The 57,399-nt window shown below is 70.6% G+C and carries 48 protein-coding genes and 4 tRNA genes (2 of these 52 running past the window's edge); 25 read left to right on the forward strand and 27 right to left on the reverse strand.

The features are described 5' to 3' along the window. The 4 genes from ACGFIQ_RS03260 to ACGFIQ_RS03275 form a co-directional block, all read right to left on the reverse strand. On the reverse strand, positions 1–1,757 hold the 5' portion of the coding sequence (locus ACGFIQ_RS03260; RefSeq protein ID WP_393238417.1) for an NACHT domain-containing protein. The gene continues 1,471 nt to the left of window position 1, outside the view; 1,757 of the gene's 3,228 nt are visible here — the first part of the coding sequence; its start codon is at positions 1,755–1,757; the stop codon falls past the left edge of the window. 63 nt (positions 1,758–1,820) lie between these two features. After that, a complete protein-coding gene (locus ACGFIQ_RS03265; RefSeq protein WP_393238420.1) occupies positions 1,821–2,549 on the reverse strand; it encodes a DegT/DnrJ/EryC1/StrS family aminotransferase in 729 nt (242 codons plus the stop codon). Between the two features lie 282 nt (positions 2,550–2,831). After that, positions 2,832–2,907 (reverse strand) — tRNA-Lys (locus ACGFIQ_RS03270). Between the two features lie 222 nt (positions 2,908–3,129). After that, positions 3,130–6,114, reverse strand: coding sequence for a glycoside hydrolase family 3 C-terminal domain-containing protein (locus ACGFIQ_RS03275; protein ID WP_393238423.1), 2,985 nt, complete (start codon positions 6,112–6,114; stop codon positions 3,130–3,132). A 489-nt stretch (positions 6,115–6,603) separates the two neighbouring features. Between ACGFIQ_RS03275 and ACGFIQ_RS03280 the strand changes: the two genes are divergently transcribed. Continuing rightward, the gene (locus ACGFIQ_RS03280; protein ID WP_393238426.1) at positions 6,604–9,279 is read left to right on the forward strand and encodes an ATP-binding protein; all 2,676 of its coding nucleotides are present in this window, start codon (positions 6,604–6,606) and stop codon (positions 9,277–9,279) included. A 105-nt stretch (positions 9,280–9,384) separates the two neighbouring features. Then, complete coding sequence (locus tag ACGFIQ_RS03285; protein WP_393238429.1) at positions 9,385–12,507, forward strand: hypothetical protein; 3,123 nt, start codon at positions 9,385–9,387, stop codon at positions 12,505–12,507. Between the two features lie 70 nt (positions 12,508–12,577). On the opposite strand, the gene ACGFIQ_RS03290 is transcribed toward ACGFIQ_RS03285, so the two are convergent. The 5 genes from ACGFIQ_RS03290 to amcA all read right to left on the reverse strand — a co-directional run bounded on the left by ACGFIQ_RS03290 (position 12,578) and on the right by amcA (position 15,887). Next, entirely contained in the window at positions 12,578–13,144 is a 567-nt protein-coding gene (locus ACGFIQ_RS03290; protein ID WP_393238431.1) for a PIN domain-containing protein, read from the reverse strand. 4 nt (positions 13,145–13,148) lie between these two features. Next, on the reverse strand, positions 13,149–13,679 hold the full coding sequence (locus ACGFIQ_RS03295; protein WP_393238434.1) for a helix-turn-helix domain-containing protein: 531 nt from the start codon (positions 13,677–13,679) through the stop codon (positions 13,149–13,151). A 716-nt stretch (positions 13,680–14,395) separates the two neighbouring features. Next, positions 14,396–14,965, reverse strand: a complete 570-nt coding sequence (locus ACGFIQ_RS03300; protein WP_393238437.1) for a kinase — start codon at positions 14,963–14,965, stop codon at positions 14,396–14,398. 15 nt (positions 14,966–14,980) lie between these two features. Further along, positions 14,981–15,643, reverse strand: coding sequence for a pentapeptide repeat-containing protein (locus ACGFIQ_RS03305; protein ID WP_393238440.1), 663 nt, complete (start codon positions 15,641–15,643; stop codon positions 14,981–14,983). A 61-nt stretch (positions 15,644–15,704) separates the two neighbouring features. Further along, entirely contained in the window at positions 15,705–15,887 is a 183-nt protein-coding gene (gene amcA / locus ACGFIQ_RS03310) for a multiple cyclophane-containing RiPP AmcA (protein ID WP_393238443.1), read from the reverse strand. Positions 15,888–15,913: 26 nt separating this feature from the next. Here amcA and ACGFIQ_RS03315 point away from each other — a divergent pair, with 26 nt between their 5' ends. Then, entirely contained in the window at positions 15,914–17,125 is a 1,212-nt protein-coding gene (locus ACGFIQ_RS03315; protein ID WP_393238444.1) for an XRE family transcriptional regulator, read from the forward strand. A gap of 6 nt (positions 17,126–17,131) precedes the next feature. On the opposite strand, the gene ACGFIQ_RS03320 is transcribed toward ACGFIQ_RS03315, so the two are convergent. Together ACGFIQ_RS03320 and ACGFIQ_RS03325 are read right to left on the reverse strand one after the other, a co-directional pair. After that, positions 17,132–17,812 (reverse strand): YdcF family protein, encoded by a 681-nt coding sequence (locus ACGFIQ_RS03320; protein ID WP_393238447.1) that lies wholly within the window; start codon positions 17,810–17,812, stop codon positions 17,132–17,134. Between the two features lie 227 nt (positions 17,813–18,039). Next, a tRNA-Lys gene (locus ACGFIQ_RS03325) sits at positions 18,040–18,115 on the reverse strand. A gap of 188 nt (positions 18,116–18,303) precedes the next feature. On the opposite strand from ACGFIQ_RS03325, the gene ACGFIQ_RS03330 reads away from it, so the two are divergent. Both ACGFIQ_RS03330 and ACGFIQ_RS03335 read left to right on the forward strand, forming a co-directional pair. Then, on the forward strand, positions 18,304–19,569 hold the full coding sequence (locus tag ACGFIQ_RS03330; RefSeq protein ID WP_393238449.1) for an Ig-like domain-containing protein: 1,266 nt from the start codon (positions 18,304–18,306) through the stop codon (positions 19,567–19,569). Between the two features lie 251 nt (positions 19,570–19,820). Continuing rightward, positions 19,821–21,110, forward strand: a complete 1,290-nt coding sequence (locus tag ACGFIQ_RS03335; protein ID WP_393238452.1) for an Ig-like domain-containing protein — start codon at positions 19,821–19,823, stop codon at positions 21,108–21,110. Positions 21,111–21,227: 117 nt separating this feature from the next. On the opposite strand, the gene ACGFIQ_RS03340 is transcribed toward ACGFIQ_RS03335, so the two are convergent. Beyond that, positions 21,228–21,300: transfer RNA gene (locus ACGFIQ_RS03340), tRNA-His, on the reverse strand. 115 nt (positions 21,301–21,415) lie between these two features. Further along, entirely contained in the window at positions 21,416–22,006 is a 591-nt protein-coding gene (orn, locus tag ACGFIQ_RS03345) for an oligoribonuclease (RefSeq protein WP_393238455.1), read from the reverse strand. Between the two features lie 72 nt (positions 22,007–22,078). On the opposite strand from orn, the gene ACGFIQ_RS03350 reads away from it, so the two are divergent. Continuing rightward, positions 22,079–23,368 carry a glycosyltransferase family 87 protein gene (locus ACGFIQ_RS03350; protein WP_393238458.1) on the forward strand — a complete coding sequence of 430 codons (1,290 nt, stop codon included), beginning with the start codon at positions 22,079–22,081 and terminating at the stop codon, positions 23,366–23,368. Positions 23,369–23,398: 30 nt separating this feature from the next. On the opposite strand, the gene ACGFIQ_RS03355 is transcribed toward ACGFIQ_RS03350, so the two are convergent. The 3 genes from ACGFIQ_RS03355 to ACGFIQ_RS03365 form a co-directional block, all read right to left on the reverse strand. Further along, positions 23,399–24,454: a hypothetical protein gene (locus ACGFIQ_RS03355; RefSeq protein WP_393240331.1), complete on the reverse strand. Its 1,056-nt coding sequence runs from the start codon at positions 24,452–24,454 to the stop codon at positions 23,399–23,401. A gap of 150 nt (positions 24,455–24,604) precedes the next feature. Then, the gene (locus ACGFIQ_RS03360) at positions 24,605–25,342 is read right to left on the reverse strand and encodes a YcnI family protein (protein WP_393238461.1); all 738 of its coding nucleotides are present in this window, start codon (positions 25,340–25,342) and stop codon (positions 24,605–24,607) included. Positions 25,343–25,359: 17 nt separating this feature from the next. Beyond that, positions 25,360–27,024, reverse strand: a complete 1,665-nt coding sequence (locus tag ACGFIQ_RS03365; protein ID WP_393238463.1) for a copper resistance CopC/CopD family protein — start codon at positions 27,022–27,024, stop codon at positions 25,360–25,362. Positions 27,025–27,226: 202 nt separating this feature from the next. Between ACGFIQ_RS03365 and ACGFIQ_RS03370 the strand changes: the two genes are divergently transcribed. From ACGFIQ_RS03370 to ACGFIQ_RS03385, 4 genes are read left to right on the forward strand one after another with little or no spacing between them, the layout of a single operon-like run. Next, positions 27,227–27,817, forward strand: coding sequence for a sigma-70 family RNA polymerase sigma factor (locus ACGFIQ_RS03370; protein ID WP_393238466.1), 591 nt, complete (start codon positions 27,227–27,229; stop codon positions 27,815–27,817). A 32-nt stretch (positions 27,818–27,849) separates the two neighbouring features. After that, positions 27,850–28,374 carry a MauE/DoxX family redox-associated membrane protein gene (locus ACGFIQ_RS03375; protein WP_393238469.1) on the forward strand — a complete coding sequence of 175 codons (525 nt, stop codon included), beginning with the start codon at positions 27,850–27,852 and terminating at the stop codon, positions 28,372–28,374. Beyond that, entirely contained in the window at positions 28,367–29,083 is a 717-nt protein-coding gene (locus tag ACGFIQ_RS03380; protein WP_393238472.1) for a DsbA family protein, read from the forward strand. The genes ACGFIQ_RS03375 and ACGFIQ_RS03380 overlap by 8 nt, the downstream gene beginning before the upstream one ends. Then, the gene (locus ACGFIQ_RS03385; RefSeq protein WP_393238475.1) at positions 29,080–30,162 is read left to right on the forward strand and encodes a hypothetical protein; all 1,083 of its coding nucleotides are present in this window, start codon (positions 29,080–29,082) and stop codon (positions 30,160–30,162) included. The genes ACGFIQ_RS03380 and ACGFIQ_RS03385 overlap by 4 nt, the downstream gene beginning before the upstream one ends. A gap of 179 nt (positions 30,163–30,341) precedes the next feature. On the opposite strand, the gene ACGFIQ_RS03390 is transcribed toward ACGFIQ_RS03385, so the two are convergent. From ACGFIQ_RS03390 to ACGFIQ_RS03405, 4 genes are read right to left on the reverse strand one after another with little or no spacing between them, the layout of a single operon-like run. Continuing rightward, positions 30,342–31,100 carry an energy-coupling factor ABC transporter ATP-binding protein gene (locus tag ACGFIQ_RS03390; RefSeq protein WP_393238478.1) on the reverse strand — a complete coding sequence of 253 codons (759 nt, stop codon included), beginning with the start codon at positions 31,098–31,100 and terminating at the stop codon, positions 30,342–30,344. After that, positions 31,097–31,867 (reverse strand): cobalt ECF transporter T component CbiQ, encoded by a 771-nt coding sequence (gene cbiQ / locus ACGFIQ_RS03395; RefSeq protein ID WP_393238481.1) that lies wholly within the window; start codon positions 31,865–31,867, stop codon positions 31,097–31,099. The genes ACGFIQ_RS03390 and cbiQ overlap by 4 nt, the downstream gene beginning before the upstream one ends. A gap of 16 nt (positions 31,868–31,883) precedes the next feature. Next, positions 31,884–32,318 carry a PDGLE domain-containing protein gene (locus ACGFIQ_RS03400; RefSeq protein ID WP_393238484.1) on the reverse strand — a complete coding sequence of 145 codons (435 nt, stop codon included), beginning with the start codon at positions 32,316–32,318 and terminating at the stop codon, positions 31,884–31,886. Further along, on the reverse strand, positions 32,315–33,031 hold the full coding sequence (locus tag ACGFIQ_RS03405; protein ID WP_393238487.1) for an energy-coupling factor ABC transporter permease: 717 nt from the start codon (positions 33,029–33,031) through the stop codon (positions 32,315–32,317). The genes ACGFIQ_RS03400 and ACGFIQ_RS03405 overlap by 4 nt, the downstream gene beginning before the upstream one ends. Positions 33,032–33,482: 451 nt before the next feature. Between ACGFIQ_RS03405 and bcp the strand changes: the two genes are divergently transcribed. The 3 genes from bcp to ACGFIQ_RS03420 all read left to right on the forward strand — a co-directional run bounded on the left by bcp (position 33,483) and on the right by ACGFIQ_RS03420 (position 34,785). Next, positions 33,483–33,959 (forward strand): thioredoxin-dependent thiol peroxidase, encoded by a 477-nt coding sequence (gene bcp / locus ACGFIQ_RS03410; protein WP_393238490.1) that lies wholly within the window; start codon positions 33,483–33,485, stop codon positions 33,957–33,959. Between the two features lie 89 nt (positions 33,960–34,048). Beyond that, positions 34,049–34,131, forward strand: a tRNA-Leu gene (locus ACGFIQ_RS03415). A gap of 126 nt (positions 34,132–34,257) precedes the next feature. After that, on the forward strand, positions 34,258–34,785 hold the full coding sequence (locus ACGFIQ_RS03420; RefSeq protein WP_393238493.1) for a GNAT family N-acetyltransferase: 528 nt from the start codon (positions 34,258–34,260) through the stop codon (positions 34,783–34,785). Positions 34,786–34,832: 47 nt separating this feature from the next. Here the strand turns inward: ACGFIQ_RS03420 and ACGFIQ_RS03425 are convergent, their stop codons facing one another. The 3 genes from ACGFIQ_RS03425 to ACGFIQ_RS03435 all read right to left on the reverse strand — a co-directional run bounded on the left by ACGFIQ_RS03425 (position 34,833) and on the right by ACGFIQ_RS03435 (position 37,598). Beyond that, positions 34,833–35,828: an expansin EXLX1 family cellulose-binding protein gene (locus ACGFIQ_RS03425; RefSeq protein ID WP_393238496.1), complete on the reverse strand. Its 996-nt coding sequence runs from the start codon at positions 35,826–35,828 to the stop codon at positions 34,833–34,835. Between the two features lie 113 nt (positions 35,829–35,941). After that, on the reverse strand, positions 35,942–36,760 hold the full coding sequence (locus ACGFIQ_RS03430) for an MOSC domain-containing protein (RefSeq protein ID WP_393238499.1): 819 nt from the start codon (positions 36,758–36,760) through the stop codon (positions 35,942–35,944). Positions 36,761–36,764: 4 nt separating this feature from the next. After that, complete coding sequence (locus tag ACGFIQ_RS03435) at positions 36,765–37,598, reverse strand: O-methyltransferase (protein ID WP_393238502.1); 834 nt, start codon at positions 37,596–37,598, stop codon at positions 36,765–36,767. A gap of 116 nt (positions 37,599–37,714) precedes the next feature. Between ACGFIQ_RS03435 and ACGFIQ_RS03440 the strand changes: the two genes are divergently transcribed. Together ACGFIQ_RS03440 and ACGFIQ_RS03445 are read left to right on the forward strand one after the other, a co-directional pair. Then, complete coding sequence (locus ACGFIQ_RS03440) at positions 37,715–38,782, forward strand: LCP family protein (RefSeq protein WP_393238505.1); 1,068 nt, start codon at positions 37,715–37,717, stop codon at positions 38,780–38,782. Positions 38,783–38,958: 176 nt separating this feature from the next. Beyond that, entirely contained in the window at positions 38,959–40,434 is a 1,476-nt protein-coding gene (locus ACGFIQ_RS03445) for a sugar transferase (protein WP_393238508.1), read from the forward strand. A 109-nt stretch (positions 40,435–40,543) separates the two neighbouring features. On the opposite strand, the gene rfbB is transcribed toward ACGFIQ_RS03445, so the two are convergent. Then, entirely contained in the window at positions 40,544–41,545 is a 1,002-nt protein-coding gene (gene rfbB / locus ACGFIQ_RS03450) for a dTDP-glucose 4,6-dehydratase (RefSeq protein WP_393238511.1), read from the reverse strand. A 329-nt stretch (positions 41,546–41,874) separates the two neighbouring features. Here rfbB and ACGFIQ_RS03455 point away from each other — a divergent pair, with 329 nt between their 5' ends. The 6 genes from ACGFIQ_RS03455 (at position 41,875) to ACGFIQ_RS03480 (ending at position 48,607) form a co-directional block, all read left to right on the forward strand. Next, complete coding sequence (locus tag ACGFIQ_RS03455) at positions 41,875–43,143, forward strand: hypothetical protein (protein WP_393238514.1); 1,269 nt, start codon at positions 41,875–41,877, stop codon at positions 43,141–43,143. A 1-nt stretch (position 43,144) separates the two neighbouring features. Continuing rightward, positions 43,145–43,996, forward strand: coding sequence for a glycosyltransferase (locus ACGFIQ_RS03460; RefSeq protein WP_393238517.1), 852 nt, complete (start codon positions 43,145–43,147; stop codon positions 43,994–43,996). Then, on the forward strand, positions 43,993–45,072 hold the full coding sequence (locus ACGFIQ_RS03465; RefSeq protein ID WP_393238520.1) for a glycosyltransferase family 4 protein: 1,080 nt from the start codon (positions 43,993–43,995) through the stop codon (positions 45,070–45,072). Before ACGFIQ_RS03460 ends, ACGFIQ_RS03465 begins: the two co-directional genes overlap by 4 nt. A gap of 49 nt (positions 45,073–45,121) precedes the next feature. Next, positions 45,122–46,036, forward strand: a complete 915-nt coding sequence (locus ACGFIQ_RS03470; RefSeq protein WP_393238523.1) for a glycosyltransferase family 2 protein — start codon at positions 45,122–45,124, stop codon at positions 46,034–46,036. Next, positions 46,036–46,899 carry a glycosyltransferase gene (locus tag ACGFIQ_RS03475; protein WP_393238526.1) on the forward strand — a complete coding sequence of 288 codons (864 nt, stop codon included), beginning with the start codon at positions 46,036–46,038 and terminating at the stop codon, positions 46,897–46,899. The genes ACGFIQ_RS03470 and ACGFIQ_RS03475 overlap by 1 nt, the downstream gene beginning before the upstream one ends. 88 nt (positions 46,900–46,987) lie before the next feature. Further along, a complete protein-coding gene (locus tag ACGFIQ_RS03480; protein ID WP_393238529.1) occupies positions 46,988–48,607 on the forward strand; it encodes a hypothetical protein in 1,620 nt (539 codons plus the stop codon). 81 nt (positions 48,608–48,688) lie between these two features. On the opposite strand, the gene ACGFIQ_RS03485 is transcribed toward ACGFIQ_RS03480, so the two are convergent. From ACGFIQ_RS03485 to ACGFIQ_RS03495, 3 genes are all read right to left on the reverse strand, one after another. Then, positions 48,689–50,680 carry a hypothetical protein gene (locus ACGFIQ_RS03485; RefSeq protein ID WP_393238532.1) on the reverse strand — a complete coding sequence of 664 codons (1,992 nt, stop codon included), beginning with the start codon at positions 50,678–50,680 and terminating at the stop codon, positions 48,689–48,691. A gap of 41 nt (positions 50,681–50,721) precedes the next feature. After that, a complete protein-coding gene (locus ACGFIQ_RS03490) occupies positions 50,722–52,218 on the reverse strand; it encodes an O-antigen ligase family protein (protein WP_393240334.1) in 1,497 nt (498 codons plus the stop codon). Positions 52,219–52,310: 92 nt separating this feature from the next. Beyond that, positions 52,311–53,489 (reverse strand): hypothetical protein, encoded by a 1,179-nt coding sequence (locus tag ACGFIQ_RS03495; RefSeq protein ID WP_393238535.1) that lies wholly within the window; start codon positions 53,487–53,489, stop codon positions 52,311–52,313. A 167-nt stretch (positions 53,490–53,656) separates the two neighbouring features. On the opposite strand from ACGFIQ_RS03495, the gene ACGFIQ_RS03500 reads away from it, so the two are divergent. The 4 genes in view from ACGFIQ_RS03500 to ACGFIQ_RS03515 are tightly spaced (at most 16 nt apart) and all read left to right on the forward strand, a layout consistent with a single transcriptional unit that may run on beyond the window. After that, on the forward strand, positions 53,657–54,502 hold the full coding sequence (locus tag ACGFIQ_RS03500) for a MurR/RpiR family transcriptional regulator (protein WP_393238538.1): 846 nt from the start codon (positions 53,657–53,659) through the stop codon (positions 54,500–54,502). A 16-nt stretch (positions 54,503–54,518) separates the two neighbouring features. After that, a complete protein-coding gene (gene hutU, locus ACGFIQ_RS03505) occupies positions 54,519–56,174 on the forward strand; it encodes a urocanate hydratase (RefSeq protein WP_393238541.1) in 1,656 nt (551 codons plus the stop codon). Continuing rightward, entirely contained in the window at positions 56,171–57,373 is a 1,203-nt protein-coding gene (locus ACGFIQ_RS03510; protein ID WP_393238544.1) for an allantoate amidohydrolase, read from the forward strand. Before hutU ends, ACGFIQ_RS03510 begins: the two co-directional genes overlap by 4 nt. Beyond that, a protein-coding gene (locus ACGFIQ_RS03515) for a formimidoylglutamate deiminase (RefSeq protein ID WP_393238547.1) crosses the window boundary here: on the forward strand, positions 57,364–57,399 show its start. It continues 1,332 nt past the right edge of the window; 36 of the gene's 1,368 nt are visible here — the first part of the coding sequence; its start codon is at positions 57,364–57,366; its stop codon lies off the right edge, out of view. The genes ACGFIQ_RS03510 and ACGFIQ_RS03515 overlap by 10 nt, the downstream gene beginning before the upstream one ends.

Here is a 57,399-nt window from a genome sequence, read left to right on the forward strand (position 1 = left end):
ACGCCGCCGAGAAGACCACCCCGAAGGCCGCCGGCCAGCGCGCCGAGCAGCGGCGCCTCTGTCCCGCCGGCAAGTGCCGCAACGAGGCCGACCGCACCGCCCGCGGTCAGCCCGACGCACAGGCCAACCGCCCCACCGATCAACGCGCCCGCACCGACGCGGCGGAGGAACCGGGCCGATCCGCCGCCGGCCGGCCAGTCCAGGCGACCGCGCCCGGACAGAGCACCGAACCCCCCCACGAGGCCACCCGCGTATCCCCCGACCAGCCCGCCCAGCAGCGCGACACCGTATCCGACCAGGACCGCGTCGGAACCGCCGCCCCCGGCCGGCCCCACACCGAGCCGTCGCACGTCGGTGATGACGTCGTCGACCACCGCGGCGGGGACGACATCAGCCGCTACGAGGTACCACAGGGGAAGCGTGACGAGAGCCGCGCAGCAGAGTGCGGTCAGGGCACCGGCAACCGCCGCGAACAGCGGACGCGGCGTCAGCCGGTGGAGGTTCCACCACCCGAACGACCGCGTGTCGTCGTTGTGTAGCCGGCGGGCGAGGAAGGTGAAGACGCGCCGGGCGTCCGCGGCGCTCAACGCCCGGGGTTTCAACGGCGACTCGCGGTAGGCAGTGGACAGCAGGCTGTCCAACAGGTCACCCTCGATCGCCGCCCGGTCCGGAAGTTCGTGCCGGTCCAGAAGCCTTGCCGGGTCGGCCAAACCGCTGCTGTAGGTGGTCACGGTGAGCGAGAGCATCAGCGGCGTCGAAAGGGCCGAGGCGAGCGCCCCCTCTGGTTCGTCGACGAGTTCCGCGATCAGGGCGTCCCAGGATCGGGGGTACGCGTCAGGTGGTCGCAGCATCGACAGGTGGTCGGCCACCTGCTCCCCGGTCAACGGGCGGAGCCGCACGGCGGCGGCGCCACGAATCGCGCCAGCCCTCGGGTATGCCTCCGGGCGGCTGGTCACCACTATGGACGCATCGGCGGGAAGAGCGTTGATGGCGGCCAGCACATCGACGCGACGCTCGGGCGGCACCTCATCCAAACCGTCGAGCACGAGAACGAGCCGGCGGGTTTCCAGCATCGTGGCGACCGCGTTGGGGCCGTAGCGGGCGGGATCCGCCAGCACCGGTGAGATCGCCTTGATCTGTCGGACGAGCCAGTCCTGGAAATCCTCGGTAGCGCGCAGAGTGGCCAAGGGAAGGAACACCGGAACGCTACTGTCCCCCGGGGATTGATCCCGGGCCAGCCCGCTGGTCAGGAGGAGGGCCACCGTCGTCTTGCCCGCGCCGGGAGGCCCGAGAACGACGAGGCGACCGGACGGCACTGCCCGCAGGACGCCCGCCGCGTCCGCGGCCGACCTGACAGCCGGTGGGGCGCCGACCCACAGATCCGATTGCTTCGAAGCGCCGTCCGGGCGCAGCCCCACCAGGCGAAGGTTGTCCGTGCGGTCATCGGCCGGCTCCCAGCGCAGCGGAATCGGGTGCCGGCTGTCGAAGAAACGGTCGCGCCAATCCATCTTCAGCCGGGCGTGGACGTCGAGTGCGACCTGAGCGGCAGCGCCCTCCACAGCGGCCGGCCCGGTTGCCTGGGACAGCGCTTCCTGACGGCTGCGGTCGAGGTAAACCGTAAGCCCCTGCACGACGCCCATCGTTAGCGCGACGGCGCCGAGACCGAACAGGCCGGCGGCGGTATCACCCAGTGTCGCGAGCGTCACGGCTACGCCGGCGAGGACCACCGACAACCAGTACCCGAAAGCGTGTCGCACCGCTGCTCCCCAGCGATTGGATCCGGAGAGCCATTATGGCCGACATCGACCAATCGCTTTCGATCACTGTCGACAATCGGATTCAATTCCGCGCTGTCCGCTGGCCGGGTCGCCGAGCGATGGCCTGGAGGCGACAGCGGGGTCGCCGCGTAGGTGGCCGAGGTGGGTGTAGTGGTCGATGCGGTCGGCGAGTTCGTGGTCGTTGGTGAGGATGAGGCCGCCTTCGCCCGTGGACGGTAGTTTCCGGTCGTGGGTGGAGAAGCATCCGACCTGGCCGAGGGTGCCTGCGTGCAGGTTGGCGATGCGGGTGCCGTGGGCTTGGGCTGCGTCTTCGATGACGGGTACGCCCGCGTCGGCGAGTAGGCCAGTGATCGCACGTTCGTCGTTGAGGTAGCCCCACAGCGGCAGGGTTATCGCGGCGCGGGTGCGAGCAGAGAGTTTCCGGTCGACATCCGTGGGGTCCGGGGCGAGGGAATTCGGCAGGGTATCCGGCACGGGGATCGCGCCGCAGGTGATGATCGGCATGGCGGTCGGAAGTGGCGCGGTTGCGGGAACGAGTACCTCGGTGCCGGGGCGGACGTTGAAGGCGATGAGCGCGGCGTGAAGAGCGGAGGAGCCGGAGTTGACGGCGATGGCCCGTGCGGCACCGAATCGGTGGGCGAGGGTGCGCTCGTAGACGGGCAGGATTTGGGCGCCACCGGAGAGGCGCCCGTCGTCGAGGACCGCGCGGATCTCGTCTAGCTCACCGCAGGGCGGTGGCGAATATCGGTCGTCGACGGGGTTCTCCAGCACTACATCGTCAAGCCAGCCCTTGCCCCCGACAGCTCTGCCATCCTCGAACAGCTCGGGGGCAGGCCGGAGCCAGGCGGTTCCGAATCCCACAACCCTGGCCCGGCCCCGACCGGATAGCCGGGGGCGGGTGGCGGGGGCGGGTGGCGGCCGGTACGCCTACCACCCGGCCTGCCGAACCTGATCGCCCCGGCCGTTACTGGGGGGTTTTCGGGGGAGGGTTCGAAAATACATAGATAAGCATAAAGGCCCTGGCCAGTTTTTTTGCTGGTCAGGGCCTTTATTTGGTGCGCCGCCAGGGACTCGAACCCCGAACCCGCGGATTAAGAGTCCGCTGCTCTGCCAGTTGAGCTAGCGGCGCTCGCCGGCAACGGGATGAGACGTTAACACCGCCGTGGACGGGCGTTTCCATGACCCCACGTCCGCCGGCCGACCGGCCCCGCGACCTTCGGCCGACACACGACCGGCACCGAAATCTTCGGAGACCAGATCGGGCCAGGCTTGCACACCGGAGGCCGGCTTCCTGGCTGCCCACCTTTGCCGACCCGGGCCGGGACGACGATCGTCCCGGCCCGGGCTCCGGTCACCTGATGGAGAAGTCGGCGAGCCGCACCGGCGAGTCGAACACCAGGTACACGTCGTGGGTGCCGGCCGCGCGGGCCAACTCGGCGCTGACGCTGACGTACCGGTAGTCGTCGCCGGTGCTGGGCACGGTCGCCGTGCCCAGCAGCCGACCGGTGGGCGAGCCCAGCCGCACCTGGATGGTGCCGGCGTCCGCGCCGGCCCTGGCGACCTTCGCGGTGAAGGTGTGGGCGCCCGGACGCAGGGCCGAACCGGCGAACGCGATCCACTGGCCCGCCGCGGTGGCACCGACGGCCGTACCCCGGGGCTTCGTCTCGTCGACGAGCCGGACCCCGGCGTACCTGTCGAAGTTCTCCGCCCGGGTGGTCCGGGACAGGTCCCGGGCCGGAACCGTCTCACCGCGCACCCGCACCGCGGTCCGGGCCCGGATGTCCTCGGCGGACGCGCCGACCATCAGGTCGTGGGTGGACGATTCGACCACCCACCGGCTGCGGGTCACGTCCCAGTGCGCCAGGTCGGCGACGGGCACCCGCAACGTCACGGTCCGGGTCTGCCCGGGTGCGAGGTGCACCCGCTGGAACGCCTTGAGCGCACGGTTCGGGGTCTTGACCCGCGAGGTGCGCTGGTGGGTGTAGAGCTGGACCACCTCGGCCCCGGCCCGGCTGCCGGTGTTCGTCACGTCGACGCTGACCGTGATGGTGCCGTCGGCCGCGACCGGCCGGTCGCCGGTGCGCGCCTGGCCGTACCGGAACCGGGAGTACGACAGCCCGTGGCCGAACGGGTAGAGCGGCTTCGCGGTGCTGTACAGGTAGGTCTGCCCGGACGAGATGATGTCGTACTCCAGCAGGTCCGGCGGCAGTTGCCCGTCCGAGCGGTACCAGGTCTGGGTGAGCCGGCCGGACGGGTTGCGGTCACCGAACAGGACGTCGGCCACGGCGTGCCCGGTCTCGGCGCCCGCGTGGGTGGTCCACACGATCGCCGGGACGTGCTCCTGCTCCCAGGTCGTGGTGACCGGGTAACTGGTCTGGAGCACCAACACGGTACGCGGGTTGGCCCTGACCACGGCCTTGACCAGCGCCTCCTGGCCGGCGCTGAGGGCCGTGGAGGTACGGTCGTGCGCCTCGCGTCCGTTGATGAACGGGTTGCTGCCCACGACCAGCACGGCGGTGTCGGCCGCCTTGGCCGCCGCCACGGCCCGGTCGATGCCGCTGCTGATCACCTCGCGGCTGAAGTGGGTCGCGTCGGCCGGGGTGGACGCACCGAGCTTGAGCGCACCGTCGTCGCCGACCGTCACGTACTTCTCGGGGGCGAACCAGCTCTCCTTGGTCTCGTAGCCGACGTAGCGCAGCACCACGCTGCCGTCGTCCTGTGGCTCCAGCTTGAACTGCTGCTGGACGTACCAACCATTCGGCTGCGCGTCGCGGGTGACGAACGGCCCCCAGTTGTAGCCGAGGTAACGGCCGTTGGCGGCGTTGCGCAACGTCACCACATCCTGACCCCAGTCCACCACGTCGAACTGGGCTTCGGGCGATGCCGTGGTGCCGGTGGCGGCGACCGGGTCGGCGTCGGTGGTGCCGGTGGCCGTGACGTACCGGCCGGTCGCCGGGTCCTTCAGGGCGATCCGGTCGGCCCCGTCGAGCGCGTTGACGCTTGCCGAGGTGCCCAGCCGCTCGCGGATCCCGTCGAACGTCGTCACCTCGTACGGCAGGTCGCCGCCGTACCAGTCGGTGTAGAGGGTGTCGGCCAGCGGACCGAGCACGGCCACCTTGCGGGTCCGGGCCGGGTCCAGCGGAAGAGCCTGTCGGGAGTTCTTCAGCAGCACCATCGCCTCGCCGGCGGCCTGCCGGGCCAGCCGCTGGTGTTCCGGGCTGTTGATGACGTCCGGGGTGATGCCGCCGTAGCGGCCACCGCCCGGGTCGAACTCACCCAGCCGGAACCGCACGTTCAGGATCTCCCGGATCCGGGCGTCGATGTCCGCCTCGGTCAGCAGGCCGGTCGCCAGTGCCTGCTTGATGGCCGTCACCGTCGGTTGGGCGTTGGTGTCGTCGGTGATGAAGCTGTTGAGGCCGGCCTTGACGATCGCGGCGTTCGCCTCGGCCTGGGTGGCGTAGTACCCCTGGGAGGCGACGAGGTTGTTCGGCGCCCAGGCGTCGGTGACGTTCATCAGCGGTTGGTCGGTCCAGCCGCGCACCACAGTGGCCAGGTCCGGATCCACAGTTGCGGGCCGCCCGTTGATCAGGTTGTACGCGGCCATCACCCCGGTCGCCGCGTCGGCGGCGAGGGCCGGCTTGAACGCGGCCCGCTCGTACTCGTTGAGCACCCGGGCCGGCACGTTCGACGAGGTGACGTCGCGCCGGATCTCGTTGTTGTAGGCCAGGTAGTGCTTCAGGGTCGGTGCGCTCTTCAGGTGATCGGGGTCGCCGCCGGTCATGCCCGAGCCGTACGCGGTGGAGATCGCGGCGGTGAGCATCGGGTCCTCGGAGTAGCCCTCCTCGTTGCGTCCCCAGCGGGGGTCACGCAGCAGGTTGACCACCGGCGCCCAGAGGTTGAGACCCCACACCCGGGGGTTCTGCGCGTGGTAGCCGCGCGCCTCGTCGCCGACGGCGGAGCCGACCCGGTTGATCAGGTCGGTGTCCCAGGTGCTCGCCATGCCCACCGGCTGGGGAAAGGACGTGCCGCGGGCCTTGACGACAGCGCCGTTGTTGTCGATGTCGGTCGACCAGGCCACCCCGTGCAGAGCCTCGGTGCCGGTCTTGAACAGGCCGATGCCCAGCCGGGGAACGGCCGGCTGGTACTGGTGCAGCCACGAGATCTTCTCATCCAGGGTGAGGCGCCCGAGCAGGTCGTCGACCCGGGCGTTCACCGGCAGGTGCGGGTCTCGGAACGGGTAGGTGGGTTCGGCGAGGGCGGTGCCGGGAACGGCCGGTAGTGCCAGTAGGACGAGCGCGAGCACGGCGATTCCGCGCCGAAGGCGCTTGTACCCCATTTGCTTCTCCTCATGTCGTACGACAGACGCCCAGTGGGCGCCCCGACCGGCGTGGCCAGGCTCGACACCCGGCTGACGGGCCTGAACGACGAATCGTCGAAGCGCTTCGACGACCCGGCCGCACCACCACGGCCATGATTGTTGTGATCCGCGCAACTATAGATGCCCGCCAATGACCGGGCAATACCCGGCCGGGCCTCGCAGCCTTCGCACCTGCCGCGTGTTTGGTCTGCACCGACCCAGCATCCGGGCCGACGTCAGCGACCACTCGGCAGAAGCCCGGATCGCCTGTACGGTAAGGGTTCGCGAACGAGCGGTCAGGCATGCCCGGCCTTGGCTGCTCCCTTGGGTTCGAGACTTCAGCAAGCCTCGCGACTCCTCGTTGCGGCACCTCGGTGCAGCTCCGAGAGTTGGTCACAGAAGCGCATGTTGACACCGCCGGGCGAGGCCAGCGGGTGCGCCTGGTCGAAATTCGGGGAAGAGCAGCAGATGGAGCCCGACCTTTACGGTAGTCCACCGGCACCTGAAGGCACGGCCACACCAATGGAGTTCGTCGGCGCACTGCGGCAGTTGCGCCTCTGGTCCGGGCTGACCTACCGACAACTGGCGGCCAAAGCCGCCGCATCCGGGGATGCGCTGCCGTTCGGCACGATCGCCTCCGTGCTGAGCCGGACCAGTCTGCCGAGGCGGGAATTCGTGGTGACGTTCACGCGGGCCTGCGGCCTGGACGAAGCGTCGATCGCCCGCTGGGTGCGGGAGCGCAACGCGCTGGCGGTCAACGCCACGCAGGTGGTTGGCGGCGGGGCCCGGGACGACGGGGCCGACCTGGCGACCGCCGAGCCGGCCTGGCCGTCACCAGCCATGCTTCCACCGGACATCGCCGACTTCACCGGGCGCGCCGCCGAGGTCGCGGCGCTGACCCACCGGTTGACCGACGAGCGCAACGACGGCCGCGCACCCACCGCCCTGCCGGTGACCACCATCGCCGGCATGGGCGGGGTGGGCAAGACCGCACTCGCGACGCACGTCGCGCACCTGGTCCGGGCCGCGTACCCGGATGGTCAGCTCTGGGCCAACCTGACGAACGCCGATGCCAGCCCGGTGGACCCGGCCGAGGTGCTTGCCCGGTTCCTGCGGGCGCTCGGCATGCCGTACCGCGCCATCCCGGCCTGCCCGGCGGAACGCGCCGAGGCGTACCGGACCCGGACGGCCAACCGCAGGGTTTTGGTGGTGTTGGACAACGCGGTCTCCGAGGGGCAGGTCCGGCCCCTCCTGCCCGGGGCCGCCCCGTGTGCCGTGCTGATCACCAGTCGTGCGCGGATGACCGCGATCGAGGGCTCCCGGCGGATCGACCTGGACGTCCTCTCCGCCACCGAGGCGGTCGAGTTCCTGGTCCGGCTCGCCGACGACGAACGGGTGGTGGGCGAGCCCACGGCAGCCGCCGACCTGGTGAAGCTGTGCGGCTACCTGCCCCTCGCGGTGCGCATCGCGGGGGCCCGACTGGCGGCGCGGCCAACCTGGCAGCTCGCGCATCTCGTCGAGCAGCTCGACGACGAGCAGCGGCGCCTGGACTGGCTGGTCACGGGCGATCTGACGGTACGTGCCTCGCTGGCCATCAGCTACCGCGGGCTGACACCGGAGGCGCAGCGGCTGTTTCGGCTGCTCGGCCTCTTCGACGTACCGGACTTTTCCGCGACCCTGGCCGCCGCGGTGCTCGGCTGCCCCCCGGAGCGTGCGATCGAGCACACCGAGGCGCTTGTCGACGCCCAACTCCTTGTCGTGGACGGGCTCGACGTCGCCGGGCAGACCCGATACCGGTTCCACGACCTGACCAGGCTCTTCGCCGCCAGGTGCGCCGAGCTGGAGGTCGAACCCGACGAGCGGGCGCAGGCGGTGCAGCGCGGGCTGGGCGGCTGGCTCGCACTGGCCCGGCGGATGGCCAGGTGGATCCCGGGTCCCTGCTACGCGCCGATCAGTGGCCGGGCACCGCACACGGCACTGGACTGGGCAGACGACTACGCCGAGCGCGTCGCCGCCGCGGACTGGTTCGACGCCGAATGCGCCGCCCTGCAGGCCGGGGTCCGCCAGGCGTGCCGGCTCGGCCTGGACGACCTGGCGTTCGACCTGGCCGGCTGTCTGGAGAAATACTTCGACCTGCGCGGCAGGTACACCGAGTGGACGAGCCTCAACACCGAGGCGATGGCGGTCTGCCGCGTCGCCGGCAACCGGTTGGGCGAGGCGGTCATGCTCCGCGGCCTGCTCGACGTGACCACCTGGATCACCGACGACCGCGACGGTGACGCGATGGCCCGCTCCAGCATCCAGGCCCGCAATCTCCTGGAGATGTTCACCGCCCTCGGGCACGACGCGGGCGCGTCCGACGCCGCCGTCATGTACTCGTGGGCGCTGAGCGCCGGCGGCGCCTACCCCGAGGCGACAGCGATGGCGACCCGCGCGCTGAGCCTCGCCGAACGGTCGGACCACCTCGGCGGCCAGGCCCGGAGCAACCTCGCGCTGGCCATGGCCTACTACGAGCAGCAGCACGTCGACCTCGCGATCGGTCATGCCCTCGCCGCACTGGAGAACGCGCGAGCGTTGGGCAACATGCGCTGGGTCGCCACCGGCCTGCAGTACCTCGGGATCGCGTACCGGCAGCTCGGTGACCACGTGACCAGCGAGCGGATGCTCGACGAGTCGCTGGCCATCTCCCGTGCGCACCGCGATCACTACCCGGAGGTGCTGACCGTCCTCGCACTGGCCCGCCTCTACCTGGAACGCGGCGACGGCACCGCCCGGGAGACGGCCGAGACCGCTCTGACGCTCAGTCGCCGCTACCACATGAGGCACCATCTCGCCGAGGCGTACGCGGTCCTCGGCGAGATCGAGCTGCGCGACGGCAGGCCGGCCCACGCGATCCGTCACCTGGAGGCATCCGTCGCCATCTGGCGGACCCGGGGATGGCACTCGTTCCAGGCGGCTTCGCTGACGACCCTCGGAAAGGCGTACCTGCACGTCGACGCGCACGCCGCCCACCAGGCGTTCGTCGACGCGCAGGCGCTCTACGCCCAACTCGGCAACACCGACAAGGTCGCCGAACTGGGCCTGCTGGCCGACAGCGCGGCGGACCCCGCGGAGCACCGCGAACGGCAGCCGCGCCCGAGCTGACCGTGCGGCGGCCAGACGCCGGGTCGATCCCCCGCAAAACCGCCGCTGACCTGCCGAATCAGCGCCGCGTCAGCGCCGTTTCAGGCTGCTCAATACGTTCGCGCCATGACAATCAAACGTTTCTCGCGGGCGAGACGCGGGGCGGCTGTCGCGACGGTGGTCGCCGTCGCGACAGCCGGCGTGCTGTCCGGCGTACCCGCGTCGGCCGATCCCGCTCCCGTCCCCATCCCTCAGGCGACGCTCACCGACCGGGCCTTCGGACAGGTTGCCGAGATCCACATCCAGGGTGCCGATCGGATCAGGACCGCCGTGTTGTCGGCCGAGTTCGTCCAGTGGCACCGGCTGCACCCGAACGCCACGGCCGCACAGGCACAGACCCAACTCACCGCCCGCAAGCAGTTGCTCGACAGCTCACTCACCGCGTTCGACCTGCTGGTGCCGGAGCAGGACCTGCTGCTCAAGTCCGTCGACATCCTGCTCGGCGCCCCCGGCGGCGACACCCGGACCTCGCCGGAGGTGACCGGCCTGGTCGGAGCCGTGATCGGCAGGTCGGTCGAACCGTGGGACACCCGCGAGGAGCTGGCGTCCGGCGCGTTGCGCACCGCCCAGTGGCTGCGCGGCCGGGACGACGCGCTCGCCGCCGTCTGGTCCGCGGTCCGACAGTCGGGCGCGGCAAGTGTGCCGGTGGCCACCGCCTGGAACGCCGTGCTCGGTGCGCCGTTCGGCGTGGACGTGACCAGCACCTACGAGGAACTGGCGGCGGATCCCGGGCTCTCCCGGGTGGACCTCGACGCGATCCTGGCGCTCCAGGGCGACTCGGTGGCGTACGTCGCGGCGGCCAAGCAGCAACTCGCCACCCTGCACGCGCAGCTGCTCGGCCTGAGCCTGGAGATCCGTCTCGAAATCGGCGAGAACAACCGCAAGTGTCCGCCGGAGGGGCCACCGAGTGCCGAGTGCACCGCCGCGGCGAAGAAGGCCGCCGAGGACCGGGACAAGGAACGACAGCAGACGATCTCCGACATCAAGGCCGGCGTGGGCATGGTCTCCACCATCATCGGCTTCGCCGACCCCGACGCCGGCAAGAAGTCCAAGGTGATCGGCGAGGCGGTCCTCACCACCATCAGCGCGATCTCCAAGTACGCGGCGGCGATCACCGGCCGCGGCCTGGCCGGCTCGATCTTCAGCACCGCGACGCTGGCGATGACCGGCAACGTCTTCGGAGCCGTGATGTCGATCGTCGGGCTCTTCGGCAGCAGCGGACCCTCGCTCGACCAGCAGATCCTCGCCCAGGTCAAAGCGTTGCGCGACGAGGTGCGGGCCCTCGGCAACGAGATGCGGGCCAGCTTCGCGCGGGTCGAGGCCCAGATCAACACGGTGTACGCGAACATGATGGCCCAGTTCGACAAACTGAACGCGGCGATCGCCGGCAACACCGCGCAGATCACCCTCGTGCAGCAGCAGGTCGCCCAGCTCGGTCTGCGCCTGGAGGACATCGCCGCCACCGTGCTGACCGCGATCGGCGACACCACCCTGCACGACGCCCGCTCCGACATCAACCAGTACGTCGGCTACCTGGAGAACTTCGGCCAGCCGATCCCGACGTACGGCGAGTTCGTGGATCCGGAGAACGAGTTCCACCTGGCCTCCACCCAGCTGGCCAGCGGCGCGGCCTTCGTGGTGCCCCGGACCGACGCCGACAACCCGGCACTCGATCCCACAAACGTGCTGAACAGCTTCGGTGAGGCCCGGTCGATCAACTATCTGGCGCGGATAGCCGCCGGTCGCGACCCGTCGATCGTCGAACCGCCGACACCGGTCGGCAACCCGACGGTGTGGAACCTCGGCGCGCAGGCGTACGCCATGTTGATGCTGCAGAATCCGACGTACGCCGCCCAGGTCAGCGCCAGCCGCGCGGCGCAGATCGAGGCGGAGGGCACCCGCATCGCCGACCTCGCCGCCAGCTTCGGCCGGCCGGTCGACGGCAACGCCAACAGCCTGATCACCGGGCTGGTCAACGAGTACGTCGGCGCCACCAACGAGTTGTCGACAGCGCTGGCCGCCGTTCGGACCAACGAGACCCAGGTCCGCTGGGAGCCGGACGCCAACGGCGTGCAGGTGCGGACGCCCAAGAACTACGACCTGTTCTGGGACACGGACAAGCCGCTCGCGGCGGCACCGACGAAGGCCGACGAGGCGACGGTGCCGGCCTGTAGCGGCACCAGGCAGATCGACCGCCCCAGCAACGTTCGCTACGAGCTGATGTCGAACGTGGTGCGGGCACTCCACTACGCGTACACGCCACATGCCGGCGAGCCGCCGGCCGGGGTACGCGAGTTGCCCGAGGTCGGCTACTGCTACACGCCGAGCTGGGTCTACACGCGCACGACCGGCTACGGCACCGGAGTGATCCGCCACTACGGCAAGCTGCGGTTGCAGATCCACAGCCGGTTCCGGCTGAATCCCACCGCGGCGTGGCAGAACTCGCGGACCGCCGACTACACCTGGCCCGACGAGCAGGTCTACCAGGTCGACTGCGAGCTGTTCAACTGCGACAGCGAGACCACACCCGAGCAGGGCCTGACCCAGAAGTGGCCGTCCGGGCGGTACGCCTTCGCGAGCGGCGCGACGGCCACGAACAACACCGCGCTGGACGCCACGCTGACCACGACCCTGCGCGGCTTTCTCCAGGCCCGGCAGAAGGCCATGTACGACCGCGTTCGGGAGCTGAGCACCCAGGTCAGCGGGCAGGTGCCCGCCGCGCTGAAGAAGATGAACACGACGGCGCGGCTGCTTCAGGCGTACACCCGGTTGGGTCTGCCCAACGCCCTGGACTCGGACGACGTGTTGTCCGCGAACCTGTTCGGGCAGTACCAGATTCCGGTGAACATGCCGACGGATGCCAAGGTGAGCAACGCCTACGCCAAGGCGGGCGACACCTACGCGGCGTGCGGAAGCCCGCCGTGCGCGCTCGACCCCAGCCGCCCGCTACGCGACCAGGTCAGCCTCAAGCTGCCCTGCGAGCCCGCCGTCGACGCCTCGAACCTGCCCGGTGACCCGCTCGGCGACTGCCTGGTCACCAGCGCGCGCTCCCGCGCGTCGGCGCTCCTGCAGCGGTACGAGGTGTGGGCGGACCAGATGACCGCCGGGCTGCACCACGAACGGGTGCCGTGGATGAACGACACGATCATGGGGCTGCGCATCACCACACGCCTGACCCACGCCAACTGAATCCAGCGGTGCCGGTGCCTGCGGGCGCCGGCACCGCTTTCTGTCAGTCGCCGGGAACACCTCAGCCTCGTCACTCCGCATTCAATCCCTGTGCGATGTTGTGCTGTTCCGATTGACTGACGCGAGGCTGCGGGGGCCGCACATGCAGAGTGTCGACCGCCGCCTGACGCATCACCTCGACTGCCGACGTCATCCCGTAACGGCGGGCAAGGATCTCCAGGATCTCCTCTGCGGTCCGAACAGGACCCATCCGGCCCGAGCGTCTGGCTATGGCAGCCACAGCAGCACAAGCCCGCACAGGATCAAGGGCGACGGTGTTGGCCACGACAGCAGCGGCGACCAGATGCTCGTCGTCGGGATCGGGCAGGTTGTACGTGCCTTCCAGGCCTTCCCACCCGCCGACTTCCGCATCGTCGAAATGCTGCCGCATCTGCTCGACGAGGTGCCGTGCCCGCTTGGCGGCCTCGCCAGCGTCCTCGCCCAACTGGATCAGCTTCGCCCTCTGCTCGTACTCCAGCTCTTCGAGCACGATCGAACTCCACACAGGCCGATACATACCCTCGATCGCAAGGGAGAGCAGGAAGTCGCGCTGCAAATCGGGCCAGAGAACACAGGTGTCGAGAAGAGCTGCGAACACCTGCCTATTCTGCCAAGCCCCTACGGCGTCGGGCGACTGCACCACGCGCCTCGCGCAGCCGACGCATCACCGCATCAAGATCCTCTTCATCATTGAACTCCAACGATGTCTCCTCAAGTGCAGCATACTGCTCGGCCCTACGCTGCTCCCGGTACGCAAGCAGGTCAGGCAGAAGGACTCGCCGATGCGTACCCAGTCGTTCAAACGGGATCTTGCCCTCGTCGAGCAGCTTGACGACTGTGGGGCGACTGACTCCCAACAGGTCAGCGGCTTGCTGGGTCGTCAGTTTCAGGGTCCGCGGAGCCACCGTCACTGCCAACCCCTGCTGAAGCGCCTCAACGACCTGGCGGAGCACGCCGTAGATCTCGGCTGGAAGCTCGACTCGGTCACCAGGGGTAGCTCCGGCCAAGAAGTACCGTGGCGCCACCGGCCCCCGGCCGGCGCGCTCGTGAGCTTGCATGAAGTCGTGGACCTGGGTTACCCGCCCATCAGCTTCTGGCAGGTACGTCTCTTCGCGCAGAGCAGCTGCAGTCATGGCCCCTCCTTGTCGAAAGCATCGTATCCGCCTTCGTTTCTTGCGTCTAGAAAACCCCGACGCTCCCATGCCGAACCGCCGGAGCGGAAGGACCCGGTGAGAGATGCATCCCGGCGCCGCTCCTGCCTTGGTCGCCGTCAGCGGCGCACGCTTGCCGGCCCGGGAGCATCGACGAGACGAATGGCCTGGAAAGGCGCGGAGGTCCGGTGGCGGGGTGAGGGCTAGCCTCTGAAGTCATGTCCGCACCTGCGCCGCGTCCGATGCTGTTCCTCGACGTGGACGGCACTCTCATCCCGTTCGGCACACCCGCGGCGGCTGGCCCGGGCATGTCACATGGCCGCCCCGTGGCACCGGCTCTACAGGCCGATGCCCATCCCCTGCTGCACAAGATCGATCCGGGAGATGACAGCAGGCTGGAGGCCCTGCCGTGTGATCTGGTGTGGGCGACGGCCCCTTCGTCTGGGTCGACGCGACGAGATCTCCCACGCCGATCAGCAGTGGGTATCGACTCATCACCACGGCCCGGCCTTGCTACATCGGGTCGACCCACGACGCGGGCTGACCGAGCACGACTTCACTGTCATTGAATGCTGGCTCAGGCACGCGCGGTAGGGCCAGCTTCATGCCGTCGCAGTCGATGGACTGTCTGGCCACTCGGTGCTGATGTTGGCGAACGGTGCGCCGGGATGGCGACATCGGTAGCCAGCTGAGCTGCTCTACGGGGACGGAACGTTCGGTAGCAGGTCGTCGTCACGTCCGGTCTGGGGCAGCCCGGCCACAGTGGCGATGACGTTGACGGCCTCGTTAAGGCCCGTGGTCTCGGGTAGGACGAGTTCGTCGGGCCAGCCCAGGACGTCGTGGGCTGCGTACCAGCCGCTCATGTGCTCGGCGGTGAACTCACTGGCCTGGGGGCGGGTGAGGTGCCGGCGCAGGGTCTCGGCCAGGGACACGTCGAGATAGCAGAACAGCGACCGGCCGCGGTGGTCATCCCGCAGGGAGGTCAGCATGCTTCGGTAGCGGCTGCTGTGCATGATGCCCTCCAGCACCACGTGATAGCCGTGGTCAAGCGCGAACCGAACGGTCTGCCCGATCAACGCTGGTGCCGCGCCGCCGGGCTTGTCCCGTTCGCGCAGCAGGATGCGGCGCAGGTAGTCCTGCTCGACCAGGGCGCAGCCCCGGCCGTGCCGGCGTCGTAATTCGCGGGCGATGCTGCTCTTGCCCGAGCCGGAGTTGCCCCGGACGCAGACGAGGATCGTGTCCGGGCTGCCAGTCGGTTCAACGAGCACGATGCCTCCTCGGCTTCAGTCGGTGCGCACGGTGAGGCCGAGGGCGGCGACGGTCAGCTGGGTGAGGTCAGGAAGTTGGTTCTCGCCGAGGGTGACGCCGCGCAGGTTGTCCAGCGGCGTCTTGAGTCCCTGGATGCGGCTGTCCTGCAGGTCGGTGCCGTCGAGGTGGCAGGAGTCCAATTCCAGTCCGGCGAGGTCACATGAGCGCAGCGCGATGCGAGGTAGTCGGCAGGAGGACCACGCGCCGTTGGTGAGGGTGCAGTCGGTGAAGGCGACCGAGCCGGCGGCGGTGACGCGGTGGAAGGTGGCGTAGTCGAAGCGGCAGCCGTCGAACAGGACGTCCTTGAGGCGTACGTCGGTGAGTCTGGTGCCGGTGAACCGGGAGCCGGTGATCGCGCAGCGTTCGATGGTGACGCCGGTCAGGGTCGCGCCGGAAAAGTCGGTGCGGGTGATCTCGCAGCCGTAGAGGCTGCCCGCTTCCCAGCTGCTCTCGCTCAGGTCCGCGCTGGTGATCAGGCTGCTGCGGATGTGGGCGTCCTCAAGGTGCGAGCCGTGCCACGCTGCGCCCTCGACGAGGGCCTCGGTGAGGCCGCCGGACAGGTCCGTCGTGGTGTCGAGGTCGTCCGGTTCGAGGTCCGGCAGCAGGACCTTCACGTCGCCGATCGTGGTGGTGCGCATGTGTCCTCAACCTGTGTGGGCGCGGGGTGGGCACGCCACCCGCGCGTTCCCGTGGTGGGGGCTACTTCTTCTTGTTCCAGTTGTCCCAGCCGGGTCGACTGTCGAACTTACCTTTGTTGTCCCAGGCGGGGCGGTTGTCGAACTTCGCCGCGTCGATCGACGCTATCGACCGCTGCGGGTCGACGCCGAGGCGGGCGAGTTGCTCGGGTGTGGCGTTGATGAGGGTCGCGAGAGCGTTGGTCATGGTGCTCCTCCTTGAGGGGTGAGGTAGTGGGCGGCGGCGCGAACGAGGGCCTGTCGAGTGGTCCGGCAGTAGGTCGTTTCTCGGGCGGTGAACGTCGCGTGCTCGAAGTAGCGGTTGCCGGCCTGGGCGCCGCGGCAGATGTCGTAGAAGGCGCGCTGTCAGTCATACGCGCGATCGCCAAAGCCCTCGACGTGTCCCTCGGCGACCTGATCGGTGCACCGAGCCTGTTCGAGTGGTCGGACGACTCAGGGCGCGAGACCATCCCGGCCTTGCGGGCCGCGCTTCACGACTATCGTCACCTCGCGCCGACGCTGGCCAGCACGGGGGACGTGGAAGCGCCCGCCCTGCGCGAGATCGAGAACGACGTCGCTGAGATCTGGACCGCCTACCAGCATTCGCGATACGGCAGCCTCGCCCGCCGGCTGCCCTGCCTCATCCACGACTGCCTCACTGCCAGCGAGGCGTACGACGGAGACGATGGCCAGCGAGCGCACGCGATGACCGCCTACGCCCACCAGCTCGCCGCGTTGTTCCTCACCAAGCTCGGCGAAGGTGATCTCGCGTGGACCGCCGCCAGCCGAGGGCTGGCCGCCGCCAACGCCAGCCACGACCACGTCGTCATCGGCTCGCTCAGCCGCTCCGCCGCGCACTCGCTGGCGTCCATCGGCGAATATGCGCAGGCTCGTGGCCTCGCAGCCACGGCGGCGCAGTTCCTGGAACCACGGCTCGCCAAACCCACTCCGCAGCTGCTGTCGGTCTACGGCAGCCTGCACCTCGTCTGCGCGCTGGCCGCCGCCCGAGACGACGACCGCGCCTCCGCCGACACCCACATCGCCGAGGCCGATGCCGCCGCACGGCGGCTCGGCGCCGATGGCAACCACATCTGGACCGCCTTCGGGCCGACCAACGTGTCGATCCACAAGACGACCGTGGCGATGGAACTCGGCGACGTGCAGCGCGCCATCGCCATCGGCGCCACACTCGACACCAGCACCGTGCCCGTCGAGCGGCAGGTTCGGCACGCCATCGAAACCGCCCGGGCCCTTGCCCGGTGGAACCGCATCGACGACGCTCTCACGGCGCTCCTGGAGGCCGAGGTCATCGGCCCCGACCAGGTGCGCTACCACCAGCTCTCCCGCGACCTCGTCCGCGACATCCTCACCCGCCCCCGGCCACCCCGACTGGCCGTCGAACTCAGCGACCGGATGGGCGTCCGGTCGGGAGGACCGCGCTGGTAGCCGGGCTCAAATTAGCCGGCTCGTGTAGCCAGCCGCGACCAGGCGCTCGAAGGCCGCCCGCACCTCGTCCGGCATCTCCTGCGGGATCGCGAACCCGCGCTCCGCGTACACCTCAATCCGCTGCGTGTCGCCTACCAGCATGTCCACCACCCGCCGCGGATCGCCGATGCTGCTCACGTAGTCGTCCAGTTCGAGTGGGTTCGACGCGCACACCACACCGACCTCCGGCCACCTCAACCTGCAGGTGGCGTAGGCCCGCCGCTGCTGGTAGGGCCGCGACATGATCAGCACCGACGTCACCGGGATCCGGTGTTCGGTCAGGAGCTGACGCGAAAACTCCAGGTTCTGGGCGGTGTTCGTGGCACGCGGCTCCACGAGAATCGATTCCACAGGTACGCCCTGCTCGACGGCGTACTCCCGGTAGTGCACCGCTTCTCCACGCGGGAACCGCTCGACGGTCGTCGGGGCGTTCGCGCCACTGAACACGATCCTTGGGAACAGGCCCTCGTGAAACAAGCGCGTCGCGATGACGGCCACGCCGAGATCGTGACTGCCCAACCCGATCCCCACGTCGCACGGGCGCAACGCGTGGCCCATGTCGTGGTAGCTCCACAGCGTCTCCACGTCCGCCCGGATCGCGTCGGGAATCGCGTCGGTAGGCGCCGCCACACGTCGGTTCATCAGCACCTACCAGTCCGGCCCGCGCTGGGTTCCCTCATGCCGCCAGCGTAGGACTAGCAGGGCAACATGATGCCGCTGACTCCAGCCCCACGCCGCTGGCCCCGTCAGGTCCATGGGGGCTGACGACGGCCGGGTCCACCGGCTCCCGAGCACCACCGAGCGACCACCCACCACCCGCGTACACGAAAAAGGCCCTGACCCAGTGTGAACCACCAGGTCAGAGCCTTGATCGTTGGTGCGCCGCCAGGGACTCGAACCCCGAACCCGCGGATTAAGAGTCCGCTGCTCTGCCAGTTGAGCTAGCGGCGCTCGTTCGGCAACGGAGAAAACATTAGCACCCCCGGAAGTCGGGCTCCAATCCGGTTACCGGGCTCCCCCCTTCGGTCGAGCTTTGCGGGCAAAAAACCTCAAACCGGCCAGCTCGCTCAACTCGGGGGCGTGGGTTGCGGCGGTGATGCGGCACGATGTCCGCCAGGTACGCGAGAACAGAGGTGGGGATGACACGGTTCACGCGAGCCGGGGCGGTGGTGGGCGCTCTGACCCTGGCGGCGTCGCTGGCACTGACCGGGTGCGGCGACAAGCAGAAGGAGCCGACATTCGTCGGCGGGACGCCGACGGCAGACGCGGGCGCCGCATCGGGCTCGTCCGCGCCCTCGACGGCGGCCACGCCGAGCGGGCCGACGCTCGCGCTGAGCCCGGCCGACGGTGCGAACAACCGGCCGGTGAGCACGGAGATCAGCGCGAAGCTCCCGGACGGCGGCAAGGTTTCCGCGGTCACCCTGACCGCGGCCGGCGGGGGCGCGGTGGAGGGCAAGTTGCGCACCGACGGTTCCGCCTGGGTGCCGTCCGCCCCGCTGAAGTTCGGCACCCGCTACACCGCCACGGTGACGGCGAGCGCGGCCGACGGCACGAGCAGCCAGGGCACCAGCAACTTCACCACGATGGCCAAGCCGAAGTCGACGATCGGGTCCGGCCTGTACCTCTTCGACGACAAGAGCTACGGCGTCGCCATGCCGGTGGTCACCGAGTTCCACCCGGGCATCCCGAAGAAGGACCGGGCGGCGGTGCAGAAGCGGATGTTCGTCCGCACCGATCCGCCGCAGCCGGGGGCCTGGCACTGGGTCGACAACGGTACGCAGGCGTACTACCGGGCACCCGAGTACTGGAAGCCCGGCACGACCATCTCGGTGCGGATCGCGCTGGCCGGGGTGCCGCTGAGCAACGGCAAGTACGGCGACATGGACCGTAAGGCCACCGCCAAGATCGGCCGGTCGCTGGTGATGAAGGTCGACAACGCCAACAAGAAGATGACTGTGTACGAGGACGGGGCGCTGGTGCGCACCATTCCGGTGAGCCTGGGCAAGAAGAGCACGCCGTCGTCCAGCGGCACGATGGTCGTGATGGAGAAGAAGGAGGCCACGGTCTTCGACACCCGCGACGACCCGGACCCGGCCAACCGCTACGTCACCGACATCCAGTACGCCCAGCGGATCACCTGGGGTGGCGAGTACATCCACGCCGCACCCTGGTCGGAGCACGTGCAGGGGCGCCAGAACGTCTCGCACGGCTGCGTGAACGTGTCGACGGCCAACGCCCGGTGGCTGTTCGAGAAGACGCGGATCGGTGACCCGATCACGGTGCAGGGCACCGAGCGCAAGATCAGCGCCGGTAACGGCTGGACGGCGTGGAGCCTGAGCTGGTCGGCGTTCATCAAGGGCAGCGCACTGCCGGTGCCCAGTGGTGGTGCCGGCCCGACGCTCTGAGCCCTGTCGGCCTTCTCGCGCCGGCCCTGCCGATGGCCGGGCCGGCGCGTACCCTTGCACTCCGGCGAGGCGACGATGCCGCGGCGACCCCAGCGCCCCCGCACGGAGACGAGCCATGCTCACGAAACGCCGGATAGTAGCAAAAATCCGGCAGGAAAATCGGCGTGTTTCGGTTCACCCTCGGCAACCGGGGCCGGCTCTGGCGCGTCAGTAGGAGACGATGGGGCAGCGACCACGACTGTGAGGGAATCATGCGAGCTAGCCAGGATCAGCTGATCAGGCGCCGTGGGCGACGTCGGGTGTTCGCGGCGGGTTTCCTCGCCGTGGCGCTGGCCTTCACCGCCGCCTGCACCGACGGCGACGGCGGCAAGCCGTCCTCGTGGCACGGCGGCAGCGAGAGCCCGGCACCGAAGGCCGCGGCGACGATCAGCGAGCCGGCGGCCGACGCCAAGGACGTGCCGGCCTCGACCGGCATCACCTTCACCACGAAGGACGCCGTGAAGACCGCCGTCGAGCTCAAGGACGCGGCCGGCAAGCCGGTCGAGGGCGCGCTCGCCGCGGATGGCAAGACGTGGCTGCCGACCGGCACGTTGGAGTACGGCACGAGCTACACGGCGACCGTGACCGCCACCGGCGACGATGATCGTCCAGCCACCACGACCAGCACCTTCACCACCATGGCCAAGCCGGACAACCAGGTCCGGGTGAGCAGCTTCCTCGGCGACAACCAGGTGGTCGGGGTCGGCATGCCGCTGATCGTGAAGTTCAGCCGGGACATCCCGGAGGACTACCGCGATGACGTGCAGCGCCGGATGACTGTGACCTCGACGCCGGCCCAGGAGGGCATCTGGCACTGGGTCAGCCCCACCGAGATCCGCTACCGGCCGAAGGTGTTCTGGAAGACCGGCAGCAAGGTCTCCTACCGGGTGCGGGCCGGCGGCCTGCCGATGGGTGCGGGCTGGTACGGCCGCGCCGACCTCGCCGTGGACATCAAGATCGGCCCTTCGGTGATCATGACGGTGGACAACAAGACCAAGCGGATGACGGTGACCCGCAACGGCGCGGTGATCAAGACCATCCCGGTCAGCCTGGGCAAGAAGAGCACCCCGTCGTCCAGCGGCACCATGGTCGTGATCGAGAAGCTGCGCAAGACGGTCTTCGACACGTTCGCGGAGCTGGGCCCGGAGGAGGGCTACCGCACCAAGATTGACTTCGCGCAGCGTCTCACCTGGGGCGGCGAGTTCATCCACGCGGCACCCTGGTCGGAGGGCCAGCAGGGCAGCGTGAACGTCTCGCACGGTTGTGTGAACGTGTCGATGGCCAACGGCAACTGGCTGTTCAACAACACGCAGGTCGGCGACCCGATCACGGTCAAGGGCACCGAAACCAAGCTGCAGAACGGCAACGGCTGGACCGACTGGAACATGAGCTGGGACGAGTACGTCAAGGGCAGCGCCCTCCCGTACGAGCCGCCCGCCGCTCCGGACACCGCCCCGACCCCGGACGGCGCCGGTACCCCGTCCCCCACGCCGACCGCCTGAGCCCCACGAGGAAGCCCTCTCCGCGCTGGAGGGGGCTTCCTCGTTGCGGCCCCTATCTGGCCCCCAAGACGACTCAGGCCCCCTCCGGAGAGGGGGCCTGAGCAGCACAACCAACTGGGTGACTGATGGGAATTGAACCCACGACAACCGGGACCACAACCCGGTGCTCTGCCAACTGAGCTACAGCCACCATGCCTCCGTCGCCCGGTCGATCGCCCCGGGCGGGGTGCGGACCAATAATAGCCACACCGCCGCGCACCACGTCTAGCGGGTTCCCTGCGCGCCGCGAGGACGGCCGCCCACCCTCAGAGCTCGGCGGCGATCGCCTTGGCGGTCTCCACGTCCGGCCCGGGCAGCGGGACGAAGACGGTGCGCCGGTAGTACTCCAACTCCCGGATGCTCTCCCGGATGTCGGCGAGCGCCCGGTGCGCGAGGCCCTTCTGCGGCTGGCCGAAGTACACGCGGGGGTACCAGCGACGGCAGAGCTCCTTGATCGACGAGACGTCGATCATGCGGTAGTGCAGGTGCGCGTCGAGACGCGGCATGTCCCGGGCGATGAAGCCCCGGTCGGTGGCGATCGAGTTGCCGCACAGCGGCGCCGTCCGCGGGTCCTTGACGAAGGTGCGGACGTACTCCAGGACCAGGTCCTCGGCCTCGGCGAGGGTGACCGGCGAACGGCGGACCTCGTCGGTGAGGCCGGATTTGGCGTGCATCGTCCGCACGACCTCCGGCATCCCCTCCAGCGCCGTCTCGTCGGCGTGGATCACCACGTCGACGCCGTCACCCAGCACGTTGAGGTCGGGATCGGTGACCAGTGCCGCAACCTCGATCAGTTTGTCCCTGCCGAGGTCCAACCCGGTCATCTCACAGTCGATCCAGACGAGGAGATCAGCCACCGGGACAGCCTACGCGCAGCCCATGGGACGTGGCTGCGCGCTCTCGGCGGGCCAGCCCGCTAGGGTTTCGGGGTGCCAGCAGAACCCGTCGCACCGCCCGCCGTCACCGACGACGATCCCGGCGGCCGTACGGTCCGTCGTTTGGTCGCGGTGGTGGCCGTCATCGCCGTGCTGCCGGCGCTCTACCTGCGGGGTCTGAACCACAAGTTCCTCGATCTCAAGATCTACATGTCGGCGGTGGACTGGTGGCGCGCGGGCCACCCGCTCTACGACTACGTCCAGCCCGACCGGGTGCAGGGCGAGTTGTACTTCACCTACCCGCCGTTCAGCGCGCTGCTGCTGTGGCCGTTCGGCCTGTTGCGGCTCGGTGCCACCGTGACGATCTTCACGGTGCTCACCGTGCTGGCCGTGGCGCTGACCACCCGCTGGCTGGTGCTGCCGGTCATCGCCCGCCACGGCCTGCCGCGGACGTTCACCCTGATCCTCGCCGTCCTGCTGGTGCTGGCCGTGGAGAGCACCCGCGAGACGATCACCTTCGGGCAGATCAACATGCTGCTGGTGGTGCTGATCCTGGCCGACCTCCTGTTCGCCGTACCGCAGGCGCGGCGCTGGGCCGGGGTCGGCGTGGGGCTGGCGACGGCGCTCAAGCTCTTCCCCGGCATCTTCATCGTGTACCTGCTGGCCACCAGGCGGTGGCGGGCCGCCGCGGTGGCGAGCGCGACCGCGGCGGCGGCGACCCTGCTCGCGGCGGCGATCGCCCCGAGTGACTCGTGGCGGTTCTGGACGCACGAGTTGTGGACCACCGACCGGGTCGGGCGCACCGACATCGTCGGCAACCAGTCGCTGTTCGGCCTGCTCAGCCGGTTCACCGCACCGGAGAAGCCGGACCGGCTGCTCTGGCTGCTGGTGGTCGCCGCGGTGGCCGGCTACGGGCTGTGGCGGGCCGCCCGCGCGGCGCGGGCCGGTGACCTGTTGACGGGCCTGACGTTGACCGGGTTGGTCGGTTCCCTGGCGAGCCCGATCACCTGGACCCACCACATCTACTGGTTCGTGCCGGCGGTGGTGCTGCTCGCCGACGCGGCGTTGAGCGCCGACCGCCCGGACGAGGTACGCCGGCGTCGGTGGTTGGCCGGGCTCGCGCTGGGCATCACTCCCGTGATCGTCTACGGCGTGGTGACGTTCCAGGACTGGGGCTCCGCAGCGGTTCGCACCAGAGACCCGGTGGACTTCGTGGTGCAGAACGCGTACGTGCTGATCAGTCTGCTACTGCTGGCGACGCTGCCGGTGCGTTCGAGCCGTCGCCGGCCCGTCGAGCATCCGCAGCCGGAAAAATCGCGCCAAATGGACGGATCTCCCCAATAGCGGCCAGTAGCGCTAATCTGGTCTCATACCTCAAGCGTCGCTCGGGTAGCACCGATCCCCCGGTGAGGGTGGCCCTCCGCGTCGGCAGCGCGGAGGGCCACCCGCCGTTTCGTCGACTGCCACCGGCCGGGCCGCCCCACCGGCCGGCGGCCAGGCGAGACTCAGCGTCGCCGTCGCTGGTCGAGGTGCTCGGACCGGCTCCTCCAGGTCGTCGAGGGTGGCCGACCGGGCCGCGCCGATCGGCGACCGACGCCGCTCCCCCGCACCCGAGCCGACCATGGTGAGCTGCCGTACGGCGGGAAACGGCGAGGTCGCCCGGGCGTCCTCGGCCCCCAGGCCACTCAGCGAGGTGACCCCGAGCCGACCGGCGAGCATCGGCACCTGATCCGGATCGACCACGAAGATCACCTCGCGCGGCCGTAGCGGTCGCAGCAGGAGCAGCAGAGCGCACACCACCAGCAGGACGCCGGCGGCCAGCAGGCCCCCGGTGGCCGGGCCGGTCCACCCCGCCCGAAACTCGGCCCGCAGGTCCAGGGACAGGTCGGCGCGGCCGTCGGGGCGCATCAGCACCAGGCTCATGGGCTCACCAGCGAGATCGTGCGCACTCCACTGGAGCGAACCGATGCCCTGGCGCACCCAGGACGGCCGACCCGGCGAGTCGACCCGCACCACGGCGGCCGGATCGAGCGGGCTGCCGGCAACGGCACCGGCCGGGTCCAGCCGAACCGGCAGCGGGCCCTGGGCCAGCGCCACCCGGCGGACCACGTCGTGCGGCACCGACTCCAGCCAGGTCCGCACCTCGGCGGTGGGCGCGAGCCCCACGAAGGCCGGGCCATCCGAGGTGCGGGCGTCCAGACGCAGCCGCGTCTGCCCGGTACGCGCGAACGGCACCTCCTGGCGCAGCAACTGGTCGAGGTCGGTGACCACCACCGCGTGACCGGGCGTGCGGACCGTCTCGAAGCGGGCGGCGAAGGCCCCACCGGGGTCGGCGTGTCGGGTCACCAACCACAACGCGCCACCGGCGATCAGCGCCGGAATCCCCACGACCAACAGCAGCACACCGACGATCGCCCGCACGACACGCATTCGCACCGCCTCCCTCCGTAGCCAGATACTCGGCCGACCTTACCGACGCAGGCGCCGTGATCAGGGCATATCCACGGCACGGTCAGGTCCGACTGCGGAAAGCGCACCGGCCCGCCGGATGATCTCCGGCGGGCCAGCGGGCGGGACGGGTCAGGACTTGACAACCGGCTCCCGACGGGTCCGGGAGAACGCCAGACCGCCCAGCGCCAGACCGGCCAGACCGGCGACGAGACCGGCCACACCGAGGCCGACCGCGAGCCCGTTGCCGTCGTCGTCATCGTCGTCGTCGGGCGACGCCACGACTGCGGCGCTCGGCGTGGCCGCACTCCCCGGAGCGCCGGCGGCGGTCAGGGCGAGCACCGGCGCCGGGTGCTCCGGCTCCTCGCCGCCGGTCGCCGGCGGGTCGATCCAGCGTGAGATCTCGCCGTCCGAGTACGTCTGCAGGACCTTGAAGACCATCGAGTCGACCTTCGGCAGCGGCCCCATCGAGACGGGGAACTCCTGGAACTGGCCGGGCTTCACGGCGGCGTCGCCGGTGGCCGTCCAAGTGATCTTGGAAATGGCCTCGGTGAGCTGGCTGCCGTGCACCTCGATCGGCGGGTCCACCTTGCGCTTCTCGGTCGCCACCGTCCAACCGGGCACCGGCATGGTCGACACCGAGCCGACCGGGGCGTTGTCCGGAAGCGTCACCTCCAGCTTGGTGGTCGAGGCGCTGTCGCTCTCGTTGGGCACCCGGAACGCCACCCGGGCGTACCCGCCCTGGGCTGCTTCCTTCGGGTTGACCGTGACGTGCGCGGACGCGGGCCCGGCGAAGCCGAGCACAGCGGTGGCGGCGGCGGTGAACGCCAGGGCGGCAGCGGCGCCTGCGGTACGCCGGAATCGGATCATGGGTTTTGCGAACCTCTCTAACGGATGGGCACGGTGGCGGTCACCGTGTCCTGGTCGATGTCTGTCGTTCGAGCGGTGATCTTGATTTGCCAGTCGCCGGCGGCGGGCAGGCTGATGTCGCCGTAGGCGTGGCTGTCCGTCAACGGCAGCAACGGGACATCGATCGGTTCGATCCCGGCCGAGGGCAGCGCGGCGGTCGCCTTCCACTCCACCACCGGCAGCGGCAGGCTGTTCTTGTCGTACGCGTACAGGTGCACCGAGTTGTTGCCCCGCTCGGCCGGGCTCACCTCGACCTGCATGTCGTAGAGCGGGCTGGACAGCCTGGTGCTGAAGAGGCCGGCCTCGGTGCTGGACGGCCCGGCCACCGCGGTGCGGGCGGGCGTGGTCTGCACGAGCGTGGCGGACAGGCCCAGCACCACCACGGTGACGGCCAACTCCACCCAGACCGCCCGGCGTACCGGTGCCGGGCGCTGCGCGGCGATGCGCCGACGCACCAACTGCCGGGAGTACGCGGCCACGGCGATCACCAGCGCGAACAGCGCGATCTTGGCCAGCAGCAGCCGCCCGTACGTGGTGTCGAACAGCGCCCGCGGGGTGGCCACCTCGATCAGCGCCTGGACGGTGCCGGCCAGCAGCAGCGCCGAGACGGCGAGCGCCGCCCAGCGCGACCAGATGGGCAGGATCGCGCCCAACTCCCGTTCGTCGGCCTGGCGCAGCAGGAACCCCGCGAGCATCAGCAGACCACCCAGCCAGACCGCCATGCTGCCCAGGTGGACCGCGTCGACCACCACGGAGACCGCCGGCGCCGGCGAGGCCGCCGGGTGCCCGGCCAGCGGCCAGGTCAGCAGGGCAACGCCACCGAGCACCGCCAGGATGATCGCGTCGGCCCGGCCGGCCGGCCGGGCCAGCAGCGGCCGGAGCAGGAAGACGGAGGCCGCCAACAGGCCGAGTCGGACCAGGTGGGCGGCACCGAAGGCGCTGCCGAAAACGCTGCCGAACCCCTCGCCGGTCACCTCGAAGAGGCCGCCGCCGGCCGTGTAGGGCACCTGCAACCACAGGTCGGCGAGGGTGGCGACGGCCACCAGGCCGAGGCCGATCCAGGCCAGCCGGGCCGGGCCCCGGCGCGGGAGCCGTCGCGGCCACAGCGCGGCGAGCACCAGCGCGGGCCCGACCAGCAGCACCAGGCCGGTGTAACCGAGGAAGCGGGCCACCTTCACCGCCGTGCCCACCACCGGGTTGGCGCGGCTGTCCGTGCCGGAGTCGACGGGTGGCGTGGAGGGCGCACCGACCGAGTAGGTGAACGCCCCGGACACCGGGTGACTGTCGGCGGAGATCACCCGGAAGCTGACCAGGTAGGTGCCGCGCCCACCGGCCGGGTCCACCGGGATGGACACGGTCCCGCCGTCGAAGGACGACTCGCCCCGGTCGGCGCGGGAGCCGTCCGGCGCGATGACCCTGATCTTGCCGGGAACCTTGCGGACCGACTCACTGAACCGGAGGGTCACCTCGGACGGCGCGCTCGACACCACCGCGGCGGCTGCTGGACTGCTGCTCTCCAGCACCGCATGAGCACTGGCCGGGGTGGCTGGCGCGATCAACAGGGCGACGACGGTGACCAGAAGGCCGGCGGCGGCAGCCAGCCGGGCAATTCGGCGGCGGGGGGCGACAATCATGCCAGCCATGGTCGCCGACCGGTGTGGAGATCGGCGACCCGAGTCGGGCAAAGGGCTCAACTCTGCTCAGCCGCCCGTGCCGCGCGGGAGGGATCGCGTGTCATGCGAAGGTAGTCGGCTCGCGTGGGGAAAAAGTTCCCGACGTGGTGCAGACCATCCAAGGGCCGAAGGACCCTGGCGCTCCGTCGGGTGCCGCGTAACGTGGTCTGTCGTGATCCCCGTCCCGCGTGACACCGGTAACGCCGGCCCGGCAGAGCCGGTCGGTGCGGCTGTCCGGGACCCGGCGACCGAGTGGGCGCTGAGCGCGCGCGACGGTGATCCGCGGGCCCAGGCGGCGTTCGTCCGGCTGACCCAGATCGAGGTCTGGCGGTTCGCCGCCGCCCTGGTCGACCCGGACAGCGCCGACGACCTGACCCAGGAGACGTACCTGCGGGCGTTTCGGGCCCTGCCCGCGTTCGAGGGTCGCTCCAGCGCCCGCACCTGGCTGCTCGGTATCGCCCGGCGGGCCTGCGCCGACCACCTGCGCACGGTGATCCGCCGCCGCCGGCTCGACGAGCGGCTGGCCGCGAACGCGTACACCGACCACCCGCACCCGGACCCGGCCGGCCAGTTCGGCGCCGCGGACCTGGTCCGCCGGCTCAGCGCCGAGCGGCGCGCCGCGTTCGTGCTCACCCAACTGCTCGGCCTGTCGTACGCCGAGGCGGCCGAAGTCGTTGGGGTGCCGGTGGGCACCATCCGTTCCCGGGTGGCTCGGGCCCGCAACGAGCTGGTCGAGGCGGTCGGCGACGCCCTGACCGGCTGAGCGGGGAACTTCCGGCGGAGACGGGACGACAAATGAGCGTGACAGCACCTCCCAACGGGGTCGGCCGTTGGCCCGTCGTCCGGCCCTGGCTCGGCACGGCGGCACGGCTCGGCCTCGCCGCCGTCTGGCTCGTCGCCGGCGCGTCGAAGGTCGGCGATCTCGCCGCCTCCGGGCGAGCCGTCAACGCGTACCAGGTGCTGCCGTACGACGTGGCGACGGTGCTCGGCGCGGCCCTGCCCTTCGTCGAGTTGGCGCTGGGCGTGCTGCTGCTGCTCGGGCTGGCCACCCGGCTCGTCGCCGGGGTGTCGGCCGCGCTGCTGGTGGTCTTCGTCGCCGGGATCGCCTCGGCCTGGGCACGCGGGCTGGCCATCGACTGCGGCTGCTTCGGCAGCGGCGGGCAGCTGGCCGAGGGGCAGGCACCCAGTTACCTCCCGGAGATCCTCCGGGACCTGGGATTCTTGGTACTGGCCGGATTTCTGCTGGTCTGGCCACGTACGCCGGCATCGGTGGACGGGTGGCTGTCCGGCGAACCCGCTGTGGAGGACGAGGATGAGTAGTCGTAAGGGGCAGCGGGACGCCGCCCGGGTGGTCCGCGAGCAGCTCGCCCGCGAGCGGCGGCGTCGCCGCACGATCTGGGTCTCCGCCGCCGCGGTCGTCGTCCTGGTCGTCGCCGGTGTCGTCGGCTGGGTCGTCTGGTCCAACCAGCGCTCCGACACGTTCACCACCCCGCCCGGCGCCAACGCGGCCGGCACCGGCATCGTCACCGGCGGCGGGCCCGTCACCGTCGACGTCTACGAGGACTTCATCTGCCCGGCCTGCCACCAGTTCGAGCAGACCAGCGGGGCGACCCTGGACCAGTTGGTGGCCGACAACAAGGCGAAGGTGGTCTACCACCCGGTCGCGTACCTCAACCGCTTCTCCACCACCGACTACTCCACCCGCTCGTCGGCCGCCTCCGGCTGCGCCGCGGCGGGCGGCAAGTTCCGGGAGTACGCCAAGGCGCTGTTCGCGAAGCAGCCACCGGAGGGCAGCGCCGGGCTCAGCAACGACGAGCTGATCGACATCGGCGCCGGCGTGGGGCTCGACCGGGGTTCGTTCGGCGGCTGCGTCAAGGACGGCACGTACCGGACGTGGACCGACCACGTCACCGACGAGGCCAGCCGGAGCAAGGTCACCGGCACGCCGACCATCATGGTCAACGGCCAGCCCCTGGAGAACCCCACCCCGGACGCCCTCAACGCGGCGGTGGCGGCGGCCGGCAAGTGATCCGTACCCTGCTGGCTCGGGCCGGCCTGGTCGCCGCCGCGGCCTTCGCGGCGACCCTGCTCACCGCGGCCCCCGCCGCCGCCCACGGCGCGGACGCACCGGACGGCACCGACTACCGCACCCGGGCCACCGGGGTCACGCCACAGCGGCCAGGGCTGGAGGTACGCGTCGTCGAGGCCGGCGCCCGACTGGAGCTGACCAACGACACCGGCCGCGCCATCGAGGTCATCGGCTACTCCGGCGAGCCGTACCTGCGGGTCGGCCCGGACGGGGTCTTCGAGAACAGCCGCTCCCCGGCCACGTACCTGAACCGCACCATCGCCGGGGACACCGCACTCCCGGCCGAGGCCGACCCGGCCGCCCCGCCGGCCTGGCGGCGGATCGCCGACGGGAGCACGGTGCGCTGGCACGACCAGCGCGCGCTGTGGCAGGAGTCGACACCACCCGCGCAGGTACGCGCCGCACCGGACCGGGAGCACCGGGTCCGGGACTGGGCGATCCCCCTGCGGGACGGCGCCGACCCGGTGACGATCGGCGGGACACTGGACTGGGTGCCGCCGCCGGACGCGTACACCTGGTGGGCGGTGACCATCGTGGGGCTGCTCGCGGTGGGCGCGCTCGGCCTGGTCGCCGCAGCCGCCCCCGCCGGCGGTCGCGCGTTGTCCGCGCTGGGTGCCCTGCTGGTCGTCGGCGGCGCGCTGGCCGTCGGATACCCGGTGGGACGGGAGCTGGACGCGGGTGCCCAGGGAGTGGGCGGGGTGCTGGTCGGGCTGCTGTCCGGGCAGATCTGGTCGCTGCTCACCGGCCTGGGTGCGATCGCCGCCGGCTGGCACGCGCTGAGCCGCCGCCCGGCCGCCGACTTCGTGGTGACGCTGGCCGGTGCCTGCGTGGCGCTGTTCGCCGGTGTGGCCAACGCGGCCGTGTTCGCCCGCTCCATCGCCCCGGTGCCCTGGTCACCGGCGGTAGCCCGCCTGATGGTCGCGGTAGTCCTGATCACCGGCACCGGAGCGACGCTGGCCGGCGTCCTCCGCCTCCACGCAACGTCCCGCCGCGCCACAAACCCCATCCCCGCTCGCTGAGGGGCGGGCCGCCGCCGTCCCGCCCGGCCCCGCCCGTCCTCGCCCCGCCCCGCCCCGCCTCGCCTCGCCTCGCCTCGCCTCGTCGATCATGGAATTGTGGTGCCCGTTTGATTCTTTCGCGGGGCCTTCGTCACCCACCACAACTCCTTGATCGACGAGGCGGGGTGGGGTGGGGTGGGTTAGGGGTTTGGGGTGAAGCCTTGGGGGAGTTCTAGGCGGTGTTGGGCCAGCAGGGGCGCGTCGTTCAGCAGGGTTTTGGTGGGGGCGTCGGCTGCGATCCGGCCGCCGTCGAGGATCACCGATCGTTCGCACAGCTCCGCCGCGTACGGCAGGTCGTGCGTGACCATCAGCAACGTCACCGGCAGGCCGCGCAGGATCTCGGCCAGCTCCCGACGGGCGGCCGGGTCCAGGTTCGAGGACGGCTCGTCGAGCACCAGGATCTCCGGGTGCATGGCCAGCACGGTGGCCACCGCCACCCGGCGGCGCTGCCCGAAGGAGAGGTGCTGCGGGGCCCGGTCGCGGTGCGCACCCATCCCCACCGCGTCGAGCGCCTCGTCCACCCGGGCGGCCAACTCGGCACCGCGCAGACCCAGGTTCGCCGGCCCGAACGCCACGTCCTCCGCCACCGTGGGCAGGAACAACTGGTCGTCCGGGTCCTGAAAGACGATGCCCACCCGGCGGCGCACCTCGGCCAGGGTGGCCCGATCCGGCGTCACGGTCAGCCCACCGACGCTCACGGTGCCCTCGGTCGGGGTGAGGATGCCGTTGAGGTGCAGCACCAGAGTGGTCTTGCCGGCGCCGTTGGGCCCGAGCAACGCCACCCGGTCGCCGCGCGGCACGGTCAGGTCCACCCCGTGCAGGGCGACGTGCCCGTCCGGGTACGCGTAGCGAACGCCCCGAACGTCCAGCGAGAGAGCGGTCTGCACGACACCGATCATGACAGCACGACGGCGGTGGCGGCGATGGAGGCCGCCAACACCGGCACAGTCGCCGCGACCAGCCACTGACCGGCGCTCGCGGCACCGTCGCCCTGCCACACGGCGGGCATCCGCCCGGTGTAGCCCCGCGACAGCATCGCCAGGTAGACCCGCTCGCCGCGCTCGAAGGCACGCAGGAACAACGCCCCGATCCCGGCGGCGAAGCCGCGTAGCTGCCACAGGAAACGCGGATCGTCACCCCGGGAGATCCGGGCCACCCGCATCCGCCGCGCCTCACCCACCAGCACGTCGAGGTAGCGCAGCATGAACGTGGCGATCTGGGTCAGCACCTGCGGGCAGTGCAGCCGGTCCAACCCCACGATCAGGTCCCGGGTGGTGGTCGTCGCGGCGAGCAGCAGCGAGGCGAGCACCCCCAGGGTGCCCTTGGCCAGGATGTTCCACGCGCCGTGCAGCCCGTCCTCGGACAGGCGCAGGCCCAGCACCTCGACCCGGTCGCCGGTGACGAGGAACGGCAGCGCCACGGCGAACAGCACGAACGGCAGCTCGATCAGCGCCCGGCTGAGCAGCCACCGCGGCCCCACCCGGGCCAGCGCCGCCACCGCCGCCACCAGCACGGCGTACGCGCCGAAGGCCCAGAACGCCTCGCGCGGGGTGGCCACCACGGCGAGGGTGAAGACCACCATCGCCACGATCTTGACCTCGGGCGGGAGCCGGTGCACCGGCGAGTCCGCCTCGCGGTACAGCACGTGCCCGTGACCGGCACCCATTGCGCGTACTCCCTGCTCAGCTGACGCGGGACGTCGCCGCGTCGTCCTCGGTTGGCGTGGCGTCGCCGCCGGTCGGCCTGGCGTCGGCTGGCGTGGCGTCGCTGCCGGTCGGCGTGGTGCCCCGGCGGCGCAGCAACCAGAAACCGCCGGCGCCGATCGCGAAGGTGACAAGCACGCCGAGCACCCCGGAGAGGCCGGTGGAGACGAAGCTGTTCTGCACGCCGCGCACGCCGTAGTCGGCGAGCGGGCTGTCGGCGAACTCGTGGTCCCGGGCCTGTTGGGCCGGGCAACTGCCGCCGACGATGTTGTCGTCGGCGTCGACCGTACAGCCCTTGAGCAGGGACGAGTCCAGCCCGTCCGGATGGGACGAGGCGTAGTTGCTCACCACCCCGGCGAGCAGCAGGGCGACCAGCAGGCCACCGGCCAGGAAGGCCCAGGAGCGGTTCTTCATCGGACACCTCCGGCGACCGGGACAGCGGGGGTGGCGGGTGCGCGCAGCGAGCGCAGCGCGTACACCAGGTCGGGTCGCACCTTCGCGACGGTGAGCACGGTGGTCGCGGTGATCAGGCCCTCACCGATGCCGATCAGCAGGTGGACGCCGGCCATCGTGCCGGCCAGGCCGGTCAGGTTGCTCCCCAGGTCGGTGGTGCCACCCAGCCAGTACTCCAGGACGAAGCCCTGCGACGCGACCACCACGCTGAGCGTCGCGGCGACGAACGCGGTCACGGCCAGACCGGCCGGCGTACGGGGGAGCACCCGCAGCAACAGCGCGATCAGCAGGTATGCCGCGGCAGTGCCGAGCAGCGCCATGTTCGTGATGTTGAGGCCGAGCATCGCCACGCCGCCGTCACCGAAGATCAGTGCCTGCACGACCAGCACCACTGACACGCAGAGCGCACCGACCCACGGGCCGACAAGCATGGCGGCGAGCGCGCCGCCGAGCAGGTGGCCACTCACCCCGGCCGTGAAGATCGGGAAGTTGAGCATCTGGACGGCGAAGATGAACGCGGCCACCAGGCCCGCCATCGGGGCCAGCCGGTCGTCCAGGTCACGCCGGCCGCGCAGGACACAGAAGGTGAGCGCGGCAAGAGCGAGCGCAGCGAAGATCGCTGCCACCGGACCGTCGATGATCCCGTTCGAGATGTGCATCGCCAGTGTTTCCACGCGACCTCCCACACGTCAGCGGGCCCGACCGGACCAGCGTGCGTCAGCCTATTTCCCAACACTCGTTGTTGCCAGACTCTGGCAACAACGCGAGGTGTTGATCACCTTTCCGGCCGGCTGAACTCCTGCGGCGATCCGCCGCCCAGGTGATCGACTCGCCTTCCTGAAATCCGGGCTGTCCGCCTGGTGATCGACTCGCCTTCCTGAAAACCGGCGTGTCCAAGGCCGTCGGATGCCCCGGTTTCCCGAAAGACGAGTCGATCACCAGCCAGCGACGCCGACCGGCCCTCGCCGGATGCGACAGCGCCCGCCCGACACGCCCACGCCGCCAACGACCACCCGACCCGCGCCCGCCCACCAGCGACAGCGCCCGCCCGACACGCCCACGCCGCCAACGACAGCAGGCGCCCGGGCGGGCGGGCGCTCGGCCGGGCGGCGGTATCGTCGGGCCATGACCACGCCCGACCGCCTCTCCCCCGGTGACCCCGCGCCCGAGTTCACCCTCGCCACCGACACCGGTGACCAGCTCTCCCTCGCCGACCTGCGGGGTCGCAGGGTGGTCCTGTACGCCTACCCGGCGGCGATGACCCCCGGCTGCACCAAGCAGGCCTGCGACTTCCGCGACTCGCTCGCCTCACTCCAGGCCGCCGGGTACGAGGTCGTCGGCATCTCCCCGGACAAGCCGGAGAAGCTGGCGAAGTTCCGCGAGCGCGACGCGATCACCTTCCCGCTGGTGTCGGACCCGGACCGGACGGTGCTGACCGCCTACGGCGCGTACGGCGAGAAGCAGTTGTACGGCAAGACGGTCACCGGCGTGATCCGCTCGACGTTCGTGATCGACGCCGACGGCAAGGTGGAGCGAGCGCTCTACAACGTCAAGGCCACCGGGCACGTCGCGAAGCTCCGCCGCGACCTCGGCCTGGACTGAGGCGGAGAGCCCCGGGCACGGCCTCGGACCAGCCGCCGGGAGGCGGGCTCGACACCGCCGAAGCTGGACGTTCTAGACTCAGCGGGTTGGCGGGAGTGGCGTAACGGCAGCCGCGATAGGTTTAGGTCCTATTGTCCGAAAGGGCGTAGGGGTTCGAATCCCCTCTCCCGCACAGGTCAACGAGCACCACGGGTCACCGAGCACCACAGACCAACGAGCACCACGCGCCCCGACCGCGGTTGTCGGGCGCGTCACTGTCGAGGGTCGCGGGCCTGGTCGGCGGGTCAGGATGGCGAGCGTGAGTCTGCGCTTCGTCCTCGACCCCGACCTGACCCCGCAGCTGCGCGCCGAGATCGTCGCGCTCTGGGCGGACGCCAGCAACGCCGGCGGCGCGGTCGGCTTCGTCCCGCCGGTGACCGTCGCCGACGTCCACGTGCTCGCCGACCCGACCTTCGCCGGCATCACCGACGGACCGGACCGCCTGCTTGTCGGATACTCCGGCGACCGACTGGTGGCTCTGCTGATCTTCAGCGACAACCGTTTCCCGCTCAAGGCGCACTGGTGTGTGTTGAAGCGGGTGATGGTCCGCCCGGACGCCCAGGGCAGCGGGTACGGCTCGGCGCTGATGGCCGAGGCCGCCCGGCTGGGCAGGCGTTTCGGCCACGAGGCGCTGCACGTGACGGTGCGCGACGGGTTGGGGCTGGACACGTTCTACGCTCGCCTCGGCTACCGCGAGATCGGCCGGTTGCCGGGCGCGTTGCGGGTGGCACCCGGTGACGACCGGGACGAGATCCTGATGTGGCTCGACCTGACGCCTGTCGCCTGAGCGCCCGCGCACCAGACTGAGCGGTCAGCCCACACCAGACTGAGCGGTCAGCCCGCGCACCAGCGGGCGTTCGCCGCGACCGGCTGGGTGCTCGGCGTGCCGGTGGCCGACGCGCTCGCCTTCGCCACCTCGGCCGGGCGGCGGGCCGGCGTCGGCGTACCGGCGGGTCGGTTGCCGGACGGCCGGGCCGACGCGGACGGGCGCGGGGTGGTCGCCGCGCCGGCGGGCCCGTACATGCGGACCGCGCTGTTCTGCACCTGGCCGGGTGCCATCCGGATGCCGCCGACGGTGGCGCGGTTTCCGTACACGTCGCTGACGCGGATGGTGAACGGCCCGGCCCCGGCGCCGGAGGGGATCAGCCAGTAGTTGTAGTCCTGCCGGGCGGCCGGGCGCCACGGATCGCTGTCCCGCTGCCGGACCTCGACGGACCGCAGCGGGTTGCCGTGGTTGCCGACCCGGACGGCGAACCAGAACTGCGACGCACCCTCCTTGATCCGGAAGGTGAGCGGACCGGGCAGCGGTGGATTGACCACCGCGCGGTAGGTGACCGGGACGAGACCCTGGACCGGCTCGGCGATCCGGGCGAACGCCTCGCGGGACAGATCGAGATGCCCGGGCGCACACTCCGGGCACTGGTCCATGATCAGCACTCGGACGGTGCCCTTCGGGCCGGTCACGTCGAGGAAGCCACCGCAGGCGGCGCCGGCGGAGTATTCGGTCGGGCCGAGCGCGACGTAGAGGCGGTTGGCCGGGGCAGCGGGGTTCGAGCAGTTGCCGCCGCCGCCGTTCGAGTCGTAGAAGGTGGCCTTGCCGCTGTGGGTGGCGGTGCCGGTGGGCGGCGCGGCGGCGAGCGTCCGGCCGGCGGCGCAGGCCGGGGCGGAGCCTGACCGCAGGGTCAGGGTGAGCCCCAGTGCCGCCGCGACAACTGTGACGCCGGTGGCGACCACCCAGGGCATCGAGCGCGACGACGACCGGGGCCGGACCTCGGGAGCCCGGTCCAGGTCGATGTCGATGTCGATGTCGACAACGCTTGCGTCCGTCACGACGGCGATGCTGCCGGAACCGGGCGCGGGGCGACAAGCCGGCTAAGCCAAAGCTAAGACAGCGTCGACGGACGGTGATCGGCGCGTTCCCGATCGAGGGTCGCGGTGACCGGTCAGGGCGCGAGGACGAGTGCGGCCCCCACGGCCAGTGGTCCACTGTCGAGCGGCACCAGGTTCAGTCCGAAGAGGATCTTCTGCTGGACGTTGCGGTGGCGGCCGAGGGTGCGCAGCGGTTCCTTCGTGCGTACCCCGGTTTCCTGGTCGGTCGTGGTCACCACGCAGCGGGCGCATGGCCTGGCGGCGCGAAACCGCAGGTCACCGATGCGCAGCGATCGACCCACCCAGTCGTCCTCGGCCCAGGCCGGTGCCCCGTCGACGACCAGGTTGGGTCGGAACCGGGTCATCGGCACCGGCGGCTCGCCCACCTCGGCCAGCCAATCGTTGAGGACGTCGAGGGAGGCGGTGTTCGTCAGCAGCAGCGGGAAGGCGTCGGCGAAGCTGACCTCGTCGCCGGTGTCGTGGTCGCGGTCCTCGGCGGCCAGGTGACGGGTCGGTCGGGCCAGCCAGACCAGCCGGACCGGTCGGCCGAGCAGCGCACCGAGCCATTCGTCGGCCGCTCGACCGGCCGGCAGAGCCGGGACCGGGATGGTGCGGTGGCGGAAGGTGCGCACCGCGACCGGATCGCCAGCGGTCGGCTCGGGCACGTCGAGGTCGGGCCGCCCGGCGGCGCGCAACACCAGACCCCCGGGGCGAACGGTGGCGTGCAGGCCGACCAGCCGGGTGGTGTCCCGCTGGGTGACGCCGACGCCGTCGGCGTCGACGACCATCCAGCGCCGGTCGCCGGCCAGGCCCCACGGCCGCACGAACGCGCCGTCGTGGTCGAGCCGGTGACAACCCTTGACGGGGTACGTGTGGATCGACCTCAGCCGCACCTGGCTACCATGCCACGCCGATGCCGTCGCCGGGGTACCAGTGGTTGGCGGGGCTCTCCCGGTAGGCGAGGAACCGCCGGCCGGTGCGCTCGGCGTGCTCGCCGAGCACGTTCGTGCTTGTGACGTTGTCGGTGAGCAGGATCGCGCCGGGTGCGAGCTTCGACTCGACGGCGTCGAACTCGCGCTTCTCGTGGGCACGACTGTGGTCGCTGTCGTGCAGGAACAGGTCGACCGGGCGGTCCAGTGCGCCGATCGCGGCGATCGAGTCGCCGATCACCAGGTCGACGACGTCCGACCAGGGTGCGACCCGGGCGAGGTAGCCGGCCTCGGGGTTGATGTCCAGCGAGGTGACCCGCCCGGGATGCCCCTCCTGCGCGTTGCGTAGCAGGGCGGCGGCCAGGACGACGGTGCCCAGCCCCTTGTCCACACCGGTTTCCACGACGTGTGCCGGTCGGGTGGCTCGGACGATGGCGTACCAGCCGATCCGGCGGGCGTAGCGGACCTGCCGGTCGGCGAGGCCACGACGGGCGGCTCCGGCGGTGGCCTGCTCGATGTGTCGCCGCAGGGCCTGGTCGGACTCGATCTCGTCGAGCCATCCACGGACCTGCCGGACCGGCCTGTCGCAGACCACGCTGACGAACCAGGCGAGGTGGTGACGACTGAGCGTGGTCAGCTCGTACGTGTAGTTGTGATGTTCCCGGGAGGTGACCAACCACCGGGCCGAGATGCGCAGCACCTTGGCGTCGTGGCGGACCACCCGGGCGAGCCGCTTCGGAAAGGCGGCGACCGGGGCGAGTGGCGTGCGGGCGATGGCTCGGCGCAGTTGCGTGGCGTCCACCGCTGCTTCATAGCAGGTTCGTGCCAACGATCGTCGGAAAAGTTTCGGTCGCGTCGCGGAGCCGATGACCCGGACGGGGGTACATCCCTGTAACCGGGAATCAGTAGCATCGCGGCATGCAGTATCGCCAAGAGTACGCGGAGCCCGAGACCCAGTTCATCGCGCCGCAGCAACCATCGGAGCCGACCAAGAAGGTGCGGCGGAAGCGTCCCCGGTGGCAAAAGGTCGCTTTGATCACCTTCGTGGTCCTGGCGTTGCTCGGCGGTAGTGGCATGATCGCCGGAGGTTTGTACTTCCGCTCCATCAACTCCGGCATCGAACGCGTCGACGCCTTCGACGGTGTGCCGGAGGCCGACCGCCCGCAGGTTGGTGAGAACGCCCAGGGCGCCATGAACATCATGATCCTCGGCAGCGACTCCCGCGATCCGGGCAACGAGTCCGGCTCCCGCACCGACACCATCATCGTGGCCCACCTGCCCAAGGACCGGTCCAGCGCCCAGCTCATCTCGATCCCCCGGGACACCTGGGTCAGCGTGCCGAAGTCCTCGAACGGCCGGGGTGGCAAGGACGCGAAGATCAACGCGTCGTTCGCGTGGGGTGGCGTGCCGCTGCTGGTGCAGACGGTGGAGAAGTTCACCGGCGTGCGCATCGACCACGTGACGATCGTCGACTTCAGCGGTTTCAAGGAGATCGTGGACGCGCTCGGCGGCATCACCGTGGACGTGGAGAAGGGCTTCACCACCCTGTACGCGCTCAACGGCAGCCGGACGTTCAAGGCCGGGCGGCAGAAGATGGACGGGGCCGCCGCGCTGGACTACGCACGCGAACGGCACGCCTTCGCCGACGGCGACTTCGCCCGGATCAGGCACCAGCAGCAGGTGATCAAGGCGATCCTGGACAAGGCGGCGTCCGGCGGGACGCTCGCCAACCCGGCCAAGCTCAACTCCTTCGTCAAGGCGACGGCGGACGCGGTCGCCGTGGACAAGAAGTTGAACCTGATCGATCTTGCCTCCGAGATGCGTGACCTGCGCAGCGGCAACCTGACGTTCCTCACCTGCCCGGTGAAGGGCACCGGCACGATGGGCACCGAGAGCGTCGTGCTCGCCGACAAGGAGAAGGCAGCCAAGGTCTTCGACGCGGTCCGCAACGACAACGTTCCGGGAATCCTCTCCGCCGCAAAGTAGGAGGAGGAACTGACTTGCCGGCTATGGTGACTCGACCCGGTCGATCGTAGAGTTCGGTCGCCCTCACGGTCGGGACGCGTGACCGAGGGCATTCACGGGGAGGTCCACTAGTGCCAGGCCAGCCGGCGACCAGCCATTCGTCCACGCCGCCGCCAGTCGGCGGGGAGGAGACTGACATGCCGGGCGACGGGGCTCGCCTCTACGGCGGCGCCCCACCCGTGCCCCAGACCAGGGAGCCGCGGGTTCGGGCGCAGGCCAAGGTCGAGAGGCCCGGCCTGGGCACCACGGCCGTCCTCCCGTACGCGCGGTCCCGCACCTCGTCACGGACCCGGTGGCTGCGGGCCTGGATGATGATCGCGCCCGTCGATGCCGTCGCGCTCATCGCTCCGCTGCTGCTGACCCAGAGCTACTGGCGCGGGACGATGGCCAACGCGGCCCTGACCGTGGCCCTCTTCGCGGCCGGCGGCCTCTACCGGCCGCGCCGGCACGTGAGCATCCTCGACGAGCTGCCGAGCCTCTGCGGGCGCCTGCTGGCCGCCGCCTCGGTGGTGGCCATCATCGCGGCCGAACGCCACGCCTCGGTGGCGTACGTCGGCGGGTTCATGCGCGGCGTCGCACTGTCGGCGTTGCTGGTGATCCTCGGGCGCGCGGCCAGCAGGTCGTTCACCGTCCTGTCCCGCAAGCGTCGTTGGGCGGAGCACAACGCGCTCGTCGTCGGCGGCGGCCCGATCGGCCTCGAAATCGCCAGGCTGCTGCGCCGCTACCCGCAGTACGGCCTGCGGTACGCCGGCTGTGTCGACGTCGCGTCGCGCCAGGGTAACGGTGCGCTGCCGCTGAGCGGGTCGATGTCGGACCTCGAACACCTCGTCCGGTTGACGGAGTGCGAGGTCCTGATCATCGCCGACCCGGACTGCGACGAGACCACGCTCATGGAGACCCTGTTGCAGCCGCGCAGCTCCCGCTGCGACCTCTGGGCCGTGCCGCGCCTGTGGGGCTCACGCTCCCACAGCGGTTACCCCGACCACATCGGCGCGTTCCCGATCGTCAAGATCGGCGACATCACGCTGACCGGCCCGCGGTGGGCCATCAAGCGCGCGTCGGACATGCTGTTCGCCGGGGTCGCGCTCCTGCTGTTGAGCCCGGTGCTGCTGCTCTGCGCCCTCGCCACGTACATCGACGGTGGCAAGGGAATCTTCTTCTACCAGGAGCGGATCGGCCGGTACGGCAAGCCGTTCAACGTCATCAAGTTCCGCTCGATGCGTCCGGTGAACGAGCAGGAGTCCCAGACCAACTGGTCCATCGCGCACGACAACCGGGTCGGCCCGATCGGCCGGTTCATGCGCCGGACGTCGCTGGACGAGCTACCCCAGTTGTGGAACATCCTGCGCGGCGACATGAGTGTGGTCGGGCCACGACCGGAACGGCCGTACTTCGTGGAGAAGTTCTCGGCGGAATACCCGGACTACGCGGCACGCCACCGGGTTCCCGTCGGGCTCACCGGGCTCGCGCAGGTCAGCGGCCTGCGCGGCGACACCCCGATCTCCGACCGGGCCCGGTTCGACAACTACTACATCGAGAACTGGTCGCTGTGGCTGGACGTCAAGGTGGTGCTTCGCACCGTCTCGGAGGTCTTCCGCGCCGGAGGCCGCTGACCGAGGACACAATCGGACCGAAGACACAATCGCCGCGGGTGGTGGCGCCGACGATCTCGACACGTCGGCACCACCACCCGCGGCGTTGTCAGCTCAGGCGGTTGTCAGCTCAGGCGGTGGGTGTGGTCTTGAGGGGTTCCCACCAGGTGCGGTTGTTCCGGTACCAGGTGACGGTGTCGGCGAGGCCCTGGTCGAGGGTGATGCTGGGGGTGTAGCCGAGTTCCTGGTGGATTTTGGTGATGTCGAGGGAGTAGCGGCGGTCGTGGCCCTTGCGGTCGGTGACCGGGACGACGCGGTCCCAGTCGGCGTCGCAGGCGTCGAGGAGTCGGCCGGTGAGTTCCTTGTTGGTCAGTTCGGTGCCGCCGCCGATGTTGTAGACCTCGCCGGCGCGGCCCTTCTGCTGGACGAGGGCGATGCCGCGGCAGTGGTCGTGCACGTGTAGCCAGTCGCGGATGTTGCCGCCGTCGCCGTAGAGGGGGACGGTGGCGCCGTCGAGGAGGTTGGTGACGAACAGGGGGATGACTTTTTCGGGGTACTGGTAGGGGCCGTAGTTGTTGGAGCAGCGGGTGACGACGACGTCCATGCCGTGGGTGCGGTGGTAGGACAGGGCGAGCAGGTCGGAGCCGGCCTTGGATGCCGAGTAGGGGGAGTTCGGTGCGAGGGGCCAGGTTTCGGTCCAGGAGCCTTCGTCGATGGAGCCGTAGACCTCGTCGGTGGAGACGTGCACGAAGCGGCTGGTGCGGTGGCGCAGGGCGGCGTCGAGCAGGGTCTGGGTGCCCAGGACGTTGGTGGTGACGAAGGGGGCGGCGCCGGCGATGGAGCGGTCGACGTGTGATTCGGCGGCGAAGTGCACGATGACGTCGTGGTCGGCGACGACCTCGTCGACGATGGTCGGGTCGCAGATGTCGCCCTGGACGAAGCGCAGTCGCGGGTCGTCGCGGACCGGGTCGAGGTTGGCCAGGTTGCCGGAGTAGGTCAGTTTGTCGAGCACGGTCACGACCGCCGGCTCGAGTGGTGGCACGCCGTCGGCACTGCCGAGGGGCTTGCCCAGCAGCAGGCGAACGTACTCCGACCCGATGAATCCGGCTCCGCCGGTGACGAGGATCCTCACGGGTCCGAGAGTCTACGCCGGCCGACTGGCGGTGACCGCAGGTGTTTCGGCATTATCGGGTTAGGGTCTGTGTCAAAGTCCTCGGTCGAGCCGAGGCGGAGTCCAGGCGGCGATCCGGCAAGGCGGAGATTCGTCCGGATACCGGTGTTGTATCCGGACGAATCTCCAACGCGGCCGGTCGTCGTCTGGGCCCGCCGCAGGCTGGCCAGGGGCTTTGACACAGACCCTAGGGGCCACCTGGTCGATTGCAGGTGTAGCGGCATTCGGGTAGAAAGTGCCAGCGAAGTACGACTCGTCGTGCCCGCACGTAACGCATCTATGGGGGGCGAGTGAACGGCGTGTCGCTGGTCAATACCGCTCGGCCATCGCCGGATCCCGGCACGAAGCCATCGCCCGGACGCCGCGCACTGGGCCTGCTGCGACGGCTCATCGCACCCGAACGTCTCTACATCGGCGCGCTCGGCCTGACCGGGTTGGCGGCGGTCCTGTCGGTGGCGCTACCGCCCGCCGAGCGCGGTGAACTCTCCGCGAACATGGTGAGCGCCACACTGGGCGCGGCCGTCGGTGGCCTGTCCCTGGACACCTTCCTGCTGTCCCGTCCGGGCGGCTGGGTCTTCTCCCGGGGGCGCCCCTGGGTCCTCGCGATGTTGGCGGCCTCGGTCCTGCTCTCCGTCGTCGCCGCCGCGGTGCTCACCACGGTGGCCGGGCTCGGCAGCTACCTGGTCGGCATGGGCTCCGCGGCCGGTCTGACGATCTTCAACACGGTCTCGTCGATCGCGCTGCGCCAGAAGAGCTTCATGGTCGTCTACGCGATGCGCGCGGCGAGCGGCGCGGTCCTGGTCGGTGGCTACGTGGCGCTGTACTTCGCCGGCTACCTCGACGGCGGCCTGTGGAGCATGGTGTGGCTCGTCGTCCAGTGGGTCAGCGCGCTGTCCGTGTGTGCCCTGGTGCTGGGGATGCTCCGGCGGATCGGGCCCGCGCCCCGGCCGGAGGCCACCGCGGTGGACTACCGCGCCGACCTGGCTGCCGTCGGCAACCTGCACCTCGGGATCTTCGCCCAGATGATGACGCTGCGGTTCAACCAGATCCTGGTGGCCAGGTTCGTCGGTGCCGGCCCCCTCGGCGTGTACGCCCTGGCCGTCGCCGCGCTGGAGTTCGCGCAGGCCGGTGCCGTCGTACGGGCGCAGCGGATCCTGGCCAGCCGGGACGGCAACGACGGGCCCGACCCCACCCGGGCCGTGGTCACCGCGGCGCTGCCGGTCGCCCTGGCCGCTGTCCTCGGGCTCGGTGTGCTGGGCTACGTCCAGCCCGAGTACCGGCACGCCTGGATTCTCGGCCTCGTCCTCCTGCCCGGTTCACTGGCCACCGCGGCCGGCAAGAGCTGGAGCGCCCTGCTGCTGAAGAGGCGGGGCGAGCGGGCCACGACAGTGGTCGCCCTGATCACCCTCGGGTTCGCGATCCCCGCGTACTTTGCGATCATCCCGTGGGCGGGTGTGGTCGGGGCGGCGATCGCCTCGACGCTCGCCTACGCCGTACACGCCTTCGCCTCCAGAGCGAGCCTGCGACGAGCGCAGTCGCCGAATAATGGGACGGTTTGACATGGATGTCTCGATTGTTGTCCTCGCCTGGGAGGACTATGAGCGCACCCGCGCCTGCGTCCTGTCGCTGCCGACGGAGGCAGAGATCGTCGTCGTCGACAACGGCAGCTCCGCGCACATCCAGGAGTCGCTGAGCGCGTTCTGCGCCGAGCAGGGTGTCCAGTACGTCCAGTCCGGCTCCAACCTGGGGTACGCGCGGGGAATGAACCTCGGCGTGCGGCACACGAGCCGGGCGAACGTGATCCTCTCCAACAACGACATCATCGTGCACGAGGACGCCGTGACCCGCCTGGTGGCCGCCCTCGACGACCCGAAGGTGGGCGCGGCCTTCCCGGGCGTGGTCACCCCGTCGGGTGTGTCGCAGACCGAGGGTGGGCGGTTCCTCGGCCTGGGCGTCGGTTTCGCCCACGCCACCGGGCTGAGCATGGTGCTACCGAACCTGCGCATCGTCGCGCCGCCGGAGAAGGCGGACTGGCTGACCGGCCCCTTCGTCGCCATGCGCCGGAGCACCTTCGACGCGATCGGCGGCGTCGACGAGACGTCGTTCTTCTACTCCGAGGACATGCGGCTCTGCTGGGCCGTCCGGCAGCAGGGCCTGCGGCTGGCGTACGTGCCGGAGGCCGTGATCATGCACGAGGACGACGCGACCGCCAAGCGGCGCTGGTCCGAGGAGGAGATCTCCGAGCGGCGCACCCGGGAGTTCATCCGGGCGAGCCGGGACATGGGCGGCCGGCGGGGCCGGATCGCCACGACGGCGTACGTGGGCGGGGTGCTGCTGCGCGCTGCGGTGGGAGGGAACCCGGTCCGCCGTGCCATCGCGCGTGGCGCCGTCGAAGGGCTGCGTGCCTCGTGAAGGTGTTGTTCGTCTGCACCACGGGCGGCTCCGGCCGGCGGCAGCTCGGTGGTGCCGAGCGCATCCTGACGGAGATCATCCCGGCGCACGCACGAACGGGTCTGGACGTCGTCGCCGCGACCTCCGACGACGAGGTCGGCCACGCGCTGCGTACGGCCGGGGTGCCGTGGATCGGGCTCAGCGCGACCAGCCGGATCGACCTCGGCTACGCCCGGGAGATCCGTCGCCTCGTCAACGAGGTACAGCCGGACGTGGTCTGCGCCCACCTGCTGTCCGCCGCCATGCACTGCCGGGCGGCGCTGAGCATGGGCGGCAGGCGGACGCCGCTCGTGGTCACCCTGCACAACAGCCTCTGGCAGTACCGGGACACCGCCGGGTCGCTCCAGCAGAAGGCGCTCATCCAGTCCAACATCACGCTGGACCTGGCGATGCGCAAGGTGCGTCCACACGCGACGGTGGCGGTGTCCGAGTTCGAGGCCGCCGAGCTGCGCGAGCGGGGCGGGGTCAAGAACATCCACCTGATCCCCAACCCGCTGCCCGCCACCTGGCCCAGCCCGAAGCCCGCGCACACGCCGCAGCCTGGTCGTCGGCCGGTGGTCGGCTACCTCGGCCGGTTGGAGAAGGAGAAGGGGGCTGACCTCCTACCCGAGATCGCCTCCCTCCTGCCCGAGCTGGACTTCAAGGTCGCCGGGGCCGGCTCGATGGCGATCGCCGCCCGGCCCAACCTCGAACTCGTCGGCCGGGTCACGGCCGCCGAGTTCCTCCAGGAGATCGACTGCCTGCTGGTGCCGTCCCGGGTCGAGTCGTTCGGGCTCAGCGCGTTGGAGGCGCTGTCCCTGGGCGTACCCGTGGTGCACACCGGGGCCGGTGGCCTGGCCGAGGTGACCCGGCACGCGACGGGCACCCTGGCGTTCCAGGCGGACCTCGCGCCCGCCGCGCTCGCCGGCGCCATCCGGGAGGCGGTCGCCCACCGTGCCGTCGACGAGGGGCAGCGGGTGGCCGAGTGGTACGCCCAGGAGTACGCCTTCGACAGGTGTGTGCAGCGGTGGCAGAGCCTGTACAGGTCTCTGCTGTGACGGACCTGCCGTCGTCCCGTGATCCGCGAACAGTGAGGGAGGTGTCCCGGTGACAGAGACGTTGACGATCGTCACGGTCCTCTACCGGTCCAGCGACATGCTCGCCGAGACGCTCCCGACCTGGGTACGCGCCGCCGAGGGTCTGCCGGTGACGTTCATCTTCGCCGACAACTGGCCGCAGGACGAGTGCGCGAAGGTCATCGCCGACGCTCTGGACGACGAGCGGTACGAGTACCTGCCCGACTCGTCGAACCCGGGGTTCGCGGCGGGCTGCAACCGGGCTGTCGCGGCGGTGCGGACGAGCCACGTGCTGCTGCTCAACCCGGACGTCTGGTTGCCGCAGGACGCGCTGGTCCGCCTGTTCGCCAGCATCGCGGCGGACCCGCAGAGCCCGATCGCGGTGGGTCTCGCCATGCACGGCGGTGAGTTCGTCGGCATCGACCTGCACCCGGTCTCGCTGTTCATCGACCGGGCGGCGGCGGTGCCGCGCGGGCCACTCGGCCCGTCCGGCGGCGCGGCCGTCTTCCCCACCGCGCTCTTCCACCGTTTCGGCGGGTTCTACGAGCACCTGTTCGCCTGGGGCGAGGACGCCGACCTCGCCTTCCGCATGTACGCCGAGGGCCTGCGGACCCGACGGTTGGACTTCATGCTCCCGCACGCCGGTGGCCACAGCGTCGAGGGCGACAACAAGCTCCAGGGATTCCGGGCGTTCCTCCTGGCCCGCAACCGGCTCCTGGTCGCCGCGCGGACCTTCACCTGGCCGCTGATGCTCGTCGCGATACCGGTCCTCGCCCTGGCCCACCTGGCGCTGGCCGCCCGGCGTGCCCGTCAGGGTCTGCTCCGCCCCTTCCTGCGTGGCGTGGGACGTGGCCTGGTGGAGGGGCCCGCCGCCCGCCGGCAGTGGAAGGGCAGGCGGTTCGGTTTTGCATCCCTGATCAGCTATCTGAGAGTTCGGAGCGCGTGATGGCAGGAACGCCGTGGAGTGTCGTGACGGTCACCTACAACTCCGCCGACACGCTCCGGCGATGCTGGGGCGGCGCCAAGCCGTACGAGTGGATCGTCGTCGACAACGACTCCGCCGACGACTCGGTCGCCGTGGCGGAGGAGCTGGGCGCCCGGGTGATCCGGCTGCCGGAGAACGTCGGGTTCTCCAGGGCCAACAACGTCGGTGTCCGGCAGGCGGCCGGTGCGTACGTGCTGTTCGCCAACCCCGACCTGGAGGTCGAGCCGGCCGGGCTCGCCACGATGCAGCGCCACCTGGACGCGCACGGCGGCCTTGTCGCTCCCCAACTGCTCGCGACCGACGGCACCCCCCAACCCAACGGCCGTGGCTTCCCGTACGCCACCGCGAAGTTGGGCAACCGGAAGATCTGGCCGCTGTCGCGGATGCACGCCAACTACCGGGTGGTGGCCGACGCCGGTGAGGCCGTCTACGTGGCCTGGGCGATGGGCGCGGCGGTCGCGGCCCGCACCGCGGACTTCGTCGCGATGGGCGGGTGGAACGAGTCGTTCTTCCTCTACTACGAGGACCACGAGCTGGGGCTGCGGGCGTGGCGGCACGACATGCCCGTGGTGCTGCTCGGCGACGTGCGGTGGACCCACCACTGGGCCCGTGCGACCAACTCGTTCCAGTGGTCGCGGGCGCACACCCTGGAGTTGCAGAGCGCCCGGACCTTCTTCGGCCTGTTCCCCGAGTTCGTGGTCGGGCTGCCGACGGCCGCCCGGCGCAACCCGCAGGCGGCACGCCTGATCGGCAGGTCGGTGCCGACGCAGCGCGGTGCGGCCGAGTCCCTGCCCACGTCGGCCCGGCAGGCCGGGGCCAGCTGAGGCCGCGTCTGCAGTGCCGCCGGGCCTCGACCGGCCCGGCGCGTTGGTGTCCGCCCGTCGGGTCGACGCCTGCCGTTCCGTACTCGTGATGGGGAGCGACGTGGTCGTACAGCGGGAACGCGTGGACGTGGACCGTCCGGTCACGTCGACGACGCCGAGGCGACGCCGAGGAGTCCCGGCGGACTGGATCGCCGTCGCCGTGCTGCTGGCGCTGTTCCCGGTGGTGCACGACGTCAAGACGATGCTCACGGCCGGGTACTGGCTCGACGAGGCATGGGTGGCGCTGTCGGTACGGCTGCCGCTGAGCGACCTGCCGGCGGCGACCTCGTCCACCCCGCTCGGCTGGAGTCTCCTGCTGCGGCTGGTGCCGGACACCGACTACCTCCGCGTGGTGCCGCTGGCGTTCCACGGGCTCACCGTCGTCGCCGCGTACGCGCTCGGACGGTTGTCGCGGTGGCCGACGCGGTGGCTCGGGATCGTCGCGGGCCTCGCCTGTGCGGCTGTGGTCCTGCTCCTGCCGGCCCAGCAGATCCGTCACGACCTCAAGCAGTACACCGCGGACGCCGCGATCACCCTGGTGCTGGTGGCGCTGGGTGCCTGGACGGAGCAGACCTGGTCGCGCGGGCGGCTCGGCGTGATCGCGGCAGTGGCCGCCACCGGCATCGTGTTCAGCCACGTGACCGCGATCGCCACCCCGTGCGTGTTCGGCGGACTGCTGCTGGTGACCGCGCTGCGGCGGCAGTGGGCGCGGTTGCGGGACGTGGCCGTGGCGGCGTTCGGCGCGATGACAGTCATCGTCGTCTTCTACTTCGGCGTCTCCGCGCGCGGCAACAACGACATGATGCGGGATTACTGGGCCGACAGTTTTCCCAGTCTGACCGAGCTGCCCGGCTATCTCGACCGGCAGGTGCACGGCCTGGCACCGGTGGTGGGCGCGCCCGCTCTGCTGATCGGCGGCCTGTTCCTGGCCGGTGTCGGCACCCTCGCCTGGCGGGGCCGCCCGGCCGCGGCGATCGCGCTCCTGCTGCTGCCGGTGGGTGTGACGACGCTTGGTGTCGCCCGGTTCTATCCGCTGCTGGAGCTGCGTACCTCGCACTTCCTGCTCGTCGTGACGGGCGCGGTCGCCGGCATCGGGGTCGCCGGCCTGGCCTACGGTGGGGCCGCGCTCGTCCGCCGCGCGGTACCCCGCCTGCCGGCCACGGCGCTGACCGCGGCGGCCTGCGCGGTCCTGCTCGCGGTGTACGGCCTCCACAACGGACGCTGGTACCGGTTCGACGGCGACGAACCGGGGCTCTACTACACGGCCATCGCGGTGACCGACATCCGTTCGGCGACCCAGTACGTGGCGACGCACCGGTCCGCCAACGACGTCATCGTGATGAACGACCTGGCGTGGTACGGCTTCGCGTTCTACTCGCCGCAGGACCGGGTCGAGTTGGTCGTTCCGTACGGCAACACCGTCGGCTGGTGGATCCGGATGCCCACGCGGTCCGACGTCGTCGTGATCTCCGACCACGAGACGGCAGCCCTGCGCGCCAGCCTGGACCAGGCGCTCGCGCTTGCCGAGCAGCGTGGCGGCGGGCGGGTGTGGCTGATCCGCTCCCACGCGATGGCGCAGGCGGAGGCCTGGCAGCAGGTGCTCGCCGGCTACCGGGTCGAGCAGGCGAGCGGCGGAGTGGAACCGGTCCTGCTGATCGGCAAAGGCTGACCACAACCCGCGCTGACCACAACCCGCGTGGGTTCGGGTGACGGCCGGGGCCCGCCGCTGGCCGGCCCCGGCCGTCACTCGTTACCGCACCTTGTAGATCTGGAACGTCGCGGCCGGGTAGCGGACCGTCTCGCGCAGTTCCAGGCACGGCTCGTTGAGCGGCTCCACGGTCAGCAGGTACCGGGCCTGGTGCTGGCGGAGGAAGTCGCCGCACGGCTCGGTGCTGATCTCGAAGTGGTCGGAGGTCCCCAACGCGTACGTGGTCGGCACGTTCTGGGCGGGATCCCGGTTGAACACGAACCAGACGTGGGCGTAGCGGTTGTAGATGAAGTCCTGCTCGCCCTGCGGGTCCGCCGTCCGCCACAGATCCAACTGCGGGTAGCCGTAGACGCCGGACAACGAGCGGGCGCCGTTCATGTAGGCGAAGTTCTGCACCCCACCCGACTCGATGGCCCAGGAGGCGTCGGGGTCTTCGGCCTCGATGGCTCGGATCGACTCCGCCAGCGGCGTACGGGTCAGGACCTCGGTGCCGCGGTACAGCGGGTGGATGAACGCCGTCATGGCGACCGAGAAGACCAGCAGAACGGCCGCGCCCCAGGCGAACCGCTTCCGCAGCAGCAGGAACACGACGAGTGGGATGGGGATCAGCGACAGGAGCAGCCCGCGATCCTGCATGTAGTCCGGGAAGGCCCGCTCCACGTCCAGGGTGAGCAGCGCCTGGGCGAGCAGCACGACGAGGGTGTACCCGATGACGAGCTTGCGGCTCGGCAGGCCCATGCGCTCGTCGAGCAGTCGCCGCACGAACAGGACCACCCCCACGAAACTGAGTAGACCGATGCCGATGAGCAGCCGTGCGTGCGGCACCAGGTTGAGGAACAGGATCTTGCCGAGCAGTTCCATGTCGGGGACGAACAGCCAGACCAGGGACCCCAGCAGCGTGATGCTGACCAGCAGCAGTGGCCAGTCGATGATCCGCTGGGCCCGGTACAGCTTGATCAGCAGGAACACGCTGGGCACTACCAGGAACGGGAAGACGAGCAGGAAGTTGGAGTTCTCGCTCTGGTTGCTCATCACCTTGTAGAGCTCGGCCTTGGCCGAGAACTGCAGGTTGAGACTGGTGTGCCCGGAGAAGAGGTGCACGAAGGCGAAGTTGCCGCTCTCCACGACACGCTTACCCGGGTAGGCCGTGTTCTGGATGGTCTCGATGGCTGTCATCCGGGTCGCGACGAAGGCACCGATCAGGGCGCCCGCGACCGCCAGCGACGCGACGACGACACCCAACTGCCGCAGCAGCAGCCGGCCCGGTAGCGCACGACGCTGCTCGATCAGGAAGCCCACGGCGAACGGAGCCACGGCCAGGGCGCAGGCCACCTGGAACGGCGGGTAGAGCACGAGCGCGAAGCAGGTGAGCACGTACGCCAGCAGCGCACCCCAGCCGACGGTGGTGAGCAACCGTTTCGACCGCATCAGGAGGATGAGCGCCGTGCCCGCGAACAGGGCGTAGTACATCGACGACAACGTGACGTACTGGTACCACCACTGGGCGAACGGGCTGAAGAACAGGGCCAGCCCGAGCCCGGCGGCGAACCATCGTTGCCCGGGCATCAGCGCCAGCACGAAGAAGTAGCAACTCAGGATGAGCAGGTAGCCCATCAGCCACCATTTGAAGGCGAACGCGAAGTCGAACGGCAGCACCAGGAAGGCCAGGTTGTGCGGTTTGAAGACCGCCGACCACTCCTTGTACGGGACGTCCCTGATCAGGGAGATGTCCTCCCCCTGCCCGACATTCGGGTTGATCCGGGGATAGTTGGCGGCCTCCTGGGCGACGGTGATCTGGGTGTTGACGTTCCACTCGTCGGCCCGGATCCCCTGTGGATTGTTGAACAGGAGGTCCGGATCCGGCTGCGTGCCGTAGAACATGGTGTGCACCATGCCCACCGAGGAGCCGTTGATCTGCAGGGCCGTCAACCCCAGCAGAACGACCGTGAGCAGGGCCGGAAAGAGCCAGATGCCGCGGACGAACCTACCGCCGGCACGCGTGGTCCGGCCACGGGGGCCAGTGTCGTCGTTCATTGGGGCCATTCTTTTCAGGGGGTTGTTGAGAGGTCGCGCGGTCAGTGACTGTGGGCGGCGCTGTCTCGCCCGGCGGCCCGCTGCCGCCCTGGCACCAGGCCCCGCAAGGCCCAGGACGATGCTCCTGGACCGCCGCCCGCGGCGCCCAGGCTGACCGCCAGGAGCAGGACGGCCACGGCGCTCAGCCACAGCCACACGTCGAAGAAGAAGATCTGCGCGGCGAACCCGACCATGATCAGTCGACCGGCCAGCGACCGGGAACGCCAGAACAACGCCAGCAGGAGACCGAGCAGGCTGAGCAGACCGACCAGGCCGAAGTTGTGCCAGATGGTCAGGTAGGTGTTGTCGAAGACCTGCGCCTGCCCGTCACCGATCCCGACGTCCTCCAGGTAGCGCACGCTGGACTCCGGGCCGTTGCCGAAGATGACTGTGGACCAGTCCCGGGTGATGCCGTCCCAGGCGACGGCGATGCGTTCGAAGCGGGCGCTCGCGCTGGCCGATCCCACCGGGTCGGACATCCGTGCTCCCGCCACGTCGACCGAGTCCACGGAGGATGTGGAGGGACTCGGCGACGGCTTGCTGCCCGGTTCGGTCGGGCTGACCCAGGTCGGCGGCGGCTCGGACGAGCCGACCCGGAACGTCGACGGATTGACCGCGACGGCGGCGAAGGCGACAACTGTGATGATGGCCCCGGTGGCCACGCCACGCCAGGCGATCCTCCGCACGTTCAGGAGCAGCCAGATCAGGAGCGCGAGGGCCGTGCCCACCCAGGCGCTGCGCGTGCCGGACAGCACCAACCCGATGAGGTTGGCGGTGAAGGGGACGTACCAGTACCTGCCCCGGATGGTCAGCGCCACGAGCGCCATGGCCATGGCGAAGGACCCGTAGACGATCGGGTGACCGAAGAACCCGGCCGCCCGGGTCGGGTCGAACACGGACGTGTACGTCCAGTCGTACGCGAACTGGTCGAAGAGCGGCCAGGTGCCGGTGAGGGTCTGGTATTTGGCGAGCGCGGCCACGGCCACGCTGACCCAGGTGAACACCTCGGCGATGCGCAGGATCAGCTTCGGGTCCCGGCGTGCCTCCTCGACGAGGTGCCAGGCCAGCACGCCGATGCACAGCAGTGGCGCGACACCGACGACCACCGGCTTGATGCCGTGCCAGTGCAGTACGCCCGCGAGGACGGCGCAGAACGGGAGCAGCAGCGCCGCACCGATCAGGCCTGGTTGCCACCCGTCCCGTTCGGCGCGGTGCAGCCGCCCCCAGCCGGCGAGGACGAAGAGGAGCAGCAGCAGCGAGTACGACGGGTTGGTCGGGTAACCGAGGTCGATGGTCACCGGGACCATGAACGCCACCGCGAAGATGGCCCAGGTGACCCGGACCGGCTTCAGCAGCACCCACCCCAGCAGGGCACCGGCGCCGATGGCGAGCGCGAGGTCCCACCTGCCGAGGACCAGGAACGCCACCGCCACCAACAGCAGGCACAGGGCGACGAAGCGCGCCGGGCGCCCCAGGCTGTTGAACCGGTCAGTCACCATGTGCACCGTGCGATCGTACGGAGCAGCCGCCGTCAACGGACGTCGGCCTCCATCGGTGTCGCTGCCCAGAGCGGGTGGCCGCACGCCGGGCCTCAACTGTACCGGCGCCACAGGTCTCGCAGCGCCTCCCAGTTGCCCGCGATGCCGGCCTCGCAGGGCGTCTCGATGACCAGGACACCGTTGGAGTCGTCCCGATTCCACCAGAGGCCGCAGTACGTCCCGGTCTCGACCTTGAACGCGTACTCCACGTAGCTGCCGGGCACGCCGGTCTTGCCGCCGGTCGTACGGGTCGCCTCCTTCAGCCCCGGGGCGATCGTCTGGGCAGCGAGGTTCAGCTCCTGGCGATGGGCGCGCGCCGCATCCCGCTGGGCCTGCTCCCGGAAGAGCACGAAGTGCAGTTGCAGTGCCCCGTCGGGGCAGTAGACGTGGCGCTCCTCGTTCGGAGGCAGATCCGGGCCGCCGTCGTCGTTGTAGACCACGCAACCGCTGACGTCGGCCAGCCATGGTTCGCCAAGCGGTGCCAGCTCGCCGACGAACTTCGCCTTGTTGATGGAGGCCTGGGTCGCCCGGAAGGGCGAGAGGGCTGTGCTTTCGGTCGGCGCCTTCTCCTCGTCACCGGACCCGCCGAGGGCGTACCCCAGGGCGCCGGAGACGAGGGCGATCGCCAGGCCACCGGCGACGAGGGGGAGCCAGCCGCGGCGCTTCCGGACGACCTGGACCGGCGCGATCCGCCGGCCGGGCATCCCGAACGGTTCACGGTCGAGCGGGACCGGCACGCCGGACGAGGGAGCCGCCGAGACCGGCGCGGACCATGGCGCCTGCGCGTACAGGGCGACCTGCTGGGTCGTCTCGGCCGGCGCGCCCGGGGCGGCGTCACCCGCCGGGCCCTGGCTCCAGGCGCCCGTCGACACCGGGGTGCCGCTCACCGGGGCGGTGGAGTCACCGAGCGACACGGTGGCGTCCTCGGCCCGGTAGTCCTGCTGAAGGAGTCGGAACAGTCGCTCCGGAACGTCCGGCTGGTCGCCCTCGTACGCCACCCACGGGTTGGTCGAGGTCAGGTCGGCCTCGGCGTAGGGGTGGCCGCCGGGCGCCCGGGACAACATCCCGACGGCCTGGGCGAAGGCCTCGCGCCAGCGTGGGTCCGTCGCCGCCGGCCCCTCCAGCACGACGACCGTCGCGGGGCGTTCCTGTCCGTCGACGGCGGCCCATGCCTTTCCCACCAGAGACCCGCCGAGCACACGGGTGAACCTGTAGGGACTTTCCGGCTGCATGCGCGCTCCTCCGTCGTCTCGCCGAGCGGATAGTACCGATCACCTCTGAATAAGGACTGCCCCGTGACGACGTGCCCTCGCACACCCTCCGGACGGCGCGGAACCGCACCGTGACGTCGGAGGACGCCACCTTGCCAGGTGAAAGATTCCATGCATAGAGTCGGCCTGTGAATGAAAGTGGTGCGCGCGGCACCGATCTGCTCGACCTGTTCGACGGGGTGCGGCTGACCCCCACCCAGCGCCGGATCGCGCACTGCCTCGTGCAGCACGCTCCCGCCGTGGCGTACCTGTCCGCCGCCGAGGTCGCCGAGCTGGCCGGGGTCAGCCAGCCGTCGGTCACCCGGTTCGCCGTCGCGCTCGGCCACGACGGATACCCGGCGCTGCGCCGCCGGCTGCGGGACCTGACAGTCGCGACGCCGGCCGGATCGGCGAACGCCGGCAACGAGCTACAGCAGGCGGTACGCGCCGAGATGGGCAACCTGGACCGGCTCGCCGGTCAGCTCGCCGACCGGGACCGGATCGCCGAGACCGGGCGGTTGCTCGCGTCCAGCCGCCCGCTGCCGGTGCTCGGCCTGCGCGCCGCCGCGCCGCTGGCCGCGTACTTCGCGTACTTCGCGGCGAAGGTGCACCCGGACGTACGGGTGCTCGACGACGGCGGCAGCCTGCTCACCGACCGCCTGGAGCAGGCGGCCGAGGCCGGGGCGTCGGCCCTGCTCGCCTTCGTCCTGCCCCGCTACCCCCGGGAGACGCTGGACGCGCTGCGCGACGCCCGCGACGCCGGGCTGACCGTCGTGGCGATCACCGACTCACCGGTCAGCCCCGCCACCGAGTACTCCGACGTGGTGCTGCCGGCGGCGGTCGGCACGCAGCTCGTCTTCGACCTGCACACCGCCCCGATGACCCTGGCCATGGTGCTGTTGCAGGCGATCTGCGACGCCGCGCCGGCCGACACCCAACGCCGACTGGAGGCGTTCGAGGCCTCCGCGGCCCGCCGTCAGTTGTTCCGCGGATGACCGGAGGAGACCCGAGATGACCCAGCCCGTCCGTGCCGCACGGGGCAGCCAGCTCACCGCCCGCGGGTGGCAGCAGGAGGCCGCCCTGCGGATGTTGATGAACAACCTCGACCCCGAGGTGGCCGAGCGCCCCGACGACCTGGTGGTCTACGGCGGCACGGGCAGGGCGGCACGGGACTGGCCGTCGTACCACGCGTTGGTCCGCACGCTTACCGACCTGCGCGAGGACGAGACGATGCTTGTGCAGTCCGGCCGCCCGGTCGGTGTGCTGCGGACCCACGAGTGGGCGCCCCGGGTGCTGCTGGCCAACTCCAACCTGGTCGGCGACTGGGCGACCTGGCCGGAGTTTCGCCGGTTGGAGCAGCTCGGCCTCACCATGTACGGGCAGATGACCGCCGGTTCGTGGATCTACATCGGTACCCAGGGCATCCTCCAGGGCACCTACGAGACGTTCGCCGCGGTGGCCGCGAAAAGGTTCGGGGGCGACCTCGCGGGCACGCTCACGCTGACCGCCGGCTGCGGCGGGATGGGCGGCGCGCAGCCCCTGGCGGTCACCATGAACGGCGGCGTCTGCCTGATCGTCGACGTGGACCGCACCCGGCTGGACCGTCGGGTGCAGGACCGCTACCTGGACGAGGTCGCCGACTCGCTCGACGACGCGGTACGACGGGTGCTCGCCGCGAAGCGGGACCGGCGTGCGCTCTCCGTCGGCGTGGTCGGCAACGCGGCGGAGGTCTTCCCCGAGTTGCTCCGCCGCGGGGTCGCCATCGACATCGTGACCGACCAGACCAGCGCACACGACCCCCTGTCGTACCTGCCGGTGGGGGTGGAGCTGGCCGACGCCCGGGACTACGCGCGGGCGAAGCCGGCCGAGTTCACCGACCGTGCCCGCGCGTCGATGGCGACGCACGTCGAGGCGATGGTCGGGTTCCTGGATGCCGGCGCCGAGGTCTTCGACTACGGCAACTCGATCCGGGGGGAGGCACAGCTCGCCGGCTACCAGCGTGCCTTCGACTTCCCCGGTTTCGTGCCCGCGTACATCCGGCCGCTGTTCTCCGAGGGCAGGGGCCCGTTCCGGTGGGCGGCGCTCTCCGGCGACCCGGCCGACATCGCGGCCACCGACCGGGCCGTCCTGGAGCTGTTCGGCGAGAACGAGCCGCTGGCCCGGTGGATCCGGATGGCCGGCGAGCGGGTCGCCTTCCAGGGCCTGCCGGCACGGATCTGCTGGCTCGGGTACGGCGAGCGGGACCGGGCGGGCGTGCGGTTCAACGAGATGGTCGCCTCCGGTGAACTCTCCGCCCCGGTCGTCATCGGGCGCGACCACCTGGACGCCGGCAGCGTGGCCAGCCCGTACCGGGAGACCGAGGCGATGGCCGACGGCTCCGACGCGATCGCCGACTGGCCGCTGCTCAACGCCCTGGTCAACACGGCCAGCGGCGCGTCCTGGGTGTCGATCCACCACGGCGGCGGGGTGGGCATCGGCCGGTCGATCCACGCCGGGCAGGTCTGTGTCGCCGACGGCACCGCCCTCGCCGGGCAGAAGATCGAGCGGGTGCTCACCAACGACCCGGCGATGGGCGTGATCCGGCACGTCGACGCCGGCTACGACATCGCCCGCGACGTCGCGGACCGCACCGGCCTCCGCACGCCCATGGCCGAAGGTGCCGCATGAGCGACGACCTTCCCGGCCGGTTCCGGGCCCTGTGGGACGAGATCGCGCCGGTCGGGCGCGACGCCGACAGCGGCGGCTATCTGCGGTACGCGTTGACCGAGCCGGAGCGGGAGCTGCGCGCCTGGTTCCGCGCGCAGGCCGAGCACCGCGCCCTGCCGGTCACCGAGGACGGCAACGGCAACCTCTTCGCCCACTGGGGTGACCCCGGGGGTGCGGACGCGGTGCTCACCGGCAGCCACTTCGACTCGGTGCCGCACGGTGGGGCGTACGACGGGCCGCTCGGCATCGTCAGCGCGTTCCTCGCCGTGGACGAGTTGCACGCTCGCGGCGTCACCCCGGACCGGCCGCTGGTGCTTGCCGCGTTCGTGGAGGAGGAGGGTGCGCGCTTCGGCGTACCGTGCCTGGGGTCTCGTCTGCTCACCGGGGCGCTGTCACCCGACCGCGCGGCCGGCCTGCGCGACGCGGCCGGGGTGAGCTTCGCCGAGGCGCTCGGTGACCGGCCGGCGGGCGCCCGCCCGGAGTTGCTGGGCCGGTTCGGCGCCTTCGTGGAGTTGCACGTCGAGCAGGGCCGCGCGCTGGCCGAGACGGACGCGCCGGTCGCGGTGGCCAGCGCGATCTGGCCGCACGGCCGGTGGCGCTTCGACGTCGTCGGCGAGGGCAACCACGCGGGTACGACCCTGATGACCGACCGCCGCGACCCGATGCTCACCTACGCGTTCACGGTGCTGGCGGCCAACAAGGAGGCCCGGCTGCGCGGCGCCCACGCCACCGTGGGCCGGGTCGCCGTCGAACCCAACGCCACGAACGCGATCCCGTCGAAGGTGACGGGTTGGCTGGACGCCCGCGCCGCCGACCCGCAGACGCTCACCGGGCTGGTCGAGGCGGTGTGGGGCAAGCTCACCGAGCGGGCCCGCCGCGACGGTACGGTGGTGACGGTCACCGAGGAGTCGGCGACGCCGCTCGTCGCCTTCGACGGGGGCCTGGCCGAACGGCTGGCCACGCTGCTGGACGCGCCGGTGCTGCCGACCGGCGCGGGGCACGACGCCGGGGTGCTGGCCGCGCACCTGCCCACCGCGATGCTGTTCGTGCGCAACCCGACCGGGGTGTCGCACTCCCCCGCCGAGGCCGCCACCGACGACGACTGCGCCGCCGGGGTACGCGCGCTGGCCCGGGTGCTCCAGGAGCTGACATGCCGCTGACACCGACCCGCTGGCTGGCCGAGTAC

It is taken from the genome of Micromonospora sp. NPDC048898, from assembly GCF_043198035.1.
Lineage (GTDB): Bacteria > Actinomycetota > Actinomycetes > Mycobacteriales > Micromonosporaceae > Micromonospora.

Excerpts from the sequence above, each read along its gene's own strand:
- ACGFIQ_RS03275 (WP_393238423.1), bottom strand. The coding sequence starts at position 6,114 with ATGGGGTACAAGCGCCTTCGGCGCGGAATCGCCGTGCTCGCGCTCGTC.
- ACGFIQ_RS03280 (WP_393238426.1), top strand. The coding sequence starts at position 6,604 with ATGGAGCCCGACCTTTACGGTAGTCCACCGGCACCTGAAGGCACGGCC.
- ACGFIQ_RS03285 (WP_393238429.1), top strand. The coding sequence starts at position 9,385 with ATGACAATCAAACGTTTCTCGCGGGCGAGACGCGGGGCGGCTGTCGCG.
- ACGFIQ_RS03295 (WP_393238434.1), bottom strand. The coding sequence starts at position 13,679 with ATGACTGCAGCTGCTCTGCGCGAAGAGACGTACCTGCCAGAAGCTGAT.
- ACGFIQ_RS03305 (WP_393238440.1), bottom strand. The coding sequence starts at position 15,643 with ATGCGCACCACCACGATCGGCGACGTGAAGGTCCTGCTGCCGGACCTC.
- amcA (WP_393238443.1), bottom strand. The coding sequence starts at position 15,887 with ATGACCAACGCTCTCGCGACCCTCATCAACGCCACACCCGAGCAACTC.
- ACGFIQ_RS03330 (WP_393238449.1), top strand. The coding sequence starts at position 18,304 with ATGACACGGTTCACGCGAGCCGGGGCGGTGGTGGGCGCTCTGACCCTG.
- ACGFIQ_RS03335 (WP_393238452.1), top strand. The coding sequence starts at position 19,821 with ATGCGAGCTAGCCAGGATCAGCTGATCAGGCGCCGTGGGCGACGTCGG.
- ACGFIQ_RS03355 (WP_393240331.1), bottom strand. The coding sequence starts at position 24,454 with ATGCGTGTCGTGCGGGCGATCGTCGGTGTGCTGCTGTTGGTCGTGGGG.
- ACGFIQ_RS03360 (WP_393238461.1), bottom strand. The coding sequence starts at position 25,342 with ATGATCCGATTCCGGCGTACCGCAGGCGCCGCTGCCGCCCTGGCGTTC.
- ACGFIQ_RS03365 (WP_393238463.1), bottom strand. The coding sequence starts at position 27,024 with ATGGCTGGCATGATTGTCGCCCCCCGCCGCCGAATTGCCCGGCTGGCT.
- ACGFIQ_RS03375 (WP_393238469.1), top strand. The coding sequence starts at position 27,850 with ATGAGCGTGACAGCACCTCCCAACGGGGTCGGCCGTTGGCCCGTCGTC.
- ACGFIQ_RS03380 (WP_393238472.1), top strand. The coding sequence starts at position 28,367 with ATGAGTAGTCGTAAGGGGCAGCGGGACGCCGCCCGGGTGGTCCGCGAG.
- ACGFIQ_RS03390 (WP_393238478.1), bottom strand. The coding sequence starts at position 31,100 with ATGATCGGTGTCGTGCAGACCGCTCTCTCGCTGGACGTTCGGGGCGTT.
- cbiQ (WP_393238481.1), bottom strand. The coding sequence starts at position 31,867 with ATGGGTGCCGGTCACGGGCACGTGCTGTACCGCGAGGCGGACTCGCCG.
- ACGFIQ_RS03400 (WP_393238484.1), bottom strand. The coding sequence starts at position 32,318 with ATGAAGAACCGCTCCTGGGCCTTCCTGGCCGGTGGCCTGCTGGTCGCC.
- bcp (WP_393238490.1), top strand. The coding sequence starts at position 33,483 with ATGACCACGCCCGACCGCCTCTCCCCCGGTGACCCCGCGCCCGAGTTC.
- ACGFIQ_RS03440 (WP_393238505.1), top strand. The coding sequence starts at position 37,715 with ATGCAGTATCGCCAAGAGTACGCGGAGCCCGAGACCCAGTTCATCGCG.
- ACGFIQ_RS03445 (WP_393238508.1), top strand. The coding sequence starts at position 38,959 with ATGCCGGGCGACGGGGCTCGCCTCTACGGCGGCGCCCCACCCGTGCCC.
- ACGFIQ_RS03460 (WP_393238517.1), top strand. The coding sequence starts at position 43,145 with ATGGATGTCTCGATTGTTGTCCTCGCCTGGGAGGACTATGAGCGCACC.
- ACGFIQ_RS03475 (WP_393238526.1), top strand. The coding sequence starts at position 46,036 with ATGGCAGGAACGCCGTGGAGTGTCGTGACGGTCACCTACAACTCCGCC.
- ACGFIQ_RS03480 (WP_393238529.1), top strand. The coding sequence starts at position 46,988 with ATGGGGAGCGACGTGGTCGTACAGCGGGAACGCGTGGACGTGGACCGT.
- ACGFIQ_RS03485 (WP_393238532.1), bottom strand. The coding sequence starts at position 50,680 with ATGAACGACGACACTGGCCCCCGTGGCCGGACCACGCGTGCCGGCGGT.
- ACGFIQ_RS03490 (WP_393240334.1), bottom strand. The coding sequence starts at position 52,218 with ATGGTGACTGACCGGTTCAACAGCCTGGGGCGCCCGGCGCGCTTCGTC.
- ACGFIQ_RS03495 (WP_393238535.1), bottom strand. The coding sequence starts at position 53,489 with ATGCAGCCGGAAAGTCCCTACAGGTTCACCCGTGTGCTCGGCGGGTCT.
- hutU (WP_393238541.1), top strand. The coding sequence starts at position 54,519 with ATGACCCAGCCCGTCCGTGCCGCACGGGGCAGCCAGCTCACCGCCCGC.
- ACGFIQ_RS03510 (WP_393238544.1), top strand. The coding sequence starts at position 56,171 with ATGAGCGACGACCTTCCCGGCCGGTTCCGGGCCCTGTGGGACGAGATC.